Below are 57,671 nucleotides of genomic sequence, written 5' to 3' on the forward strand. Positions count from 1 at the left end.
GGAAGCTGAGCGACGTAATATGCTGCTGCAATACAATACCAGCGAATCATCATTAATGATGTGGTTCGATATGGAGAAACTGGAAAAAGTATTGGTCAATTTACTTTCCAATGCCTTTAAGTTTACGCCTGATGGCGGATTTATCCGAATTGAAGTGAAGGATGCAAGGAAGCTGGCAGGCAAATTGAATGAAGTGCAGATCGCCATCACCGATGATGGCTGTGGCATCAGTAAACATGCTCAATCTGATGTTTTTGATCGATTCAATACTCAGGCTTCACCCAATTACAGTAATCAACAAGGTACAGGTATTGGCTTGTCACTGGTAAAAGAGTATGTTACTATGCACGGTGGACAAATCAAGCTTGAAAGTGAACCGGATAGTGGTAGTTGTTTCTCTTTTTCCATTCCTCTCGATAGAAATAAATTTGATAAGTATGAAGAGCAAATTGAGTTAATAGAAGCAGAAGCGGAAGAGGTTGAAGCTAAACAGAACGCCTCCGAAGAGATCGCTAAAGTTAACCTGGAGCAGGAAAGTGGAAAAATACTTATCCTTGTGGTTGAGGATGATAATGATATGCGCGAGTATATTATTTCCGGTTTAAAGAAGCATTATAAGGTAATCTCGGCCGAAAATGGTGTTCAGGGGCAAAAGTTGGCTGTCAAAGAGGTGCCTGACATCATTATTTCTGATTGGATGATGCCCCAAATGAACGGCATTGAATTGTGCAATAAGGTTAAAAATGACCTCAGAACTTGCCATATTCCCCTTATCTTGTTAACAGCAAAAGGTGGATTGGAAAGTAAAACTGAAGGTATTGAAACAGGTGCAGATGACTATATTCAAAAGCCATTCAGTATGGCTTATTTGCAGGTACGTATCAAGAATCTGTGGCAACAGCGAGAACGACTTAAGAAGGTCTATCAAAAACAAACCAACCTGGAGCCTTCAGAGGTAACGGTAACATCGTTGGATGAAAAATTCCTGTCAGATCTGATGAACTTGCTCGAGAAAGATATGGATAACCCTGAACTCAATGTTAAAACAATGAGTGAAATGATGGGAATGAGTCACACTAATCTTTATCGTAAAATCAAGGCGCTGACAGGACAAACTGCTACAGAATTTATTCGTACCATCAGACTGAAAAGAGCAGCCCAGCTTCTTAAAGCAGGTCAGTTAAATGTGAGTGAAGTGATGTATATGGTTGGTTTTTCGCACCGTTCCTATTTTACACAAAGCTTCAAAGCCATGTATGGCGTATCGCCAAAAGAATATAAGTAAGCACAACTATTAGTGCCAAAAGAAAGTCCTGAATACATTACATCCAGGACTTTCTTGTTTTAACTTTTCAGGCTTTTATCTAATAAGCATTTTACGAGTGCAGGTTTGTCTATTGGCAATGAGCTTAACCAATACGATGCCTTTTATATCAGATGGTAATACAATGCTGTTTGTTCCGGCAACCAGCTGGCTCGAATAGAGCTTTTGGCCACTTAATGCAAACACTTCAAGCAAACTGTTGTCTGAATTGGCGATTTTTACTTTAAATGCACCATTATTTGGATTAGGAGTTATCGATACTTCCATTGCTTCTCTTTGAATAGTTGTTGCAGTCGTATATTCAAAGGAACCCATATCCGGTGCGCTGCCGCGATTGGTATCTTGCATATCGGTCGATTCAGCCGTTGAAACATCAGCTGCATCAATAGCAATACTGCCTGCAAGCAACGGTAAGGTATAAACGCCATTTGCGCCTTTTGTGAATGTACCAAAGCTAATGGCGGCTTCTGTGGCGTTTTCTCCGGCGATGCAGTCTGTTCCAATAGCAGTTGCATAGGCATTAGATATGATATTGTGATGATTGATGCCTCTTTCGGTTATTTCAAATACTTTCGAATCAGTACCACCAACATCAAGACCTGTGCCCCATTTATTTTCTAGTGAATTAAACAGGATAGAGTTGGTGAGGGTAAGTGATTTCCCTCTTATAAAACGAATACCTACAGCCATTGGGTTATTTGCCGGATTTATAATTTTCGTATAAGCCAGCGTTGAGCTGTTCATTGTAATTGTGCCCCTAGTGGCATCTGCATTTTCAGAAAAGATAGCGGCTCCTTGATCCTTGTTTGATCCGGTTACAGAATTGTTGTAAATAACAGAATTACTGATCGTGATATCATTGAGCTGGCTATCATTAGAAGATTGTCCAAATATAGCAGCACCTTTTAAACCACCAGATACGTTATTGGCAATACAGCTGTTGGTGATGTTTATGCTGCCCCATGATATAATAGCTGCACCATTTGCACCCGAATAACAATTTAATAGGTTACAGTGATCTATAGTGATCGATTGTCCTGCATAAACGGCAATAGCTCCACCCGCCGTGGTACTGTTTCCATATCTGAGAGTCATGTTTTTAATAGTTACTTCGGCTGATGCTCCAAGACTTATTATTCGCTTATTTGATTCTGCACCTGTACCAATATAATCAGGTTCGTTAGCCTGAGCCTGAATGATCACAGCATTGGCATCGTTATCCACACCTTTAATGGTAATGCTTTTATTAATCAAGATATTAGGGTGTGTATATGTACCAGCAGCCACTTTTATCAGATCATTATCCGATGACTGATCAACTGCGTGGTAGATAGTGGCAAAAGCTGAGGATTCGCTTTGACCGTCATTACCATTGTCTCCACTTGCACCATTAACATACCACGTTGTTTGGGCAAGAGAAACGGTGCTTGCTGCAAAAAAAAGAGATAGGAGTAAAAGTTGAAATTGTTTCATAAAGATTGAATTAAGTTAAACTAATTAAATTTTTTGAGTGATCGTAAATATGCGATCGTATACTTTAAAAATAACTAACTATCAGAAGGTAGGTGTTTTGTATGTTGCTTATAATTAGCGCATAATGCAATTGAGTAACACAAATACGACAAGATGTAACACATATATAGCATGATGCCTATGTGTTATTAATAGACCTTTATATGAAAAGCTAAACAATAGCAAGTCTGTATGTTTGTTTCTACAGAATTTTTTTAAAAGTATGAAGAAGACCTTAGTGAATAAACATTGGATTGAGGCATTGATTGTCATCCTGCTAATCGGAGGCATGATTTTTTTGCTGCGCATCTTATTCAAGGTGTATTTATAACTGTCTAAATTGTTATTATGAATGATAATAAGATATATTCCTTCACCTATATTAGTGTCATATTGATACTCATATTAGCTATTGTGGCTTGTAGGGAAGGTAATAATAATGTGAGCTTAACACCCGACACAACGGAAACGATTTACGATATTCTGGTGGATGCCAATTTACCAAAGGGTAGAGTCAGCCCACTCCTCATGGGATTTGGAACGATCTATTCATTTGAGAAGGATGAGATGTGGCAGAATGGACAAGGTATGATGCCAAGCATGTTAAAGCGTTTTAATACCGGAATTCTACGTTATCCTGGTGGGGCCCTGGTTAACCGTTATCACTGGAATAACTTAAACGGGGAAGGATGGAAAGATAACTGGAATCCAAACTACGATACCGCCAATGATAAGGATCCGCGAGAGTATATGGATGTTGATGAGTACATGATGAATGTGCAGGCAATTGATGCAGAACCAATGCTCGGAATCAATATGGGATCAGGTTTGAAATATGACCGTGTGCAGGATGGTATTGATGAAGCTGTGGCTTTAGTAAAGTATTGTGAAGAACATGGCTATGCTGTCAGGTACTGGTATCTGGATAATGAACCTTATCATGATGGAGCCAACTATAAGATGACGGCCGCAGAATATGCCGAACAGATCAATTTGTATGTGCCTGCGATGAAAGCAATAAATCCGGATATTGAAATTATAGTAAATTGGAAACATAATATTACAAGTGAGAATAATTCGCTGATTACTTTGATTGAAGCAGCCGGCAAACATATCGATATAGTAGAAGTTCACTGGTACTGGCAATGGGGTGAATCAAGTTTTAATCTATGGAAAGATAACAGCCCTATGAGTACTAAAAACAAATGGTATAATGGCGGCTCTTATGCTGATGAAATAATGGCATTTAAACCGTTAATGAACTCATTGGGATATCCTCACATCAAGCTGGCAAGTAATGAATGGAATATTGGTCCTTCAGCATCTGAAGCCTCACATCCATCTAAATTTGAATCCGCGTTAATGCAATCAGAAATGTTTTCGCAATACATAGATGCAGGTATGCACATGGCCTGCTTTTGGGGTGCATACTGGCCACTTGCAGAACAAGGAACAAATACTGTGAATCGATATTTGCTTGACCCAACTGATGATTATAGTCAGAATCCTTCAGTTACCATGTTTGAATTGTTTGCCGATGCCATGGGAAGGGAACAGGTTGAATGCCGTTCAATGATCAGTGATGTTTATGACATCGCAATTCGTGATGATGTCAATGACCAATTGATCATTTATGTACTGAACAAAAAGGATTCAGGGGAATCGCTGTCGACAGGGATTAAAATAAAGGGCTATGAGATAGGAGCCGTTAATGCGATATCTTTTGTAGATAAGATGATGTCAGAAAGTCATCTGGCAGGAACCGATGTCAAGGTGGAAGACGATCGTTTAATTCTGCATTTGCCTAAAAACTCCCTAACTAAAATCGTTGTAAAAAGATAATAAACATGCGTTATATAAGTTTATTCATAATATGTTTGCTGGTCACCGTATTCCATTCGTGCTCATCACCTCAGGTTCGTTCGAGAGAATCGTTTAATGAAGATTGGTTGTTTTGCAAAGGCGAAATAGGTCAGGAGCATCAGTGTAAATTTAATGATGCCGATTGGCGAAAGCTGAGTTTACCTCATGATTGGGCCATAGAAGGGCCTTTTGATGAGTCAAATGATACACGTACCGGGGGATTACCCGTATACGGAACTGCTTGGTATCGCAAGCATTTCATTGTTGACAAAGCGGAGCAAGGTAACTGTGTAACCATCGAATTTGATGGCGTTATGAATAATGCAGAAGTGTATTTAAATGGACACAAAGTTGGCAAGCGTCCTTTTGGATACATTGGGTTTGAGGTCGATTTGACACCCCATATCAGGTTTGGAGAAGAAAATATTTTATCTGTTCGCGTTAATCCTGAGGAATTATCAGCGCGCTGGTATCCGGGAACAGGTATTTACAGGAACACTTGGCTAGAAATAAAACATCCAGTTCATGTGGCTCATTGGGGTACTTATATCACAACACCACAAATCAATGAGGATGAAGCATTACTTAATGTACAAACTACAATTGAAAATAAGCAACTCTTAAAAGGTAAGTTCACCATAGAGACATTGGTAATTGATACTTTGGGACATAACGTGGCATATAGTAAAAGCAATGTTGTGTTCGAGGGGTCCAGGCAAGCAGAGGTTAACCAGCAATTGGTTGTTAAAAAACCACAACGATGGCATTTGGATAATCCTTATCTTTATAAGGTTCAGACCAAGCTTAAGAAAGACGGTGCTTATATCGATAGTTATGAAAGTACTTTTGGAATTAGAACGATTGAATATACAAAGGAAAATGGGTTTCTACTGAATGGTAAACAAGTGCAGTTTAAAGGCGTTTGCATGCATCACGATTTAGGTCCATTGGGAGCAGCGGTTAATTACAGGGCTACAGAACGTCAACTGGAAATTATGAAAGGCATAGGTATCAATGCCATTCGAACGGCCCATAATCCGCCATCGCCTGAACAATTAGAGTTATGTGATAAGATGGGTATACTGGTTCAGGTAGAAGCTTTTGATGAATGGAAAGCCGGAAAAGTAGAAAATGGATATAATAAGTATTGGGATGATTGGCATGAGAGAGACCTGCGGGATATGATAAAACGCGATCGTAATCATCCCTCAGTAGTGATGTGGAGCATTGGTAATGAGATAAAAGAGCAGCGAAAAAAGGATGGGGGAAAATTGGCTAAACACCTGGTTAATATCTGTCATGATGAAGATCCTACACGTCCTGTGACCGCAGGTCTTAGTCAGTATCCACACTGTATTACAAACGGATTGGCCGATGCTGTTGATGTGGTTGGCTTAAATTATAAGCCTACTCAGTATACGAATGTTCTCCAGTATAATCCAAATTTTATTGTGTATGGTTCTGAGACTTCCTCTGTAGTGAGTTCGAGAGGTGTTTATCATTTACCAATTGAAAACTATGAAAAGCATGAGTCGTTACAAGTAACCAGTTATGATATTGTAAGTCCACCATGGGCTTATCCGCCAGATTTTGAGACTAATGCTCAGGAAACGATGTCACACTCATTGGGGGAATTTGTATGGACAGGATTTGATTACCTGGGTGAACCAACTCCTTATAATGGTGAAGACAATATGACACACGGTAAATGGACTGGAGATTGGCCATCGCGCAGTTCTTACTTTGGTATTGTTGACCTATGTGGCTTTCCAAAGGATCGCTACTATTACTACCAAAGTATCTGGACTGAGAAACCAATGGTGCATATTTTGCCACACTGGAACTGGGAAGGTTCACCTCACAAAACAATACCGATTTACTGCTATACAAATTGTGATGAAGCAGAACTTTTTTTAAATGGTAAGTCACTTGGTAAGAAAGTGATGGGAGAGGATAGGACAACAATTCCAGCGGATTTCGCTTGGTGGAAAAAGCCGGAAACAACATGGGATTCGCCATATCGCTTAAACTGGAATGTTAAGTACGAACCTGGAGAATTAAAAGTGGTCGCATATAAAAACGGAAAGTTAGCTGCAGAAAAAATAATTGTTACAGCTGGTGAACCATACCAAATAAAGCTGCTTCCTGATAGAAATACAATTAAAGCCGACGGGTATGACTTATCATTTGTTACTGTTCGGGTTGAAGATGAGAATGGTAATTTATGCCCGTTAGCTGATAATATGGTTAGATTTGATGTGGAAGGTCCAGCATGTATTGCTGCGGTAGGAAATGGAAATGCTGCCACTACAGAACCGTTTCAGGCTGATCATCGCAAAGCGTTTAATGGTTTATGTATGCTTATTATCAAAAGTGAATTAGGTCAAAGGGGTGTCATTAAAATTACAGCCACTTCAGAAGGATTAAACTCTGTAATTAGCGAAGTTATCGTAAAGTAAAATGAAGACAGAATCATTAACAGCCAGGACTAGAATAGAAAAACTACAATGAAAAAGGTCTATCTTATAATAGTTTCGTTTTGTATGAGTTGCTGTGCAGTAAGCGCACAGAACGATTGGGAAAATGAACAGATTACTCAAATAAATAAAATGGCTCCGCGAGCTTCTTTGTTTTACGACGCAACATCAGATGATGTGGAATCCTTAAACGGACAATGGGATTTTGCATGGTATAGTGATGTTTCGCAAGTACCGGGCAATGCGATTCCCGATAAATGGAATTCAATTAAAGTTCCTGGAGCCTGGCAGATGCAAGGATATGGCAAGCCAATTTATACCAATATTACCTATCCTTTTGATGCGAATCCACCGTATATCAGTGGTGCAAACGGAAATCCGGTGGGAATTTACCAACGTGAGATTGCAATTAAGCAATTTAATGAAAATAAGGTTTACACCATCCGTTTTGAGAGTGTGTCTTCTGCTTTTTATCTGTGGGTTAATGATCAGAAAGTTGGTTACAGCCAGGATAGCTGGTCTCCAGCTGAATTTGATATTACCTCCTATCTGAAGGAAGGTAATAACACCATCCGCATGCAAGTGTTTCGTTGGTGCGACGGCAGTTACTTGGAGGATCAGGATGGGTGGCGTATGTCTGGTATATTCAGAAATGTCTACCTGATAACAAAGCCAAAGGTCCATCTGTATGATTATCTTGTTACTACACCACAACTTGAAAATGGTGAAGCTGCAATTGATATTCAGGTAGAAGTAGCGAACAGAGACAAGGAAAACTTGAAGAGTTATACACTTAGTTATGTACTTAAGGATGCCGCAGGAAATGTTCTGATAGATGCTGATCGATCAGTAGGCTTAAACAATAATAATGATAAGTGGAATGTATCAATTCAGGAAACAATTAAGCATGTAAACCAATGGTCGCATGAGTCACCTTATCTGTATACACTGCATTTACAGCTGAAAAGAAATAATCTGGAAATTGATTGGATCTCTACAAAGGTAGGTTTCCGTCAAATAGATTTCTCGGATAAAAATGAACTGTTACTCAATGGAAAGCCACTAATCATAAAAGGAGTAAATATTGTTGAACATGATCCTGTTTACGGCAAGTATATTCCTGAGGAACGGATCGAAAAAACCGTTAAGCTTCTAAAGCAAAATAATATAAACACCGTTCGTACCGCACATTATCCGGCTTCACCATATTTTTATAAACTTTGCGATGAGTATGGCATATTAGTGATTGATGAAGCTAATTTAGAATCACACGGCATGAAATATGGAGCCAATTCACCGGCTAAGCATGCCAATTGGGAAAAAGCTCATGTTGAGCGGATGGAAGCCATGGTGCACCGCGATAAAAACCACCCGTGTGTAATTATGTGGTCCTTTGGGAATGAGGCCGGTAATGGTGTTAATATGGTGGCCATGCAAAAACGTACCAAAGAAATAGATATATCACGTCCAACTAATTACCATTCGAGTGAAGAACCTATTTCTTATGACACCTATGGAGGAGGCATCTGGAAAGGAGGTAAGAAACATAGCTTTGGTCGCTATCAGTCTGTTGAGGATATGATTCGTATTGGTGAAATGGAATTGGATAAGCCATTTTTACTGAATGAGTATGCCCATGCAATGGGCAATAGTGTTGGCAATTTGCCAGAATATATTGATGTATTTGAAAAGTATCCCCATATAATCGGTGGATGCATTTGGGATTGGGCAGATCAGGGCATAACAAAACATATTGATGGTACTTATGGTAATCAAATCAAAGATGTGGAGGAAGCGCACAAGGCCTGTTTGCAACCAGAAAGCGACTACTATTGGGCTTATGGGGGCGATTTTGGCGATACACCTAATGATGGTAACTTTTGTATGAATGGCATTATGATGTCAGATCTAACGCCTACTCCTAAAGCAATAGAAGTAAAAAAGGCATATCAGAACATTGCATTCAAATTATTAGACAGTAAAAAAGGCTTCCTGGAACTATGTAATAAATTTCATGTGACGGACTTATCAAATTTTTCCTTTGAATGGCAGTTATTAAGGAATGGTTATCCCGTGAATAATGGAAACATGGATGTGAATTTGGCTGGTTTAGAAAAGGGGGTGTTTAAGATGCACAATTGGAATAATATCGAAGATGCTGATGCTGAATACGTACTACAGGTTAAAGCCTTTACTAAAAATAACTCACTATGGGCTAATGCAGGGCATCTGGTAGCTTGGGAAGAGTTCGTTATACAGCCAGCAAAATTGAACTTACCCGTACCTCAGCTCAGTCAAAAGCTCAAGCTGAAGAAGCGCAATGAGCATTATATTGATATTTTCTTTCAGGATGGTCAATTGGTCTTCGATAAAGCGAAAGGGGAAATCATTCAGTTAACTAAAAATGAGAAAGTTATGATTGATGGAGCTTGTGCCATCTCATTCGCACGGGCATACATTGATAATGATAAGATTAAAAAGATGCGTTCGCAGTGGGATGCCATTGATCTCCTGAATCTTAAAATTGAAGTCTTATCATGTGATGTGAGACATACCAAAACTATGGTTTTGATTGAGGTAGCCAAAAGGCACAAGGCGAAGAATAATCATAGTGGATTTCACACTATTGAAAAGATAACTGTGTATTCTAATGGAACAGTTGATATCAATCTTGAAGTAGACTATTTTGGTGAGATTAAGCCTTTTACTTTACCTCGTATTGGCTATGAGGTAAAATTACCTGCCGATATCACCGAAAGTACGTGGTATGGAAAAGGGCCTGGCAGCTCATATAAGGACCGAAATGCCGGAATGCAGTTGGGTATTTATTCAGCCAATGTAGATGAGCACTTTGTTAATTACGCTCGTCCGCAGGAAAATGGTAATAAATCAGGTATAAGGTGGTTTGAAGCCAAAACCAAAACTTCCGAAGGATTAGCAGTCAAATCAAAAATGCCATTTAATTTTTCAATGCGCAAGTATACGACAAAAGAGTTAGATGATGCTTCACATCCATATGAGCTTAAAAGTAATCCGTTTACTATTTTAAATATCGATTTTGAACACGGAGCACTCGGTAATGGAAGTTGTGGACCAATCCCAATGAAAAAATACTTTACAAATGTGGATGGTGAAAACTTTTATTTGCGTTTAGAGCCGTTGGATTAACCTGTTAGTTCTCAAGGATTCGAAGGAGCGATGGATTTAGTTGCTTTTAAAGTTTGTGTCTTAGTAAGTTTTGAACATCTTATTGCTATTGAGATTATTTTCATACGTGTTTTTAAAGCGGAGATCTTAAGCATATAAATGCATAGCGTTAAAGGGAGGACACCGTAACGGTTAATTCAGCATAACCAAGCTGTTCTTGTCAATTCAACTGAAAGACGAATTAGTTAGCTGAGGCCTAATAAAGTATTTTAAGCCATAGCCTCTGATATCGCAATCGCAAAGGTATGACGGGCGGTGTGATTAGCAAAAGCGACGCCTGATTGCTCAATGGATGCGCATGATGTCCTAAGCAGGCGGGTGAAACACAGCTGTATTTCAGATTGTCTATGAGCCATTTAATTAGTATTCGACCATTTAAGGAAATACAGCTAAGTTTCCAACCTTTAGAGGGCATGCCCATCCATTGTTTCATGTTGCCAGCCGCTTCCTTTTGCAAATGACACCAGCCCTGTTTAATGGGTGGCTTACGCGATATCAAAAGCCTCAATTCATATCATAGAAATAGATGTCAACAAGCTTTTGTGAGTGGGAATTGGGTTTTATTTCTGGGATGCAACTGTACTGAAGCAATGGTTAATTAAACTCTTACGAAGTGGATGCAAGATGTGTTTTTTAGTACCTAAAAACGAAATGCTTGCTCTACGAGAGTCAATGAAAAACCTCGCCATTTGTTACCCAAATAACGAGGTGAAAATCCAAACAATTTTTAAAGCAGTGTTTTCAGTTTTTTCATATCCTTACTGATTTTAGAATCAATAATTTTCCCATATATCTGAGTAGTTTTTAATGAGGTGTGACCTAACATCTTACTTACGGTTTCAATAGGTACTCCATTGGCTAACGTAATCGAAGTAGCAAATGTATGTCGAGCCACATGCATAGTCAATTGTTTCTTTATTTGGCAGATATCAGCAATTTCTTTTAGATATGAATTCATCTTTTGGTTAGAGTTGATTGGCAATAATTTACCTTTCTGATTGCTTACTGGATGATTTTTATATTTATCTATAATAGCTTTAGCTTTTGGCAATATTGGGATGCGACAACGTGTACCTGTTTTAATTCTGTCAACAACTATCCATAACTCACCATCATCACCTGAAATTAGGTTGCTCTTTGACAAGCTCGCAATATCGGAATAAGAAAGCCCAGTGTAACAAGCGAATATAAAAATATCTCGGACGACACTAATGCGTTCAATATCAAATATTTTTGTTTCTAAGGTTTTAATCTCTTGTAGGGAAAGATAATCTCGTTTGCCTTTATAATGTTTAATTTTAAAGTTTGAATAGGGATTCTTATCCAATTGATTCATAGCCACTGCATCGTTTAAAATTTTCCGTAATTGCTTGTGGTATTTGCTAACAGAATGATCGCTTACGTGATGCTTAATTTTTAGGTATGTATCAAAAGCGTTCAAAAAATTGTAGTCAATTTTGTGCAAGGGGATGTCATCTTGATACTTGGTTTCTTTGAGAAACAATTGTAGTCTTTTTAAGGTCGTTTTGTAGTGTTTATATGTACCGTTTGCATAGCCAAAACCAACTTTCTTTTCTATTGTTTGTATAACCAACTTAAATACATCTAATAGATAGTAATAACTAGAACCAATTAGATGTTCTTTTATAGTAGAAATGTCAAAATCATCGCCGAGAGCTTCTAGTTTATAATATACCTCATGAATTTTTGAGGTTATTCTATTGAGCTGCTTATTCAATAATCTCGCATCGGGATGTTTACCAATTACAAGCTGTCCATCTTTATCCCAAAATTCAGCCTTAATAAAAATGCCTGTTGAAAGTTCAATTCTTTGACCAGATAAGGTGGCTCTTATATATAATGGGTGAGAGCCATCTTTCTTTTGTTTAGATGTCTTTAAAAGGAAGTTTGTCGTAATTCTCATAACACACAGTTTTAAAAGTTAAAAAATTCTGTGTCCTGATGGTCTCTAAGTTATGTAGGTGAATTACTATATCAAAACCTAAATAGTATCAAAACACACTAATTTAAATTTCAAAATATCAGAATGTTACAATTTACCGAGACCTATTTTGTCGGATTTGTAATGGGTCTCGATTTAGTCTCGATTGATACCTTATTTTATGCTATTTTTTGACATTTAGAGAAAAATAAAAAGCGCTTAAAATATTGATTTTAAGCGCTTTTTACTGTTTTTGAATATTTTAAAAGTGATCCCGGCGGGATTCGAACCCACGACCCACAGCTTAGAAGGCTGTTGCTCTATCCAGCTGAGCTACGGGACCATCCTTAGTGCTTTTTCTCAAAAGCGATGCAAAGATAGTTATTCCACTCTTCTAATCAAATAAAACCACATGTTTTTGCGAGATTAATAGTACTGAAAGCGTTGCTGTATGTCTAATTGCCATTGTTTCAGTAATAAAAAAGAATCGCTTTTTTTCGCAGGTTTAGGTTTTTTATAGCGTCTGATTAATTGATGCTGCCAAATGACACCAAATTTTAGGATGTACGTTATCGCACGCATTTGTCAATGTTAGTTTGTATCTTTATTTAAATCTGCAAGAAAGCAGTTAAAAATGTACGATTTCGTACAAAATGTAACGTAAGCGGACATTATTGAACGTGCTAGTAATGTATAACTTATTTAAAGATAAGATACTAGTAGTGATGGTATAATTTTAGTTAATAAGGCAGTTAACCTAAACTCAATAGTTTTGAATATTCAAATACAAGACCTTAGTCAGGTATATAAAAATGACTTTCGCGCACTTAATAAGGTAAATCTGGATATTGAATCCGGGATGTTTGGCTTATTAGGGCCAAATGGAGCAGGTAAATCAACCCTCATGCGAATCTTGGTAACTCTATTAAAACCAACGCATGGAGAGGTATTTGTTAACGGTATGCCATTGTCGAAGAATCGTGCTGAGGTGCGATCATATCTGGGTTATCTGCCACAGGATTTTCGCTTTTTCTCAAAGTTACGAACATGGGAGTTTCTTGATTATGCCGCATCATTGGCGGGTATAAAAAAGAAAAAGGAGCGCTTGGCTGCTGTTGATGAGCTATTGGAGCAAGTAGGCTTATTTGATGTACGAAACCGTTATGCCAATAAGTTATCTGGTGGGATGAAGCGACGATTAGGTATCGCTCAGGCTTTAATTGGTGAACCGAAAATAATTATTGTGGATGAGCCTACTACGGGACTGGATCCGGAAGAACGCATCCGTTTCCGGAACATTTTGTCTAATCTAAGTCAAAAGGAGGTCATCATAATATTATCCACTCATATTGTGGGTGATATCTCTTCAACTTGCCGGCAAATGGCTTTACTTAACCGGGGTGAAGTGCATTTCCAGGGTTCCCCGGAAGCGTTTGTGAAGCAGTCATCAGGTCATGTTTTTAAAACCAGTGTTTCCTTTGAGCAGATGAAGCTGATCAGTGAGCAATATCCGGTTATTACTTCGGTACCTGGTGCCAATGGCTATGAAATAGAGTTTGTAGCAGATGAAGTGAACGGTTGGGAAACCACACTCATTGAACCCAATCTAGAACATGCCTACGTGTATTTTATGGAATATGTTGCTAATGAAAAATTCCAGTACCAATGATGTCCTTATTTAATATTAAAACAGTGGCTCGCTTTGAGTCCAAAACACTCTTCAGGAGCTGGTTCTTTCGCATTTTTGCATTAATTATTCTGGGATTCATTATAATGTTTAACCTTTTTGGTTTAACAGGTATAGCTGATGGTGGCTGGCCCGGGCGTTTATTACCATCGGGAGCACCATACTTTAACATGTGGCTGCTGAATATTGCACAAGCCGTTATTGCAGTTTTTTTATCGGCCGATTTTCTGGGAAGGGATAAAAAGCTGGATACCACAGAGGCTTTTTATGTGCGAAGCATGTCAAACTCAGATTATGTATTGGGCAAAACACTTGGTGTATTAAAGGTGTTTCTGTTGCTTAATTTCTTGGTCATGTTAAGTAGCTTCATATTTACACTTATAGCCAATGAAGTGAGCATACCATGGTCATCCTATTTTATTTACCCGCTATTGGTGGCATTGCCAACATTGATATTTATTCTTGGCCTGTCGTTTTTTACCATGACGCTGATACGCAACCAGGCCGTTACCTTCGTATTGTTACTAGGTTTTCTGGCGCTATCTTTGTTCTATTTGCGGAATAAGTACTACGGTTTGTTCGATGTATTGGGCTTCTATACTCCGTTTATGCGCTCCGATTTTACGGGATTTCCGAACCTTAGTATAACGTTCGCACAGCGCGCTATGTATTTATGCATGGGTATCGTTTTAATAATGTCAACCGTATGGCGTTTGCCACGCCTTGAACAACAACGATTTAATAAACCATTTCTGCTGAGTGGTATACTGGTGTTCATAGTATTAAGTACTGGAAACGCCTGGCAGGTTATCAATAATTCCTTCCAGGCCGATAAGCTCTTGAGTCATGTTCAAACCTTAAATAAAGGATTGAAAAAAGCACAATATCAAATAGATGATTATCACCTGCAATTAAACCATAATGGGGAGACAATAGTGTGCAAAGCTAAATTGCACCTGAGTTTAGAGAATAGTACTGTAAAAGAGGTGATATTCGCTCTTAATCCGGGATTGCAAGTGACTAGTTGTAATTTATATGGTCAGACGCTTGACTATAAGCAGGAAGCACATCTGATAACTATACAACTGCCGCCATTGTCCGATGATACCATTCGTTTAGCATTAGAATATTGGGGAACTACAATTGATGATGCGGTATATGCAGATATATCTGAAGAAGTTAAAGCGGCTGACAATCGAAAGGATCCCTTGCTGGCCGGTAAGCAATATAGTTTTATTCAGTCGGATTATGTGTTACTGACACGTGAATCAAACTGGTATCCGGTGGTGGCTGATAAACAGTACTGGACCAGCTATCCGTTTACCAATATGGAACTGGAGGTGATTACTAAACCAATGCTCACGGTAGTGTCTCAAGGGGCGTGTGACAGTCTGTCGAATGGTCATTATCGCTTTCTTACCGAGCAACCATTAAATGCATATAGTGTTATTATTGGTGATTTTGAAAAATATACAACAACTATTGACAGCGTTGAATTTAGCCTATTTCACCACAAAAAGCATACCTTCTATAAAGAGTATTTCACTGAACTCAATGATACAATCTCCCATGTGATTAAAAACGTTAAAGGTGATTTTGAGCGTAAGCTTGGTTTAAGCTATCCTTACAAGCGGTTTTCAGTGGTAGAGGTGCCTGTCAATATGCATTCGTACTTACGGAACTGGACGCTGGCTACTGAAAATATCATGCCTGAGATGGTGTTGTTTCCTGAAAATGGAGGTGGAGTTTGGCAGAACGATTTAGCAAATATTAAGAACAGAGTAAAGCGTCGAACAGAGTTTTCTAATGAGGAACGATCTGATAAGGAAATGCAAATAGAGGTACTCAAAAGCTATTTGGGCGACAACTTTATTAGTCCTTCGCGCTTCTTCTTTGGTCGACGGCAAGAAGGAGAGCGTCATGTTGAAAATTGGGGGCGTTACCAGGTGTTTCCGATGTATTTCACATATAATAACCGGATTAGCGAGTCAGAATATCCGTTGTTGACAATAGCGCTTGAGAACTACCTGCATCAGCGATTGAGTACAACCAGAAGACGCGATCTGGGTGGCCTATCCAGCAACGACGAGGTCATTCTGAAATTGCGTGAGAACAGTTTGAGGGAGTTAATTAACAAAGAGGATGTGAATACACTTGGGAATGTGTTTGCATCAAAAGGCCATCAGCTGTTTTCTAACCTGAAAGTAAATGTGGGACAGAGCAACTTCGATAAGCAGCTGGATAAATTGCTTGAGTCTAAAAGGTTTGAGAACCAATCAGTGAGCGATTTTACAACAGATATTAACCATATTACAAAAGTTGATTTCAAAAGTATTTATGACAATTGGCTAAATGCGGCGTATAATCCGGCCTTTTTGTTCAGTTCTGTGGATGTTAATGAGGTAAAGGACGGCAATCGTGTTCGCTACTTTTTAAAAGTAACGGTTACCAATAAAGGTGACGCCGACGGAATTATTGCTTTTACCGTGAGGGAAGGCATGCAAGGGGGAGGACGGGGGCGTTTTCGCGGTCGCTTCCAAATGGATGCCGAGCAGGATAATGAGCAAAGCTACCTGGTTGAAGCCGGTAAATCTTATGAAATAGGATTTTTGTTGGATGAAGAACCAAGGGACGTTAGTGTCAATACCTTCCTGGCTGAAAATATTCCATCTAATCAAACACTCATCATTAGAGAGATAAATAGAAATAATAAACGAATTGACTTTTTCGAAGGAGCCAGAGAAACAACTAAGGGTCTTGACTTTCAGTTGGCCAACGAAATTATTGTAGATAATGAGGATGATGGGTTCTCGCTTGTAAATACAGGTGAAAGCCGGACTGTTAAAGACTGGTGGGCCAGTATGCAGAATGAAGAGGAGGATAGTGGAACATACGGGATGGTGCGTTTCTGGAATCCACCTGTTAAATGGGAACCCGTAGCTGGTGATAAATTCTTTGGAGAATACCTCAAATCAGGTGTTTATAAGCGCAAAGGTTCAGGTGAAGGGTATGTGAGCTGGAATGCAAAAATACCACAACCAGGTTCGTATGCAGTATATGCCTATGTGCCAAACATTGGCTTCCGTTTTGGTCGAAGAAGAGGCGGTAATGACAACAGAGAGGCCGATTACAATTTTACTGTGTGGCACGATGATGGTCAGGATGAAGTGACCATTACGGTGGGTAGCAATAACGATGGCTGGCAATACCTGGGCGAATACTACTTTTCAGCAGGCATTGCTCAAGTCAAATTATCAGATGATACCAGTTATGAGTTTGTAATTGGCGATGCTGTAAAGTGGGTTAAAAAGTAATTAATGAAGAGTTGATTTCGGCCATTTCTGGATGTGAAATAAATAACTAATAAACTGAAGAACGAGTAATAATAAAGTCACATGAAACGAATATGAATGTTAGGATGCTAAACTACACACTTGAGCATGATTAAAATTCATTGTGAGTTCATCTGACAAATGAAGATAAATTTTAAACAGATGAAAAAAGTCTTAATTGGATTATGTCTGGTGTTGCTGAGCTCGTTATCGGGCAATGCACAGCGCCTGATGACTCTGCAACAATCGGTTGATGAGGCCTTAAAAAATAGTCCGCAGATTGTGCGGATGAGACTCGGTTTGGAACGAACACGTGAATTGCTCATTGCCCAGCGCGCCGCATTACGTTCTAACTTCCGGCTTAATCTTAATCCTTATATATATTCCAATAACCGGCAGTATGACGAGTTCAACCAGCAATGGTTTACTTCTGAGAGTACCCAAAGTAACGGAACATTTAGTGTGAGGCAGCCAGTGATATGGACCGATGGTACTATTTCATTGGAAAATACCTTTGGATACAGGGATAACTACAGTACTTCATCAGCCAACTCTTTTGAAGGGTTTAGCAATAACCTGCGCCTGAGTATTGATCAGCCATTGTTTACCTATAACCGTACCAAGATGACACTGAAAGAGTTGGAGTTTGATCACGAAAATGCAAAGTTAAACTACGCACTTGAAGCATTAAACGTAGAAAGACAGATTACGCAATACTTTTATCAAATCTATCAAAAGCAGATGGAACTGATCACATCACGTGAAGAATATGCCAATCGCAGGAAAAGTTTTGAGATAATCAGTAACAAGGTGGAAGCAGGATTAACCGCCAAAGAGGAAATGTTACAGGCCGAACTTGATATGATGACCAGTCAATCAACGGTTCAGAATAATGAGGTGGAATTGGAGAATATCAAAGATAATTTTAAGCAAATGCTGGGATTGCCGTTATCCGAAGAGCTAATGGTGATAGCTGAGGTATCTGTGTTGCCGGTGGATATTGATTTAAGTATGGCCACCAATTTTGCGCTGGCCAACCGCATGGAGATTCGTCAACGACAGATTGATATTGAAACCGGGCAGTTTGAGCTGATAAAAACCAACGCTACCAATGAGTTCAAAGGTAACCTGAATGTGTCGGTGGGGCTGTTTGGTGAGAATGAAAAGATAAAAGGTATTTATGATAATCCCAATGATAATGAGGATATCCGCTTTAGTTTAGAAATACCATTATTTGACTGGGGTGAAAAAAAAGCACGTATGCGTGCAGCCGAAGCATCGCTGCAAACAAGTGAATATAATTTACAGGACGAACAAAAAACCATCCGACTGGATATTCGCAAAATAGATCGCAGCATTAAAAATGCCTTGATACAGATTGATATTGCCCGCAAGAATGAAGAAAATGCCAAGTTAACCTACGAAATCAATCTGGAGAAATATCGGAATGGTGACTTGACCAGTATGGATCTGAACCTGTTTCAAAACCAGTTAACTCAAAAGAAAAATGCGCTTACAGCCGAACTGATAAGTTATAAACTGGAGTTGCTAAATATGAAGCTGCAAACGCTATACGATTTTGAACAGCAGCGCAGCATCATTGATGATGTAATGAAATATGAAATGATTCAATAACACCAACTAATAACTATTGAAATAATATAATCATGATAACAACTAAATACTTTCCCGTAGCAAACATGTACAAGGCCATTTTTCTGGTTGCACTATCTGGCCTTTTAATGTCATCTTGTAAGAATGAAGCCACCAATTTCAATACAGATGTGGCTGTAAATGTTTCTGTGCAAGAGGTAGATAAAAAGCCAATTGAGCAGACTTTAATAACCACTGGTTCTATCAAGCCAGAGCTGGAAATTGCCGTAAAAACGGAGCTGGCAGCCAATTATTATTTGCAGAAAAACCCAAAAACCGGTCAACCTTATAAAATGGGTGATTTTGTAAATAAAGGCCAGCTGATAATTTTGTTGGAAGACAAGGAATACAGTAATAACGCTAATATTGAAGGGGCCGAGCTCGATATGGAAATTTCAGAAATGGAATATGAGAAACAGCAGGCACTTTATGAGAAAGGTGGTGTAACCAAACGCGAATTGGTCAATTCAGAAAAAACCTTGCTAACGGCCAAACAGACCTATGAAAATGCTGAGCTTAGTATTGCCAAGTTGAGTATCAGGGCTCCTTTTTCAGGCATAATAACAGACCTGCCTTATTACTCACCAGGTATACGCATCGAAAACGGGCAGGAAGTGTTAAGCATGATGAATTACTCTACTATGCTGATGGATTTAAGCATGCCCGAAAACCTGATGGGACAAGTGCAGATTAATCAGCCAGCCAACATTATGAATTATGCTCTGCCCGATGATACACTTAAAGGTAGAATTACAGAGCTATCACCTGCAATTGATATGGAGGCCCGCACTTTTAAAGGGCGCATCAGGGTGGTTAATAAGCAGGAATTGTTAAAACCTGGAATGTTTGTTAAGGCCGAGATTGTTGTTGAACAGCGTGATAGTGCATTGGTAATACCCAAAGACGTGGTGTTGACAGAAGGGAACCGAAAAATGGTGTTTATTGCCAAAAATTCAGCTGCCGAAAAACGATATATACGTACCGGGATTGAAACATTAACAGAGATCGAGGTGACGGAAGGATTAAAAGTGAATGAAAGGCTTATTGTTAAAGGTTTTGAGACGCTTAAAGATCGGTCTAAAGTGAAAGTAGTTAAGTAAATAACGCAATGGATTTAAGTTGCATTACGGAACTAACATCATCTAAGTGCAAATCCTAAATCTCTAATTTGAAAATATATGAGAGCAATTTCTCGATTTTCTGTCAACTATCCGGTTACCGTTCTAATGATAGTTTTGGGTATCATCTTATTGGGCGGTATTTCATTAACGCGGCTGGGTACAGATCTATTTCCCGATTTACAAAATCCAAAAATATATGCCGAGATTGTAGCCGGTGAACGGTCGCCTGAAGAAATAGAAAAGCGTTTTGTTGAGCAGGTTGAAGCCCTTGCGGTGCGCCAAAGTGGTGTGCTGAATGTGTCATCGGTCAGTCGTGTTGGTTCAGCAGTAGTGACTGTTGAATATGACTGGGGAAAAGATATTGATGAGGCATTTCTTGATCTTCAAAAAGCATTGACCCAAATCAGTCAGGATGAAGATGTGGAAGAGTTAAATATCTCGCGCTTCGATCCTAATGCATCGCCTGTAATCAAAGCGGCTTTCAGCAATGATGATGTGCAGGATATGAATGCCCTTAGAAAAGTGGCTGAAAACTACATCCGCAATGAGCTGATTCGTATAGAGGGGATTGCTGATATCCGTATTTCAGGTGAAGAAGAGGCTGAAGTGATGGTGGTGGCTGATCCGCAATTGCTGGATGCCAATGGTCTGACGACTGCTTCTGTGTTGACGACCATCAATAATTTTAATCAGAATGTATCGGGCGGGTCCATTGAAGAGATGGGACAACGATATATTATTAAAGGCTTAAGTGCACTTACTGCGCTTAACGATGTGGAAAACCTGGTTGTAAAACTGAACCAGTCAGGTAGTACTGATAATGATATGCAGTCAACAGGCTCAGCTAATCAGTCTTCACCGGTTTTGCTGAAAGATGTAGCCAGAGTGATGCTTCAGAACCGCGAACCGGAAAGTATTGTGCGATTAAATGGACAGCGCTGTCTGGGCATTTCTATTTATAAGGAAACACGCTTTAATACAGTTGAGGCCGTCGAAAAGCTGGAAGAAGCTTTTGTTAGTATTCAACAGCGTTTACCTGGTTATAAACTACAGGTCATTAATAATCAGGGGGCTTTTATTCAAAGTGCCATTGGTGAGGTGCAGGAAAGTGCGCTGATAGGTATTGTATTGGCCGTATTTATCTTGTTTGTTTTTCTGCGTCGTTTTGGTGTCACCCTTATTGTCAGTCTGGCAATTCCTATATCCATCATAGCCACTTTTAATCTCATGTATTTTAATGGTTTGACATTAAATATAATGACCTTGGGCGGTCTGGCACTTGGAGCAGGTATGCTGGTTGATAATGCCATTGTGGTGGTGGAAAACATAGTCCGAAAACTGGAAGAAGGCCTATCTATTAAGGAGGCAGCTGTGCTTGGGACTTCAGAAGTTGGAGGAGCCTTAACAGCTTCTACCCTCACTACTATTGTTGTGTTTTTACCCATTGTTTACCTGCATGGTGCATCGGGTGAGTTATTTAAGGACCAGGCCTGGACCGTAGCGTTTTCATTGCTGTCATCATTGGTGGTGGCCTTATTGGTAATTCCTGTGCTGAGCGTATTGGTATTTAAAACAAAACAAACTACAAGGCCTGCAATGACCCCTAAAGAAAAGGGGTTTAAAGCCTATCAGCGCTTTTTGGAAAATGTATTGGAGCGCAGGGCAGTGGTATTGTTCGGGGCCATTGCATTAGTGACTGTCACTGTGTTAATCATGCCCATAGTAGGCAGTGAGTTTATGCCCGAAACACAATCGAACGAGGTAACCGTTGAGACCATTTTTCCTGCCGGTACATCACTTAACAGGACTGATGCTACCTTAAACCAGATGGAAGAGATGGTAATGGCAGCTTTTGGCGATCAGTTAAAGTGGATATATACGCATGCCGGCCCTGAAACAGCTAGTGAGATTGCTTCAACAGGTGAGCAAGGCGAGAATACCGGGTTTATTAAACTGGTGCTCAATGAGGATGTGCATGCGTCGTTTAGCGAAATAATTGGTGCTTTGAATAAGCTATTTGCTGATATCGATGGGTTGGAGATGCGTTTTGTTCAGGATCAGTCGGCTTTGCAAACCCTTTTAGGTACTGATGAAGCGCCTCTGGTAATAGAAATTGAGGATGATAATAAGGATAACCTGGAGGCTTCCGCACGCCTGCTAACTGATTTTATTCGTCAGCATCATGAAATATACAATGTGAAGAGCTCACTGGAAGATGGCGCCCCTGAAGTTAATGTGGTCATCGATCGGGTCAGGGCAGGTATTTTTGACCTCAATGTTTCCTCCATCATGAATAATTTGTCCGATTACCTATCTAAAAAAGATGCCGGTCGAATGGAAGTGAGAGGTGAATTAACGAATATATCGCTGCAAACACCCGATGTGCGCCTTGATGAATTGGCCAGTATTAAAATATCAGAAGGTGCGAAAGAAGTATTATTATCCGAAGTGGCCACCATCACGATAGGTAAAGCGCCACGTGAAGTATTGCGTAATAACCAAAAGCGCGTGATTCGACTGAGTGCTAATGTGACAGATGACCGACCATTTGATCATTTTGTTACGGAGTTGGAACAAGCCATTGAGCAATTACCATTGGAGGCTACATCTACAGTTAAAGTGCGGGGTGAGGAAGAAAAGCGAAAGGATGCCTTTGGGAATCTTCAGTTTGCTCTAATACTATCCATTATTTTAGTTTACATGGTAATGGCTTCACAGTTTGAGTCGCTTTTGCACCCATTTACCATCCTGTTGACTGTGCCATTGGCCGGTGTTGGGGCTGTTTGGGCCTTCTTCCTGTTGGGGCATACGTTTAACATCATGGCCTACATAGGTATTGTAATGTTGGCGGGTATAGCGGTTAATGATTCTATTATTCTGGTGGATGCCATTAATCAATACAAGCGAAACGGAATGGTGCTAAAAGATGCGATTGTGGCAGCTGGACAGCAGCGTGTCAGGCCTATTTTAATGACCAGTTTAACCACTATTTTAGCGCTATTGCCTCTTACTTTTGGCTTTGGAGATAGTGCCGCATTACGTGCACCCATGGCCATTGCTGTTATTGGTGGCTTGATTACATCAACCTTGTTAACGCTGGTTGTTATTCCTTGTGTTTATTATGTATTTGATAATTGGTTTAGTCGTTCAAATTAGATTTGACAGGTATGAGAGAATTAATTAACAGAAAAGTACTTGTCAGTATGCTGTTTATTGCCCTAACCATGTTGGGAGTGATATCCTATCGGCAGTTATCCTTTGAACTAATACCTAATACCGAGTACCCTATGTTGTTTGTGCAAGTGGGAGCAACAACAGAGTTGGACCCCAAGCATATGGAGCAGGAGGGCGTGATTCCTATTGAAGGCATCATTGGTACACTGGAGGGTATTGAAAAAATTGAGACGCGAGTGGGGCCACAGCGAGCCATGATATTTGTTTACCTCACGCGCAATGCCGATGTGAAATACAGTTACCTAAAACTGGTAGAAAAAATAGAGGGAGCTGCCAATGTGTTGCCCGAAAACATGATGGCGCAAGTGTTTAAAGCTGATGTTGAGCAGATGAACAGTCAGTTTATGACTGTTCAGGTGAGGGGTGAAGGCGGTGTGGATCGAGTGCGCAATGTTGTTGAGCAAGATATACTACCAAAGCTGGAAAGTATTGATGGTATTTCATCCATACAAGTATCTGGTGGTAGGCAGAAGTCGGTTGAGATTATTTTCCAGCAGGATGTGCTTGATAGTTATGGTTTAACCACCGGTCGCATCCGACAGCTAATCACTTCAGGCCAGAACGAGAAGGTATTTGCCGGTAAGGTGGTTAAGGGCCAGATGAAGTATTATGTAACAGCAGAGGCCGACTATAATCATATCAGTGATATCGAAAATATAGTCGTCAAATCGGAAGGGCCTGTGTTGCTTAAAGATGTGGCACAAATCAATTTCAGCGTTAAAGAGGAAGATTCATATAGCCGTGTTAATGGTCTGGAATCAGTTTCGTTGGCCATCGCTAAAGATGCCCAGGTGAATATGATAGAACTATCGGATAACACCTTGAAACAGATTGAGCAAATCAACAAGGAATATCAGGAGAAGGGTATTGAACTGGTAGTTGTAACCAACCAGGCTGAAACAATGGAAAGCAACCTAGATTCGATCATTGAGTTGGCTTTTGTTGGCGGTATATTAGCCATTTTTATTTTATGGATTTTCCTGAATAACATCCCCCTTGTTGGCATGGTGATGCTTTCGGTGCCATTATCGGTTTATGGCGCTTTTAATTTCTTTTTTGCTGCTGATATATCCATTAATATGCTCACATTAGTTGGGTTGGCGCTGGCCATTGGTATGTTGCTCGACAACAGTGTGGTGGTCATGGAAAACATTTACCGGGTAGCTTCAGGAGGTGGCGGTGACAGCACTAGTAGTGTTGTAACAGGAACCAAAGAGGTGTGGCGATCCGTGACAGCAGCTACGCTCACCACAGTATCAGTATTTCTGCCCTTTGTTTTTTCTGAGCAGATGCTTTTTCGCGAAATTGCCAAGCATATCAGTGTGTCTATTATTTCAACACTAATGGTGTCTTTGCTCGTAGCCCTCATCTTAATACCAATGCTAACCCACTTGTTTCTATCCGGCATTATCAAATACCGTATTGAAGCCCTTGAGAAACTGGATTTACACAATAAGCTGGTTCAATATTATATCCTTTTGCTGAAAGCCACACTTCGAAAACCAGCGGCCACTATTATGGGAGTGTTGCTGGTGTTCTTCGTTGTGCTTATTGTCAGTATTGGATTAAGTATCACTACACGGCAAGAAGCTGAAACCACTGAATTTAACATTAATGTGGAGATGCCATCGGGCTCAATGCTTTCCAATACCGATCAGGTGGTGAGGGAGATAGAGAGTCGATTAGAATCACTGGAAGAGAAAAAGGACGTGGTCTGTCAGGTTTATGAAGATGAAGCCGCCGTGTCTGTCATCCTGCAAGATGATTATAAGCGTATTGCCCGGCGTTCGATACCCGAAATAAAGGCTGACATTCAAAATCGCATCAGTGAGATTGAAGGAGGGGAGATAAGCCTCTCGCAAAGTGCTACAGCCGCTATGGGTGGCGGTGGCGGATTTGGCTCCAACCCAGGCCTGGACATGATGGGTTTTTTAGGGCTGGGTGAACAGGAAGAGAAAGTCGTTATCAAAGGTGAAGATTATGACCAGATGCTGTTAGTTGCCAATGATGTTAAATATTGGCTGGAGAATGAAATAGACAACCTTCAGCGAGCCCGGGTATCTTCTGCCAATAAACGACCGGAAATCCATTTGGGAATGGATGCTTATCTGATGGGCCTGTTAAATATTGCTCCTTCAAACGTGGTTTCAGAGTTGTTTACCTTTCGTTCAGAGGTTAGTTCAGGCGGACAATTAAAGGTGAATAATGAGGTCTATGACATTATTATGAAAACGGTTGATAATGATCTGCCCGATGAAACTCCGCCAAAAACGATGGATGATCTGCAAAAGCTCAATGTGACTAATAATGCAGGGGCCATTGTGCCGCTTCGGGACTTCTCTGAAATAAATTATGCATCAGGTCGTACTGAGATATTGCGGGTTAATCAGGAGAAGCAGATCGAGGTAACCTATCAGTTCTCAGATGAAGTTAATGCATCAAAAACATTGCTGGAGGATGCACGTGCGCAGGTAGATGAGCTGGTGGCTTCTATTCCTGTTTCTTCAAAGGTGTCGTTAAAAGTCATACATGAAGAGGATACTTTTGCCGAGTTTAAGTTTTTAGGCTTGATAGGCTTGTTACTGGTGTTTATGATACTGGCTTCTGTTTTCGAATCATTAACGGCACCTGTGGTTATGCTGTTTTCTGTGCCATTGGCAGCAATCGGTTCACTTTTAGCGCTGGTCTTAACAGGTAATTCATTATTAAATACGCACACTTTTATTGGGTTTTTAATTCTTCTGGGAGTAGTTGTTAACAATGGTATTCTGTTAATCGATTATTCAAGGCAACTTAGAAGGCAGGGGTATAACCATGCGCGAGCACTAATGCAGGCAGGCATTTCGCGTATTCGTCCTATTGCCATTACGGCAATTACCACCATTATTGCTATGATGCCTTTGGCAATGGGCAAATCTGAATACGTGGGCATACTGGGCGCTCCTTTTGCCATTACCGTGGTTGGAGGCTTAAGCTTTAGTACCTTGCTGACACTGGTGTTTATGCCCACTTTTGCATTTGGTCTGGATAGTGCATTAAACTGGTTACGAAGTTTGAACTGGTGGCTGAAGGGGCTTATCTATGCAACCTGGACAGCAGCATTGGCTTTAGTGTATTTCTTCTCCGATGCATCATTTGCGTGGCAGTTACTATACGGTGTGTTGATTATCACTGGGGTGCCAAGCATTGTGTACTTTGTTAAATCATCGCTACGCATGGCCAATGCCAATTTAGTGGCTGAGCATGCCGATGTGAATATAACGATTCGTAACCTGGTAAAAGTTTACGACCGGGATACGCGTTTTGTACGCGAGTTTAAAGCCAGAAATAGCAAGCTAAGCGAGCAATTGTTATTAAAGAAAATGACAGCTTCGTTATTATGGAAGCAACTCATCTGGCAGTTGCCTGTTGTCGGATTTATGGTGTATTTTACCTGGTGGTATCTCGATTCTGCACTTTGGGGTACATTGTTTACTGTTATTAACTATTTTGTCTTCATCTCTATATACAACAGTATTGCATTGTATTGGAGAAATAAGACTGATGTATTATTGACTCACAAATGGGATAAGCGTGTTTTAAAACTTCTCAAATACATTTACCCTATTGTTGGAGTAGCACTGTTAGTATACCGATGGGATGCAATGGCTCTGGCGATTATACTGGGTGCACTTTGGTATTTACTCCTGATGCTGATAGCCTCTGGGAATAAGCTGAAGGCAGATAGGATAAATATAGAGCGGGTAACGGGGCGATTTGCAGGATGGCGACGTACCTACTATCGAATGATAAGAAGTATTCCGCTGATTGGTAAGGAAAAAGTGCCATTTAAGGCACTTAAAGGGATTTCTCTGGAGTTTAAAACCGGCATGATAGGTTTGCTGGGACCCAATGGAGCAGGTAAAACAACCCTGATGCGTATTATCTGTGGTGTGTTGGAGCAAAGTTATGGTAAAGTCTATATCAATGGTTTTGATACCGCAGAACACCGCGAAGAGTTGCAAGGAATAATCGGTTATTTACCACAGGAGTTTGGAACCTATGAAAATATGACTGCCTATGAGTTTCTCGATTACCAGGCAATTGTTAGGGGTATAACCGAAGAAAATGTTCGTATAGAGCGTTTGCAGTATGTGTTGCAATCAGTACATATGTGGGAGCGTAAGGATGATAAAATTGGTGCTTTTTCTGGTGGTATGAAACAGCGCATTGGTATCGCCATGATTCTACTGCATTTGCCAAAAATACTGGTTGTGGATGAGCCAACTGCTGGTCTAGATCCACGTGAACGTATTCGTTTCCGAAATTTGCTGGTTGAATTGAGCCGTGAACGAATTGTGCTGTTCTCCACACATATTATTGAAGATATTTCCAGTTCATGTAATCAGGTAGCTGTGATGAGTAAGGGAGAACTGCGTTACTGGGGCGAACCTGGTGAGATGGTCAAGATTGCACATAACCGGGTATGGCAATTTGATATCAAAGCAGAAGCATTTGATGAGATAAACCAACAGTTCCTGATTGTGCACCACATGCGTGATGGAGCGAACATAAGAGTACGTTGCATCGCCAATGAACAGCCGGTTGAGGATGCCATAAGCGTGGGAGCCGTACTTGAGGATGCCTATATCTGGTTATTAAAAAACAAGAGCGAAAACAATGAGTAAAATAAATCTATTACATCCATCAGGCATCAGTTTGCTACTAAAGTTTGTCAGGTATAACCTTAAAATTGTATTCGGCAATAAGTTTGTCTACTTTCTGGGTGCTGCACTGATTTTTTATCTGCTGATCACGTCCATCAGTTTATTTGCGGCCGATTCAGTAAGTGTGCATGGTGTCTATTTCCAATTAATGTTTCCGGCATTTTTGTTGATCTTCTTTCCCACAACGTATGGAATTCAAAATGATGAAGATGCCCGCATCCTTGAAATACTATTTGGTATTCCTAATTATCGCTATAAAATATGGCTCGTGAGGCTGTGTATGGCCTTCTTTATGGTGTTTTGGTTTATCTTCTTAATGGCTAACCTGAGTAGTGTGCTACTCATTAATGTACCGGTATGGGAAATGACTATGCGATTAATGGTGCCGGTTGGTTTGTTTGGTATGCTAGGTTTCTTTTTCAGCACAGTGGTGAAAAATGGTAATGGTACGGCTGTAATTGTAGTGATTTTAGGCCTGCTTGTTTGGTTTTTGAGTGCATTTCTGGAGTCAAGCCCATGGAATGTATTTTTAAACCCTTTTGAGTTGCCATCGGGTATGAGTGAGACCGTATGGGAGAGTGTGGTGGAGAAACATGTTAGGACATGGCTTATAGTGGCTCTTGTATCTGCCTTATGGGGGCTCCTTAACCTCCAGCGAAGAGAAAAGTTCATCAAATAATTGCACGTAAAAAAAGCGCCAAATGGCGCTTTTTTCTATAGAGAATAAGATTGCACTAACTCTGAACTTGCGGCTTCTTGCCTTTAAGAATTTCGCGGGCCATTTCCAGGATTGTCGTATCATCTAGTTCCACAATACCGCCATCGGGGCCTTGCTCAAGATGTATCCCTACACTTTTACCTCGATCGTAGTTGGCACCGCCAAAGTAATTTCTTACTGTTTCTACGTCGAGGTTCAACTCTTCTGCAATTGTGTGAATGCTTCCATCAGGCAGACTATCTTTAATCTTCCTGAGTTGATTAAATGTGATTGTTGTTGTACTCATATTGAAAAGGTTTAATAGTAAATATAAGTCTGTCTTAAAATTAAAAAAAATAATGGAAAATTAAAATTTGCTTGACGCTAATTACATCTGCAAACATTCAGAAATGAATTTTTAGTAGATGAATCTGAATTTAAAATAAATGGAGCAGGCAAGTAGTATGTATTACATATCCATTATTGGCACTAGTGTAGAAAAAGTATTATTTTAAAGCATTCTAAATAAAATATTTTGCTATGGCAACAATTAATCCTTACATCAATTTCAACGGAAGCTGTGAAGACGCTTTCAATTTTTATCGAAACGTATTTGGTGGCGATTTCGAATATGTGGGACGATACAAAGATATGCCCTCAGAAGAACCCATATCCGAAGCGGATGCCAATAAAATAATGCATATCTCATTGCGAATTAGTAACGAAACTGTATTGATGGGCAGTGATACACATGAAGCCTTTGGGCCACCATGCGTGGCGGGCACTAATATCTCCATCTCTGTTAATACAGATTCAGAAAAGGAAGCTGAAAACATATTTAATGGCTTATCAACAGATGGGCAAATAATTATGCCGCTTGGCAAAACCTTTTGGGGCTCCTACTTTGGCATGTTTACCGATAAGTTTGGTATTAACTGGATGGTGAGCTACGATTACGAGCAGGAAGGATCATGAGGCTACATGGCTCATCAACTGGAGCGAGTTTTAATGCCGTTTTTGCGATAAAGCCTTAGCTTTTGCAAAGTAAATATTAGTTTTCCCAATAAACACATTACTTTTGCAGAAATTAAATTTTTGACGTTTTGAAGTTTACGGAATTAAATATTAATAAAGTGCTGATTAATGCACTGGAAGATATCGGATTAGAAGAAGCGACACCGATACAGGAGCATGCATTTCCTGTAATCATGTCTGGCAGAGATGTGGTTGGAATTGCCCAAACGGGTACTGGGAAAACCTTTGCTTATATCTTGCCGATATTACGTCAGTTGAAGTTTTCTCAGCAACGCCATCCGCGAATCCTGGTGCTGGTGCCAACGCGGGAACTGGTTGAGCAGGTAGCAGGTGAGTTTCGTAAATTGACAGAATACATGAGCGTTCGTATTGGTGGTGTTTATGGTGGTACCAATATTAATACTCAGAAAGAGCTGGTGTATGAAGGTTTGGATGTGTTGGTGGCTACGCCTGGCAGGTTAATCGATTTATGCCTGACTGGCGTGTTACGTTTGAAGAATATCCAGAAACTGGTGATTGATGAAGTGGATGAAATGCTCAACCTGGGTTTTAGGGCTCAGCTGGAGCAGATACAGGAGCTTTTGCCAGATAAGCGTCAGAATCTGATGTTTTCGGCTACCGTAACGGAAGATGTGGAGCAGCTAATTAAGCAATGGTTCTACGATCCGGTAAGAGTTGAAGTAGCAGTTACCGGTACACCCTTAGAGAAGATATTTCAATCGGGCTATATCGTTCCAAATTTCTATACGAAACTGAATTTGCTTAAGCATCTTCTATCCACCGATGAGTCGATGGATAAGGTACTGGTGTTTGTGCAAAGCAAAAGTCTGGCTGACTTACTATTTGATGAGTTGGAGAAAGATTTTCCGGAACAGATTGGGGTGATTCACTCCAATAAATCTCAGAATTTCCGTTTCAGGATGGTAGAAGAATTCCTGGAAGGTCAGAGGCGGATATTGTTGGCCACCGACCTTATTGCCAGGGGTATGGATATTAACCAGGTGAGCCACGTTATTAACTATGATTTACCAGAAACAGCAGAATCTTATATTCACCGCATAGGTCGTACAGGCCGTGCCGATACCGACGGTATTGCCATTGCCTTTGTGGAAGAAAAGGATGAAAATATTTGGGCATCTATCCAAAAACTGATGAAAAAGCAAGTGCAGCTGGAGCCTGTACCAGCTGATGTAAAAGTCAGTGAAAAGCTATTGGAATCGGAGAAGGAGGTATTACCTGGCATGATGGTGAACAAAGCACCTAAACCAATAAGTCAAAGGGGTGCTGCTTTTCATGAAAAGAAAGATAAGAATAAAAAGACTAACCAAGGAGGTTCGTATCGGCGGAAGCTAGCCGCCAAATATAAGAAACCTAAAACAAGAGGACAGAAACGAAAGTAATTACTATCTTAACTCAGCTATTTCTTTTGCAATGAAAAAACATCGTGTCCTATTTCTTATTAATCCCATATCGGGTATTGGTAAACAGCGAACAGTAGAGAAAGCTGTTGGAGATGAGATTGACCATGAAAAGATTGAGTTTGATATTGCTTATACTGAATATGCCGGCCATGCACGTGAACTAGCCAGGAATGCAGTGGGTAAGTACGATGTGGTGGTGGCTGTAGGCGGAGATGGAACAGTCAATGAAGTAGGATCATCATTGATTAATACCACCACAGCTTTGGCCATAATCCCAACAGGCTCGGGCAACGGACTGGCTCGTTATCTGGATATTCCTTTACGCGTTAACAGGGCTTTGCAGGTTATCAACCATTTGGTAAAAAAGGATATCGATACGCTTCGGGTGAATGAGCAGGTATCATTAAATGTGGCGGGTATTGGCTTTGACGGACATATCAGTCATCAGTTTGCCAAAGAGAAGAATAGAGGGCCGGCAGGTTATGTAAAGCTCATTACAAAGGAATATGCTAAGTATAAATCTTCGGTATATCGTATTTCTATCGATAACAAGACCTACGAACTGCCCGCCTTCATGCTTACTTTTGCCAACTCATCGCAGTGGGGAAACAACATTCATATTGCTCCTCAGGCAAAAATTGATGATGGATTAATTGATGTATGTATTATTAAGGAGTTTCCAATCTACGATGGGCCATCCTTGTTAATTAGTATCTTGGATCAGAGTGTTGATCAGCGAAGGTATGATGTTGTAACCAGGGCTAAGCATATTACCATTGAAAGTGATGAAAAGTTAGTAGGACATTTGGATGGAGAGCCGGTAGAGTTGGGGCACAGGGCCGAAATTAGAATTCATCCTTTATCACTCCGGGTCATTATTCCTCCTAAAGATTTCAGGAAAAACCTGCTGGATCCACTTATGGAATTAAAGGAGTTTTTACCGCCGATACCACAGCTGCCTAATTTGCCTAAAGGCTTCAGGCAGATTAAGAAGTAAGTGTTATTTGTAAAGTCATTTTAGGATACAAAAAAGCCGTTCTAACATCAGAACGGCTTTTTAATTACATATGGTAACTAATTATTTCTTTTTACCTTTTTTGCCTGCTTGCGCCTGTTGGCGTTGCATATCTTCTAAACGCTGCTGGAATTTCGACTTCTTAACTGGCTTCTTTTTGTTAGCGTTAAGTTTTGCTAATAAAGCCTCTTCGTCTACAAAACGACGAATTAATAGCGTTTGACCAATGGTTATAAGGGTTGAGATAAAGTAATAGTAACTCAAACCTGATGCGTAGTTGTTAAAGAAGAACAGGAACATCACCGGCATCATGTACATCATTCCTTTCATACCAGGCATTTGTTGACTGCTCTGTGTCATCTCCTGGTTAATCTTGGTATACACAATATTGGTAATGGCCATTAACAAACAGAAAAGACTCACATGATCACCATAGAACGGAATAGTAAATGGTAATTCAAAGATAGAGTCGTATGATGATAAATCCTGCGCCCAAAGGAAAGCTTCGCCACGCAGCTCAATAGAGGCGGGGAAAAACTGGAACATCGCAAACAGAATAGGCATTTGCAGCAACATTGGCAAGCAACCACCCATTGGGTTAACACCAGCTTTGCGATACAGTGCCATGGTAGCCTGTTGGCGCTCCATTGCTTTTTCCTTTGGTATCTTGTTGTTGATTTCCTCAATTTGTGGCTTTAGCACCTTCATCTTAGCCGTTGATACATACGATTTGTATGTAAGTGGGAAAAGAATCAATTTAATAAGGATAGTTAGCAACAGGATAATGATACCATAGTTGCTGATAAAGCCCTCGAAGAAGTGGAATACCTCAATTACACCCAGGTTGATGTAGCGTAGAAATCCCCATCCTAAATAAACCAACTCGCGCAAGTCGTAAGCCTCATCGTAGGGTTTCAGAGCTTTAAAATCATTTGGGCCGAAGTAGAAATGAAAATCAAGGTTATCATTACCTGTATAAGGTACATTTACCAAGGCACTGGCGTTCATAATTAAACGCTCATTTTTATCTTCTGGTGCTTCTGTAGCTACTTCTCCACTTACAAAATCATCCTTGGCAATAAATACCGATGAAAAGAACTGATCTTTAAATGCTACCCACTGTACTTTTGTACTTAATTTTTCTGACTTAGAACTTGTGGCCACAATGTGATCAACATCTTCCTGAGCAAACTTGAAATAAACACCTGCTCGCTGACGCTCAAAGTCCGGTGCTTTTTCCTGAGCGTCCATTCGCATATTCCATTCAATGCCTAATGAGCCTGTGTTTGTAGACATGATGCTACCCATATTGTTGGTGGTGATATTAAAATCAGCCATGTAGCTGTCATCAGGTAATGCATATGAAAATACCAGCTTTCCTTCCGCCGCGTTAATTACAAAATCGGCTTTGTTGCCAGATGTTGAAGCCACATCAAAAAACAGGTCATTGGTGTGGAAGTTACGATTGCTATGTGTAAAGTAGAAGCCAAATTTATTCTGGTCGCCATTCATTAGTACCAAAGGCTGGCCATCATGCGTTTTATAGTCTTTTAGTTCAACCGAGTAGATGCGAGCACCTTTGGTTGAAATCTTCATCTTTACCAGATTGTTTTCTAAAGTCACAAACGATTGCTCACCCTCAGCTGCACTGGCAAATAAGCCGAAGCGATCTGATTTTTCCTGCGCAATTATTGAAGAATCCTTTTGAGCTTCCGCTTCCTGGGTTTGTTGAGCTTTAACTGCAGCAGTCTGAGCTTCGGCTTCGGATCTTAATTGCTCAACCATGGCAATTGAGTCTCTGCGTCGTTGCTGTTGTGCCAGCTGCTCCTCAGATGGCTTGTTAATCCACCAGAAGAAACCCAGAATAATCGTGATTAGTATAATTCCGGTTATCGAATTTCTATCCATTTTATTACTTTGTGTGTTAAGTTTACTCTTTTATTGCGGCCTTGATAAATGCCATAAATATAGGATGTGGTTTTAAAACGGTACTGCTATACTCAGGGTGAAACTGTACGCCCACAAACCATTTGTGCTTTGGTAATTCCATAATCTCAACAAGACCCGTATCCGGATTACAGCCAGCTGCCTTCATACCAGCCTGCTCAAATGCTTCCAGGTACTCATTGTTGAACTCATAGCGGTGGCGGTGACGCTCCTGAACAGCTTCTTTACCATAGGCTTCATATGAATTAGTACCCTTTTTAAGGTTACAGTCATAGGCGCCCAATCGCATGGTACCACCCATATCAGTCACATTCTTTTGATCTTCCATCAGGTCGATAACAGCATCAGGAGTGCGGTTATTCATCTCTCTTGAATTCGCTTCTTTAAGATTGAGCACGTTGCGGGCGAACTCAATAACAGCACATTGCATACCCAAACAAATTCCCAGGAATGGAATGTTGTTCTCACGTACATATTTTATAGCTGATAATTTTCCTTCAATACCTCTGTGTCCAAACCCGGGCGCAACTAATACGCCATTAAGCCCTTTAAGCATATCGGCAGCATTTTCGTTGTTAAGCTCTTCTGAGTGAATCAGCTCAATCTTAACTTTTCGATCATTGTATGTAGCAGCATGTATCAGTGCTTCAATGATTGATTTGTATGCGTCAGCCAACTCCACATATTTACCGACCAAACCAATTTTCACTGTTTTTTTGGCTCCATGCAGTTTACTTAAGAAACCTTTCCATTCTTTTAATGCAGGTTTCTCTTCAATAGGTAAGTCCAGTTTTTTCAGTACAATTTCATCTAAGCCTTCTTCCTGCATTTTAACAGGTACTTCGTAGATGGTGCTTACATCAATTGACTGAATAACAGCCTTGCTGTCAACATTACAGAACAGGGCTACTTTTCTACGGATATCCTGAGAAAGTTCATGCTCTGTTCTCAACACCAATACATCCGGTTGTATACCGTTTTCAAGCAACTGCTTAACGGAGTGTTGTGTAGGTTTTGTTTTTAATTCACCTGAAGCATTCAGATAAGGTACCAGAGTGAGGTGCACCACTGCAGCATGATTACCTAATTCCCACTTTAACTGACGAACGGCTTCAACATATGGCAATGATTCAATATCACCAACGGTTCCTCCAATCTCAGTAATCACAAAATCATACTTGTGCTTAGTGCCAAGCAGTTTGATGTTGCGTTTAATTTCATCGGTAATATGAGGAATAATCTGAACGGTTTTTCCCAGGTAATCGCCTTTACGCTCTTTATTAATCACATTCTGATAAATACGACCGGTTGTCACATTGTTGGCCTGCGATGTTGGTACATTCAGGAAACGCTCGTAGTGTCCCAAATCCAAATCTGTTTCGGCACCATCCTCTGTCACATAACATTCGCCATGCTCATATGGGTTGAGGGTCCCAGGATCAACATTTAAGTATGGATCAAGCTTTTGAATGGTTACTTTATAACCTCTGGATTGTAATAATTTTGCTAACGAGGCTGATATAATTCCTTTTCCCAACGAGGAGGCAACTCCTCCGGTTACAAATACGTATCTTGTTTCCGGCACAATTATAGTTTTATAAGTTTTCCTAATGACTCTTACGAGCGAAAATTACAAGCTACAAAGGTAGAAAAATACCTAAAATAACCGTTAACTTCTTTTTAAATAATACTGCTTTGTTTAATTCGTTTAGTCAATTTCAACCTAGCTTAATAAGTACCTCCCTTCTTATTTAAAATAGCAAATGAACTGATTTAGTGATGTAATCCAAAGCATTACAATGAACTTATAAAAAAGTCGTAAAATATAATAGTATTACTCTTACAAACATCTTATCTTTGCATTTGTTATTTAAAAGGCAAGTTTACTTACAGATGAAGTGCCATTGTCCTATAAATAATATCAATACACAAAATAAGAAAAGAATGAACCAAATTGAGAAGTCGTATCGCGAACTGGTGGAGTTGAAATATCAGTTGTATAACAGCTTGTTTCTTACGCTGCCACTTCATGCTGTTCAGCAAACAGGGCTTTTATTACCATTGTTGAACGAAGCGTGCGTAAAAGGATTGGAGAATGGCGAATCGCCAACAACTATTGTCAATAATTTTTTCAAAGAACACAAGCCTGAGTTAACGGAACGTGAACGTATCTCGTTCTTATTTAAGATTATACAATATGTTGAGCGTCAAATAGTATTGATAGATGCATTGGAGGAAGCTGCCTATACCAAAATTCACCGTATGAATGATTCGGATTCATGGGGGCGCATTAAGCAAAAGGTAGAGAACCGCAAGCTAGATCAGCAGATGGATGAATTGTTGGATAGCTTTGGTATCAGGGTTGTACTAACTGCTCACCCAACTCAATTCTATCCGGGACGAGTACTGGCGATCTCAACAGATTTAACAGAGGCAATCACTAATGATGAAGTTGGTTATGCGCGAGATCTACTTCAACAGCTTGGGAAAACACCCTTTTATCGTAAGCAAAAACCTTCGGCTTACGATGAAGCCATTGCATTAACGTGGTATCTGGGTAATATCTTCTATCCGGCTGTTGGCCAATTGCTTGATCGTATTGATGAGTTCTTTCCTGGTAAGATTGATCATAATAAAGAATTAATAACCATGGGCTTCTGGCCAGGCGGCGATAGGGATGGTAATCCGTTTGTGACGGTTGATACGACCCTAAAAGTTGCTCGAAAGTTGCGCTTTACTTTGACCACATGTTACCATAATGAGCTTAAGGCTATCAAGAGGCGAATGAGTTTTCCCGGTGTTTACGATATTATTCATGAGCTGGATGAACTTTTTGTTGAAGAGCTTACCAATGCATCAGGTGAAAGAAATGTAGACTTAAACCATCTGCTGAATCAATTAGATAAAGTTGAGAAGTTGCTGGAAGAAGAGCATCAGGGATTGTTTGTAGACAAGATAAAATCCTTTAGACGTAAAATTAAGCAGTTTGGCTTTTTCTTTGCAAGTATTGATGTGCGTCAGGATAGTCGCGTGATAGGAAAGGCTTTTAATGAAGTAATGCGCGTGAATCCTGGTCTATTCCCTGAAGATTTGTGGGAGCGAACTGAGGTTGAACAATTGGATTTATTGTTAAAGGCAAAAGGCCGCATTGATACAAGCGTTTTTGAAGATGAACTGGTGCGTGACACACTCGAATCAATGAAGGCGATAAAAAGTATTCAAAAAGAAAATGGCGAGAGAGCTGCACATCGTTACATCATAAGTAACTGTCGAGGAGTGGTTGATATTGCAAAAGTTTTTGCCTTAGCACGCTTGTGTAGCTGGGGTGATGAGCCTTTATCGATTGACATTGTTCCTCTATTTGAAACAGTAGATGATCTGAAAGGTGCAGGACAGTCAATGAAGACACTTTATAATCATCCAAAATACAAAACACATCTAGCCAACCGCAAGAATAGACAAACGGTGATGCTTGGTTTTTCTGATGGTACAAAGGATGGTGGCTACCTGATGGCTAACTGGGGTATTTACAGGGCCAAAGAAGATATTACCTTGATTTCGAGAGAGTACGATGTGGAAGTAGTGTTTTTTGACGGGCGTGGCGGACCGCCGGCGCGAGGTGGTGGTAATACACACCTGTTTTATTCGGCATTGGGTAAAACCATCGATAGCCATCAGATACAGCTCACTATACAAGGGCAAACCATTAGCTCACATTATGGCATTAAAGAAGCAGCTGCACACAACCTTGGCCATTTGTTAACAGCAGGATTTGAAAACAACTTGTTTAATCGTGCTGATTCTGATTTAAGTGCTGGTCAGCGCGAGTTGATTGAAAAAATGTCAGTGGTTGGTTATGAGAAGTATGCGGCGCTTAAGGCTCATCCCTTATTTATTCCGTTTTTGGAAGAAAGAAGTACCTTAAAATACTATGGATTAGCCAATATTGGCAGTCGCCCTTCGAAACGAGGATCTAGTGATAAACTGGAATTTGATGATTTAAGGGCTATTCCTTTTGTGGGAGCCTGGAGTCAGTTGAAGCAGAATGTACCAGGCTTTTATGGGTTGGGAACTGCTCTGAAAGAACAGGAAGATGCGGGTAAGCTCGAAGCTTGTCAGGAGCTGTATAATTCATCTATCTTCTTCAGAGCCTTAATATCTAACAGTATGCAGAGTATGAGTAAAACCAACTTTGCATTAACAAAGTACATGGAGCAAGATAAGAAATTCGGTGAATTCTGGAAGATTATCTACAATGAGTACTTGTTAACCAAAGAGATGGTTTTGAAGGTGTCTGGCGATGCTGAGTTACTGCAGGATAATGCCCGTAGCCGTAATAGTATTCGATTGCGTGAAAGTGTTGTGCTGCCATTACTGGCCATTCAGCAGTATGCGCTTATAGAGATTCAGAAATTACAGGATAAACCAGAAGATGAGCATCTGGCGCTCTATGAGCGGATGGTTATGCGTTCGCTGTTCGGAAATATTAATGCCAGTCGTAATTCTGTCTGATATAAAAGCATAGGCATAGATATAACAAGAGGCTCAGTCATAATGACTGAGCCTCTTTGTTATATCAAACTAGTTATTTAGTCTTTTTTCGTCTCAAATAAAGTAGGTTTAAAGGTTAGTTGAACCCATGCCCAGCTATTGCCTGTGCTATTTTCTTCAACACCTTTGATGGCATATAGAGCATCTTTAGCAAACATATGTGAGTAACCAAAATCTAACTGCACCTGACCTTTATGAGAATATCCGCACCATAAATCAATTTCAGTACCTAAGCCTTGGTTGAAATTATCAAGTTTACCATCAGCGCTAAAGAAGTGAATGGCTCCATTGAATTTAACTTTACCAGGTTTAAAATCACCTTTGATGTAAATATCATTCAGTCCAACATTGTTTCCATGATTCCCAACGTAGAAATAATCCATGAATCCATTGAACTTATGGTTTGTGCCGTATAATGGAGCGAAAGAATTTAATTTGTCAGCACCAGATTGATCAGTCCCAGAAAGAAGTTCGTAACCAGCACCGATGTTAGCTTTCTCATTTAATCCCATTATGGCGTCAATCGAAAAGTTAAATGCCGAAAGGTCTACTTTGTCATCTGGTGTTCCAAAATTATTTTTAAGAACTTCTTCTCCGAATTGATAGTACAGATTACCAGCTAACTTGATGCCGCTTATTTCAGTTTTAATATGAGTTCCTAAAGTGCGACTGCAAATAATGTCTTGTTTTGTAACTGTGCCATTTGCAAATTCAAGGTTTTGAGTTTTTCCGTTATTAAGGAATAATATACTGGCAGAATAAGAGTCACCTTTTCGATTTAACCATAAAAACTGCATGCGTTTATAGGCATCAGGACCTGTGTAAATGTTGTTATTTAGGTTTTGGTTGTGATATGCAAATCCCAGGTGGACATTAATTTTTCCTTGGTATTTTAATAACGCCAAATCATGCGAACGAGCTTGTTGAGCCCATCCTACACTACCAAGAATGCGATGGTCGTCATAAACCAGTTGTTGACGACCAGCTTTCAATGATAGCTTCTTATTCATAAACCATTCAGCCCACGCTTGATGCAGGTATACAACGTTATTGCCATTTGTAGTGAGTTGCCTTTCAGCTCCCCATTGACGAACATCTTGCATGACAACACCTATTGCGAAATCATCATTTTTAAAATCTAAATTTAGACGTGTTCTTTGTGTAGTAATTACTGAAGCATCTTGTCCCTCAAATGCTGGTGTTTTAACCCCATGGTTATATTCTGTTCGCGGTCTTACTTCTGCAGATATTTTAACCTGCGCATATAGCGTGCTTCCTGCTAACAATAAGCCAGCAAGAGCAAATATGTATTTCAGTTTCATAAATTTTTTGATTTAGGTGAATGTACTAAGCCCTTTTCGAAACAATTTATTGCCTCGAAAAGAGCTTAAGTATTTATTTCATTGAAACAGTATAGCCTGATTCACGTTTTTTGCCTTCTTCTTTCCATTGAGGCAGCACATTTTTCAGGAATTCATTCTTTTCAGATTGAAGCTTTTCAACTGGTAGGCCAATAAATTCCTGAGCTTTGGCTTTTGTTGCGATATCGGGATATGGCACCTCTTCATTATGTCCTAAGTCGGCCAGCAGACGAGCCAGTTTAATGCGACCTTCCTGAGCAACTGTAATACCTGTAGAGATAACTCTCCCAGTTTCAACAGGTGAGTGGAATGAGCCACCATGACTTGCTGCAGCGTAATCCCAGCGCCATTGAGCATGGCGGATATCGGTTAAGATACCTTTCATCTGCTCTTCGGTTGCTCCCAAGTCCCAGGCTGTTTTAGCCTCAACGTGCATGCGTACAATCAGCTCTTCTAATTTATCACGGTTTTCGATAATACGATCCTGACGCTCATAAACATCCTGCACCAGGCTGGCTGTTTCTTCACGGTGACAAACCTGACATGAATTAGCTACATTATTAAGAGGGCTTTGGATATGGTGATCGGTGAATTTCACACCACCTTCACTCTTATAAGGCATATGGCAATCAGCACATGATACACCGCGTTTAGCATGAACACCAGTTAAATATACTTCATAACCAGGGTGCTGGGCTTTAAGCATTGGCGCACGGCTCAGTTTATGTGTCCAGTCAGAAAATTCTATTTCATCATAGTATTCTTCCATTGCTTCAACGCTCATGCCTTTATCCCACGGGAAGGTTAGGTATGGTGAACCAGGATGACTTTTTTTATCAAAATAGTACTCTACGTGACATTGAGCACATACCAATGAACGCATTTCCTGATGGCTTGCTTCGTTAATATCTTTGCCCATTCTTTCGAAGGCTTCAACAAGAGCCGGACGAGTTATTTTCAGGTTCATTGTTTTAGAGTCGTGACAATCGGCACATCCGATGGCATTCATTACCTCAGGTCCTTTTTGCTCCCATGTGCCTTTATAAAATTCGGCTGGTCCCATTTCTGCCATTAAACGAGGTACGTCCGGACTTTTACAAGTCCAGCATGTGTTTGGCATCGGGCTTTTCTTTTCGTCAGAAGGAGCACCGGTACGCAGTGTGTTGTGAATATCCTCAACGGCATACATATGACCGCGTCCCTGATTGTAATCTTTTGAAAAACCATAACCAGCCCATAGAACCACCAATCGAGGATCTACCTCCAGCATATCAATCATCGCTCCACCATTGTATTTGCTGGCAAAGGTGGTGTCTTTAGTTTTCATATAGGATTGGTATTCCTTAGGGAAGTTCTGGCCCCATACCTCATTACGAGGCTCTGTTGGTTCGTGTTGAACTTTAGGAGTATATGCAAAAACTGCCTCTGCTCTGCGTTCCATCACAGATGACGCCAGTAATCCAAGTAAGAAAACTGCAACTATGGTTACTAAAAATATTGCCCAGCCTAGCCAGGGTTTGTCTTTTATTTGTTCACGTATAGGTTTCATATTCGTTTTTGATTTAGGTTATTTCTCATTTAATTCTTTAAGCCAATCAGGGAGAGGACTCTCCGGAACCGGCACACGGGCATGAGGCACGCTTGATAAGCTATTGACCCTACCATGAGGTGTTTCGCGATGACACTCCCAACAAAAGCGGTCGCTAATGTTTTGATGAACATCAGGTTTATAAGCCAATAGTTTGTCGTCCGTAATGAGTTGCTCATGACATCTGACACAGTTTTGCTGAACGACGTGCTGGCCTTCTTCTTTGATAAAGATAACTTGTGGTTCGGCACGCATAGTGAAAACAGAAGCGTGACGCATACCATCCTTAGCTTTAAAAAAATAGGTATTCAGTACATTGTCGTGTGGCACATGACAATCATTACAGGTGGCGACTTCTCTGTGTGCACTATGGCTCCATGTGGCAAACTGAGGTGCCATAATATGGCAATTGACACAGGTTTTGGGATCGTCTGAAAGGTACGAATGTGCCCGGGAGACATAAAAAACATAGAAGCCCAAACCAACAAAAACACCTGCTGCCAGTATTACAGGCACTTTCCAGTGTTCCGGAGGTTTAAGAAAATCGTAGAATTTTTTTGGCATACACTTTTTAGATTTAGATTAGTGAATAAAAATTAAAGTATTTAATAATGATAATCAATCATACAGGTAGCTAAATGCTTATTAATAACTGTTCTAAATAATTCTATATTAGAATGATAGAATATACAAAAGCCTGCATGTTTGTGAAAGATGCAGGTTTTTGTATATAATTATCTGATAAGTCCAATTGTTACTTTAATTAATCCATTTTTCAATATCCTCCTGTGGAGTACTGATTGTTCCTATACCAAACGTGTCAACTAATATGTTTGCTACATTTGGAGATAAGAATGCTGGTAATGTTGGCCCAAGGTTGATATTTTTAACCCCCAGGTGAAGGAGTGCTAATAATACTATTACAGCTTTTTGCTCATACCAGGCAATGTTGTAAACGATTGGTAAATCATTGATGTCATCAAGGCCAAATACCTCCTTAAGTTTGAGGGCTGTTACAGCCAGGCTGTATGAGTCGTTACACTGACCTGCATCCAATACGCGAGGAATACCACCGATATCACCTAAAGGCAATTTGTTATATCTGTATTTTGCACATCCGGCAGTTAATATTACAGTGTCTTGTGGTAATTCGCTGGCAAAGTCCGTATAATAGTTGCGATCTTTCATCCGGCCATCACAACCAGCCATGACCACAAACTTTTTAATAGCGCCTCCTTTTACAGCTTCAACTACCTTATCGGCCAATTGTAATACCTGATTGTGAGCAAATCCTCCAATTATTTCTCCGGTTTCAATTTCGGTTGGTGCAGCACATTTTTTGGCATGTTCAATAACGGCAGAGAAATCTTTTGCCTCACCATTAACTCTGTCGGCAATGTGCGTACAGCCATCAAAACCAGAAGCACCAGTTGTATAAATACGGTCTTTGTATGAAGCTTTTGGTGGTACAATACAGTTGGTGGTGAATAGGATAGGACCGTTGAATGTTTCAAATTCTTCGGTTTGCTTCCACCAAGCGCTTCCATAGTTACCAACAAAATTCTCATATTTCTTGAATTTTGGGTAGTAGTGAGCTGGTAACATTTCGCTATGCGTATAAACATCCACGCCTGTACCTTGCGTTTGTTCAAGCAATTCCTCTAAATCCTTTAAATCATGACCGCTTATTAGGATACCAGGCTTATCGCCAACGCCAATGTTTACTGATGTTATTTCAGGATTACCAAATGATTCGGTATTGGCCTTATCCAATAAAGCCATTACATCCACACCAAACTTACCGCATTCCAATACCAATCCAACTAATTCATCAGCTGAGATATCTTCAGATAGTGTGGCCACTAAAGCTTTTTTGGCAAAGGTGTAGATTTCCTCATTCTCATATCCCAGATTCCAGGCGTGCTCACCATAGGCAGCCATTCCCTTTAAACCATAGGTCAACAACTCTTTTAATGAGCGTATATCCTCATTTTCGATGGATAAAATGCCAATTAGTAAAGCTTTTGATTCCATGGCATTTTCATCATCGGCTCTATAAGTAGCGCAATCATGAAGTGTATCTGGTGTATCAATCTGTGCTTTAATTTCATCTTGAAGGGCGTATCCTTCTTTGATTTTAGCTGCAATTTTATTGCGATCAAAATTCGCATTGGTAATAGTGATGAATAGTGAATCGATGATAAATTTATTGGCTTTCGCACCATCGATTCCTTTTTTGTCAGCCAATTGACTTAAAAGGGCAATACCCTTAGTTGTGTATAATAATAGATCCTGAAGGTTCGCAACATCCGAAGTTTTACCACAAACTCCTTTAATTTCACAGCCTGTACCTTTGGCCGCTTCCTGACATTGATAACAAAACATACTCATGATTATCTGATTTTAGTTATTGATTGTGTTTTTAAATTTCAGTTGTTTACAGAAAGTGAGAAATGCCGTAATGAGTTGACTACCCGGATGGATGATTGAGGCACTTCTCACCTAACCCTTATTTTAATAGACATAAATGTTATCGGCTAAAGCAGGGGCTTTTTGAAGCCCGCTGCTTGTTTCCCTTTGCCCAATTTATACCCACTCTTCTTTTAATATTTCACCTTCTATTGAAACCACCGCCAGTTTAAGAGGAATCTTTCTGGAGGCCTGTTCTATTGCCATTTTGGCTTGTTGCAGCAGACCACCACAGCATGGTACCTGCATAATAGCAACTGTTAATGTGTTTATTTTAGCCTGGTCAATCATTTGTACCAGCTTATCTACATAAATATCCTGGTTGCTGTCAAGTTTAGGACAAGCGATGCCAACACTTCTTCCTTTTAAAAACTTACTGTGGAAATTGCCCATTGCAAAAGCTATGCAGTCAGCTGCCAGTACCATATCAGAATCTCTGAAATAAGGTGCCATTGGGTTGACCAGATGCATCTGCACCGGCCACTGTCGAAGTTCAGAAGGTGCGTCACCTGTATTTTCTGAAGCAGTTGGTGCTGCTGTTGGTCGTTCAATAGCGCGTGCTGCTGATCCCGGGCAACCGCCACCTGCATGTCCTTGTTGCATAACTGATGTTTTAGGTTTATGAACCTGGCGGATAACTTCATCAACTTTGAAGATTAGTTGTGCTTCGTTCTCTTTGAGCCAGTTAACAGCCTGTTTTAAAAATGTTACTTCGTTATGATCTTTTAAGTGCTTTAAATGAGCTACAACAGTATTAATGCCTTTGTCAACCATTATCTCCATCACCTTAATTTCATCATATGGCTCAGCTTCACGTTTTTCAATGGTCATCGCATCTTGTGGACAATGATTCAAACACGCTCCTAATCCATCACACATCAGGTCGCTAATTAAACGTGCTTTACCATCAATAATTTGTAAAGCGCCTTCGTGACATGAAGGAATGCATACTCCGCAACCATTACATTTATCTTCGTCTATTTTAACTACGTCTCTTATCATTGTATTTATTTTTATCATTTCTACATCAGCAAAAGTAGGGTATGACACTGATCAAGGCTGTAACAAATGTTACAAAATCGAAAATAATTTATAATTTGGTACAAAATTACTTAAACTATGGAGCTGCTAACTAAATGCCCGTTATTTAAAGGTATTGATTATGAGGTGATAAGTCAATTGTTAAATCAAATACCATATCAGGTAAAAAAATATGAGAAGGACCATATGATTGCTCAAAGTGGCGAGGAGTGCCGTTCATTAATGATTGTGTTAAAAGGGAGCGTTAAGGGTGAAATGATTGATTATTCGGGCAAAGCCATTAAAATTGAGGATATAGAACCACCAAGACCGCTTGCAATCGCCTTTTTATTTGGTAAGAATAATACTTGTCCGGTGAATATTGTGGCCAATAAGTCGGTTGAGATTCTTCATATTCCCAAAAAGTCGGTTGTTTCGATGATGCAGCTTAATTCAGCTGTCCTCAACAATTTTATGAATATCATATCCAGTAAAACGCAATTCCTTTCAGACAAAATAAGGTTTCTGTCATTTCAAACGATTAGAGGGAAGATTGCGCATTATTTATTGCAGCAAGCAGGACCGGTCGATGGCGAAATACTGCTTTCTAAAAGTCAGGAGGAGTTGGCCAATATGTTTGGTGTGACTCGCCCGTCATTAGGAAGAGCTTTGCGCGAATTGCACAATGAGGGTGTGATTGAAGCAAAAGGTAAAAGTATTAAGATTGCCAATAGAGAAGCATTGATTAACCAGCTGAAGAAATAATGAATGGGATTGACAAGGTAGTTGTGCTAAGTTGCGAACATGGGGGTAATGAAATACCTTCAGCGTATGAAAAGCTGTTTGTTAATGCCAATAAGACCCTAAGTTCACATCGTGGATATGATATAGGAGCACTTGAGTTATTTTATTTGATAAAAAATGATTATGTGGTTTACAAGCAGTGTGCTACGGTTAGTCGTTTGCTTGTGGATGTAAACCGTTCGCTGCATCGTCGAACACTTTTTTCGGAATATACCAAAGGCTTGACAAAAGACGATAAAAGTGTGATAATGGATAAATACTATTATGGCTTCAGAAAGCCATTTGAGCAGCTGATAGCTATGCTATGGCAACAAAATAAAACAGTTTTACACCTCTCTGTTCACTCGTTTACGCCTTCTTTAAATGGTGAAAAGCGTCAGACTGACTTTGGTATCTTATATAATCCAGAGCGAAAACAAGAAAAACAATTTGCCCTGATTTGGAAAGCTGAGTTGAATCGCCTGCTGCCTGATTACCGTGTGAGGTTTAATTATCCGTTTCGTGGAAAGCCCGATGGCCATGTGCGTTACTATAGAGACCGGGAAGAGGAGAAATATTTGGGTATTGAGTTTGAAATGAATCAGAAATATGCCGGTAATACAAAAATGAAAGTGTTTATTGCAGAGACTTTTCAACGTGCTGTGGCTGCTTGGAGAAATTTTTTATGATTCTTTTGTATTTGCCCTCGTTATGTGCCGCTTAAGGAAGGTGATTTGGTTCAAGTTATTTCAGTCATTTTCTGCGCTATCTGCATGAGCTTTTTGCTACTTTTGTGCATCAAAATCTTTATTAATGAATTCAGAACAGATCTTTTACATCATTATTGGTATTGTTAGTACCCAATTTATTTTCGAGCAATGGCTCGATTATTTGAATCATAAACGCGTGAGTGCAGTTATTCCCAAAGAACTTGAGGGTATATATAATGAGGAGCAGTATGCAAAGCAGCAGAATTATAAAAAAGCTAATTACAGCTTTGGTCTGGTAAGCGATGTGCTTAGCTTTATTGTTATGTTGGCGATGCTATTTTTAGGTGGTTTTGCGCTTATTCATCGTTGGGTAGAGGCTCTTAGTGATAGTGTTATCATGCAATCATTGTTGTTCTTTGCCATCATTGGCCTGGGTTCGTCAATTATCAGCTTGCCATTCAGTATTTATGGCACTTTTGTTATTGAAGAGCGATTTGGTTTTAATAAAACATCACCTAAAACCTTTGTGCTTGATTTAATTAAGTCAATGTTATTGTCGGTGGTAATTGGTGGTCCATTAATGGCGCTTATTATATGGTTGTATACCATTGCGGGTGATTCTTTCTGGTTATATGCGTGGATGGTTATCAGTGGGTTTACGGTGTTTATGACCATGTTTTATACTTCTGTGATATTACCACTTTTTAATAAGCAAACTCCACTGGAAGCTGGCGAACTGCGTGAAGCAATAGAGACGTTTTCCAATAAAGCAGGTTTTAAACTGGATAATATTTTTGTGATGGATGGTTCAAAACGGAGTACTAAAGCCAATGCATTTTTTAGTGGCCTGGGCAGTCGTAAGCGCATAGTATTATACGATACGCTAATTAATGATTTGAGTACAGAAGAGATTGTAGCAGTATTAGCACATGAAGTTGGGCATTATAAATTGAAACACACATTATGGGGAACTATCATTGGTGTGTTACAAATGGGTATTATCCTCTTTGTATTTGGATTGGTGGTTGGTAATCCTTTGCTTTCGCAGGCCCTAGGCGTTACAGAGCCTAATTTCCACATGGGCTTACTGGTGTTTGGTATATTATATACGCCTGTTTCGTTTTTAACTGGCATAATAATGAGTGTGTTATCGCGCAAAAATGAATATGCTGCCGATGCTTTTGCCAATAGCTTTGGCTTGGGTAAGGCGTTGATTAATGGTTTGAAAACGATCTCGTCAAATGCTTTAAGTAATTTAACGCCACACCGCTTGTATGTCTTTTTTCACTATTCGCATCCGCCTTTGCTGCAGCGCATCAGGGCGATAAATAATTCGGAAACAGTAAAGTAAACGGGCATGAATGTTGAAATAATAACCATTGGTAATGAGCTGTTGATAGGGCAGGTGGTGGACACTAATTCGGCCTGGATGGGGCAACACTTGAATGAGGAGGGATTTGATGTTATCCGGATTACTTCGATACAAGATACGGCTGATGCCATTACTGCAGCTTTGAGTGAAGCTGTCTCACGGGTTGATGTGGTCCTGCTTACCGGCGGTTTGGGACCAACAAAAGACGATATTACTAAGGATACTCTAGCGGCTTTTTTTAACTCAAAACTGGTATTTAACCAGCATGCCTACGATAATATGATTTCATATCTTAAAGGGCGAGTTAAAGGAATCAATAAACTAAATGAAAGTCAGGCCTATGTGCCCGAATGCTGTGAAGTTATCAATAATCCGGTTGGCACAGCCCCGGTTATGTGGTTTGACGCGGATGATAAAATAGTGGTGTCAATGCCGGGTGTTCCATCGGAGATGAAGTTGGCCATGACTAAAGAAATCATACCTCGGCTTCAGGCGCGGTTTAAAACGGGACACATTATGCACAAAACCATTCAGGTATATAATATTCCTGAGGCTGTTTTGGCTGAGCAATTGGAGTCCTGGGAGGCAACTTTTCCTAATTATATGACATTGGCCTATTTACCAAGTCCTGGGAAAATACGGCTGCGTTTAACTGCTAAAACTGCCAATAATGAGCAGGCGAATAAGGACTTTGAGCGATTGACCGGTGATTTGTATCAGCTTGTTGGAGAAAATATCTACGCAGAAGAAGACAGCACCATTGAGGTGTTGCTGGGAGCCAGTTTAAAAGAGTCTTCCACAACCTTAGCTGTTGCGGAGAGCTGCACAGGTGGTAATATAGCTCACTTGATAACTAAGATAGCTGGTAGTTCGGCCTACTTTAAAGGCGGTGTAGTGGCATACGAAAATATGGTCAAGCAAAAGGTGTTAGGTGTTGAGGAGCAGACGCTGATAAGTCATGGAGCTGTAAGCCAGCAAGTAGTTGAGCAGATGGCCATAGGGGTGAAGGATTTATTGCAAAGTGATTATGCCATTGCAACATCAGGTATTGCAGGGCCCGAAGGAGGAACTGATGAGAAGCCTGTTGGAACTGTTTGGGTAGCTGTTGCTGGCGATTTTGGCGTATTGAGTGCATGCTATCAATTTGGTCGAATTCGGGAGCGAAATATTCAACGTGCCTCTGAAACGGGCATGATTATGCTTTTGCAGCAACTGAAAAAAAGATCTCCGCATGTGTAAATGCGGTGAATATTGTTGTGTAAAAGGCAATATTTGCTGAGATATGAGAAAAAATGAAAAAACATTCGAATTATTATTGCAAGTATTTGTAAAATCCGATAAAAATGCCGTATTTTGCGCTCTGTTTGAAAAATGTATCCGAAAAAACTGTTGAGCGATGTCAAGAGTATGTCAAATAACTGGTAAATCATTTATGGTGGGAAATAATGTTTCTCACTCGAAGAGAAGAACCAAGAGAAGATTCGATATCAATCTTTTCAAGAAGAAATTCTATTTACCTGAAGAAGATCGTTGGGTAAATATCAGAGTATCTGCCGCTGGTTTGCGTATGATCAACAAAGTTGGTTTGTTAGCAGCCCTTAAGCAGGCGAAAGAAAAAGGATTTATTGCTAACTATTAATAAGGAGTAGAAATGGCAAAGAAAGCAAAAGGTAATCGCGTTCAGGTGATTTTGGAGTGCACTGAGCACAAAGAAAGCGGACAACCAGGAACAAGCCGATATATTACCGTTAAGAACAGAAAAAATACTCCTGACCGCATGGAGTTGAAAAAGTATAATCCGATTTTGAAGCGTGTTACTTTACACCGCGAAATCAAATAAAACTGATTAACCATGGCAAAGAAAGCAGTAGCATCATTGCAAAAAGGTGAAGGTAAAGGTCACACCAAAGTGATTAAAATGGTAAAATCTCCAAAAACAGGAGCTTATACTTTCCGCGAAGAGATTGTACCTAATGAAATGGCTAAAGAATTCTTCAAAAAGTAATTTTTGAGAATCAACTTATAATAAAAAGCTTCCTTGTTTTCAGGGAAGCTTTTTTATTAATTAATTTTTCAGATGTGAGATAAAGATTGAAAGCGATAGGCTTGATGAAATTCTCCTTAAAATCAGGCTTTATACCTAATTCTTTTATCTTGTGTCTTACATCTTTTTTATATCTTTAAGCCCTTAAAAATTAAGATTCATGGGTTTATTCGGGAGCTTTACAAAAGCGAAGAAAGAAAGTCTGGATAAAGGACTGGCCAAAACAAAAGAAAGTGTACTTAAAAAGCTGACACGTGCCGTGGTTGGTAAAACCAGGGTAGATGATGATGTACTTGATGAATTGGAAGAAGTACTGATTACATCAGATGTGGGCGTTGACACTACCTTAAAAATTATAGAACGAATTGAAGGGCGCGTAGCGAAAGATAAATTTCTGAGTACCTCAGAACTGAATGATATACTTCGTGAAGAAATTGCACAACTTTTGGCAGAAAACCGAAGTGGTGATGTTAGTCAGTTTGAATTACCTAAAAGCGAGCATCCATATGTGATAATGGTTGTTGGGGTTAATGGTGTTGGTAAAACGACAACCATTGGTAAGCTGGCTAATAAATTCAAGCAGGCAGGTAAAAAGGTGGTGCTGGGCGCCGCTGATACATTCCGCGCGGCTGCTATTGATCAGTTAGTGGTTTGGGCCGATAGAGTAGATGTGCCGATTGTGAAACAAAGTATGGGTTCTGATCCCGCTTCTGTGGCATTTGATACACTTGAATCAGCCAAACGACAGGGTGCTGATGTGGTAATTATTGATACAGCCGGACGCCTTCATAATAAAGTGAACCTGATGAGTGAGCTGACCAAGGTGAAACGTGTGATGCAAAAAATAGTACCTGATGCGCCAAATGAAGTTTTATTGGTGCTGGACGGCTCTACCGGGCAAAATGCCTTTGAACAGGCCAAGCAATTTACTAAAGCTACCGAAGTATCAGCACTGGCCATCACTAAATTAGATGGAACGGCTAAAGGTGGTGTGGTTATTGGCGTGTCTGATCAATTCAGTATTCCGGTTAAATACATTGGTATTGGTGAAGGAATTGATGATTTGCAGGTGTTTGACCGCGATGAATTTGTTGATTCTTTATTCAAATAATAGTAGAATACACTTAAAAGCTGTTTGTGAGAGACAGCTTTTTTTGAAGGATAATTAAATATTGAAGTACTTAAAAAGATAATATGGCAGTGCCTAAAGGAAAGAAAGTAGATGTTGTAACCCTTGGTTGTTCAAAGAACCTGGTGGATAGTGAGTTTTTAATTCGCCAGTTTAAAGCCAATGGGATAGAGGTAGCGCACGATGCAGAAACCCCGGATGGAGAAGTAGCCATCATTAATACTTGTGGTTTTATTGCAGATGCCAAAGAAGAATCGATTGATACCATACTTGAATTTGCCGAGGCTAAGAAGCGGGGAGATATCAAGCAGCTTTATGTAATGGGATGTTTGTCAGAGCGCTACCCCGGGCAGCTTAAAAAGGAGTTGCCTGAAGTGGACAAATTCTATGGCAAATTCGATTGGAAAGATATTGTGAGTGAGATTGGTGCTACCTATCGACGTGATTTGATGAACGAGCGATCGTTAACAACACCGGATCATTATGCCTATCTGAAAATTTCGGAGGGCTGTAATCGCACATGCAGTTATTGTGCTATTCCCATTATTACGGGTAAGCATGTGAGCCGCCCTATGGATGATTTGTTGGAGGAAGCCAGACGTTTGCGCGATACAGGAGTGAAAGAGTTACAGGTGATAGCACAGGATCTATCTTTCTATGGCTATGACCTTTATAAGTCTTATAAATTGCCACATTTGGTTGATGAGCTGGCCAAAATTGATGGCATCGAATGGATTCGCTTACATTATGCCTATCCGGCAGGTTTTCCGCTTGATGTACTGAAGGTGATGCATGATAATCCAAAGGTGTGTAACTATCTGGATATTGCTTTGCAGCATATAAGTGATAATATGCTGGAGCTTATGCGCCGTGGTGTTCGTAAGAATCAAACCTATCGCCTGATAGAAGAGATGCGTAAGCAGGTGCCGGACATACATCTCAGAACAACATTTATAACAGGGCATCCGGGCGAAACAGAAAAAGATTTTGCTGAGATGGAACAGTTTGTCAAGGATATTCGTTTTGAGCGATTGGGAGTATTCCCTTATTCGCATGAGGATGATACCTATGCGCACAAAAAATATAAAGACGATGTGCCTGATGAAGTGAAGCAGGAGCGGGCCGATCGTATTATGGATATACAAAATGGCATTGCTAAGGAAATTAACCAGGCCAAGGTTGGTAAGACCTTAAAGGTGATTATAGACCGGGAAGAAGGGGATTATTTCATTGGCAGAACTGAATATGATTCGCCGGAAGTTGATCAGGAAGTATTGCTTCATAAAGAAGAGAACAGAGAATTACAAAAAGGTGAGTTTTATAATGTAGAAATTACCGACTCAGAAGATTACGACCTATTTGGCATCGCAAAATAAGACTAATTAAACCCGCTTTTTACAGCGGGTTTATTATTTCATCCATTTTAATATCGTGTGTTTCTATCGGAACACTTGCTACCATCTGAAAGGCAAATGCAAGGCCAATTTTTCGGGCACCGGGGATGCGCTTTAGAATACGGTCGTAGTAACCGGCTCCTCGTCCCATGCGATTATTGGCAGCATCAAATGCCACGCCCGGCACAATCACTAACTCTATTTCTTTTTCGTTACTAATAGCTTCGCCACTAGGCTCAGGGATGCCATATTTGTCGCCGGCTACTAATGATTTTTCGCCCTGATAGCGGACGATTTTTAAATCGTCACCATTGATGACCGGTAAGTAAATTTTCTTCTGAGTGTACCATTTATTTATCAGTTGCTGTGTCGGTACTTCATCGCTCATGGCCCAATATAACAAGATGGAGTTGGCAGCCTGAAAGATACTGCTTGCCTCCAGCTTTTGTTGAATAATATCGCCTTGCGCCGTTCGCTGGCTATCTGATAATTCTGCCTTTCGTTGTTTGATGATTCGTCTAAGTTCTTTTTTTTCAATCATTAGCCTCTAAATTGCCATAAACATCCGGACGTCTGTCTTTAAATACGTCATTCAGTTCGGTGATGTACTTGTTATTAGCCAAACTTAAGTCAATTTCGGCACTTAAAACTTGACTTTTATCCGTTGTTCCTCGTATAATCGTTTCGCCATTGGGATTAGCCAGTATTGATTGACCCGAAAATGTTAGGTTACCCTCTGTTCCAATTCGATTGGCTGTGGCTATATAACAGCGATTAACAAGAGCATAAGATGGTACCACACTTTGACAATAGGGTAATACCAGGTTGGATGGGTGAGCTATTAGCTGGGCGCCCTTCATCGCCAGTTTTCGCCATACTTCGGGAAACATCCAGTCGAAGCACACTAGCATGGCTATTTTTCCTAGCTCAGTATCGAAGACTGGTAATCCCAGGTTGCCAGCATTAAAAATATTTTTCTCATTCAGGAACAAGTGCAACTTGCGATAGATACCAATTACACCTTTTGGGCCTATTAATACCGAAGAATTAAACAGCTCGTGCTTGTTGCGCTCACAAAAGCCGGTTACTATGTGTGTATTCTTATGTTTTGCCAACTCGCATAAAGCCACTAAGAAAACACTTTTCTCAAGTGTTTCCGAAGCCTCAAAGGCTGCCTGGTGGTTTTGAAAATTGTAACCCGAATTTGCTAATTCAGGCAATATAAACAAATCGCTATCTGATTGTTCGATAAGGGATGATATAGACTCAATATTAGCTTTTAAATGGCCTAATTGAGGTGCCATCTGGATGATGCTTACTTTCATGATAGTTACTTAAGGACGATACCTGGATTCTCTCAATATCTCATGTGCATCCGTGTTATTCAATAAATCATTCAGGTTTGTTTCCGGATGATTCTTCATGTATGCATCAATAATTCGGTAAGCAATAAATACGGCTGCTTTACCCGGCGAATCCTGACCGAAATAATAGGTGAAAGGACTGTCACCCACATACTTTTGTATTACCATGCGCTCAGTGTTATACAGGTGTTTTTGTTCCACCATGCTGGCCCATATGTCACCCTCATGTTTGTAGCACCATTTCATTTGTTTCTTCGAATAATCAAAGAGTAAAGTATCCTGGATGGCAGGCATCATTTGCTTGACAAAATAGTTTAATTTTCCTTGCGCGATCATTCGGCTTAACACATCCTCATTTTTCATTTGCAACGAGAAATTACCCAGTGCCATTGCTTTCATAATATCAGGCACTATCTTTTCAGGCACCATTTTTCGCCTTAAATAGAACGGAATGGACAACCATTCATAGAACTGACAATCAGCTCCCAGGTACTTCTCAATACTCACAGATATCCAGGCGGAATCCATGGCAATGGATTGATTGAAATAGGAAGTGTGGAAATATACTTCGGGTATGGTTGCATTTGGAAAGTAATATTTGTAATGCCTGAAAGCCTTAGTAAGATCGCTGCTTAATTTGTCGGTATCGCCAAATTGCTTTTTGCAGGCTTCATATACATCGCGGTTATCTTCGTAGTCAAGAAAGCTTTTAATAAAATTAGGATATTCAGGATTTGATGGACTGCCAATTTTAATAATCTGCTGACTATAAGCATCCAGGTAACTGCCGTATGTTTTTGAGATAGCATCAATGGCCTCAGGTAACTCATCCTCGTTCATTTCAAACAGGTCAATAAAAAAGAGCTGAGGTTCCACGTTAACATCAATATGACTCACATCAGGCCCTTTCGAACTCAAATTACATCCGGTAGCTAAAAGTGTAATTACGCTTAGATAACACAAGAATTTCTTCATCATTAAATATCATTTATCATGTAAAAATACGAAAGCTTCTAAAATATGCAGTTAGCGTTAAAAAAAAGTGGATGAAAACCATGTTTTAACTATGTTTGTACTGATTTTTCAACCTAAATGTGTACATGATGAAGCATACATCCTTACTAATCTTATTGGCATTATTCTTAACAGCCGGATTAAAAGCTCAAGACAGCAAACGCACCCGATTGGCTTTTGTACTAAGTCCACAAATCTCGTGGTTAAATTCTGACGAAGCTTCGGTAGACGGGAATGGTAACTTATTCGGTTATAATTTTGGAGTAGTGATGGATCGCTTCTTTGATACAAATTATGCATTTTCAACGGGTTTAACCATCAATACAACAGGTGGTAAACTAAAGTATCCCGGATTGCCGGAGGTTGAACCTTTTGCAGAGGATTATACATCGACATACCGCTTGAAATATATTGAAGTGCCATTGTCGCTTAAGTTGATAACCAATGAGTTTCATCGTTCGCGTTACTATGGACAGTTTGGTTTATACACGCAATACAATATTAAAACCAATGATGGGAATGGCAATTCAATCAGTAAAGAAATTAACTTTTTTGATATGGGCTACCAGATTGGCGGTGGTATGGAGTATTCATTGGGGGGTAGCACCTACTTAATGCTTGGTCTTATATACAGCGGTGGTTTTATGGATGTAACAGATCATGTAATTGAAGACAAGGCTACTTTAAACCGTTTTACATTCCAGTTTGGAATTATTTTTTAATGCTGTAAGTTTTTATAGACAAAACTATTAGAGGACGATATTAGCGATGAAGATTGTATTAGCGCAGTTAAATTATCACATTGGCAATTTTGAGCTCAATGCAGATAAAATGATTAAAAGTATTGAACAGGCGAAAGAGGATGGTGCCGATTTAGTGGTCTTCTCCGAATTAGCTGTATGTGGATATCCGCCTTATGATTTTCTCGAGAGAAAAGAGTTTATCCAGAATTGTACCGATACAATTGAGCAGATTGCTAAAATGTGTAATGGTATCGCTGCCATAGTTGGCGGGCCCGAAATTAATCCGGAGCCACAGGGAAAGAATCTGTTTAATGCAGCGTATTTTCTAGAAGATGGCCAGGTGAAGCAAGTTGTTCGAAAAACACTGTTGCCCAACTATGATGTATTTGATGAATATCGTTATTTCCAGCCCAACATCGTATTTGACCTGATTAAGTTTAATGGGAAGAAAATAGCATTAACTATTTGTGAGGATATTTGGGATGATCAACCGGTGGCCAATGCCTTTGCCAGAGATAAGCTGTATACTTTGTCTCCAATGGACAAACTGATTCAGCAAAAGCCTGACTTTGCCATTAATATTGCCGCGTCTCCTTTTTCTTATACACAGGTAGATATTCGCCGGGATATTGTGCGTAATAAGGCACGTCAGTATAAAATTCCCTTTATTTACGTTAACCAGGTAGGAGCCAATACCGAACTGATTTTTGATGGTAACAGCATGGTGGTAAATGGCCGTGGTGACATTACGCACCAGGCAAAAGCATTTGAAGAAGATACTGTTCATATCGACATGGATGCTTTGTCAGACAAGCCAGCTATTTCTCCTAAAGTGACTAAGCCAATACAGCTGATTTATGATGCTTTGGTAGCAGGAGTGCGCGATTATTTTGCAAAAATGGGCTTTAAAAGCGCAACCTTAGGTCTGTCAGGAGGTATTGATTCAGCAGTCACAGTAGCAATAGCAGCTGAGGCTCTTGGTAAAGAAAATGTACACGTGTTGTTGTTGCCTTCGCAATATTCTTCCGACCATTCGATAAAAGATGCGGTTGATTTAGCTAATAATTTAGGTATACAATATGATATTGTGCCGATTAAGGAGATTTTCAATAGCTACAATTTCTTGATGAGTCCGATTTTTGCCGGTAAAGAGGCGGATGTGACAGAAGAGAATATACAGGCGCGTATCAGAGGTACATTGTTAATGGCACTTTCCAATAAGTTTGGACATATTCTTTTAAATACTTCCAATAAAAGTGAAGCGGCGGTGGGGTATGGCACCCTGTATGGCGATATGAATGGTGGATTATCAGTACTTGGTGATGTGTATAAAACCGATGTTTTTAAACTGGCCAGGTACATTAACAGAGACGTAGAAATCATCCCGGAAAATACCATTGTTAAGCCTCCGTCAGCAGAGTTACGTCCTGATCAGAAAGATTCAGATTCGTTGCCAGATTATGATGTGTTAGATGCCATTCTTTTCCGCTACATTGAAAAAAATCAGTCGCCGGCAGAAATAGTAAATGATGGTTTCGAGGAAGCGACAGTGAAGAAAGCAATAAGGCTGGTGAATATGAACGAGTATAAACGTTTTCAAACGCCGCCTACCTTGCGCATTTCAAGTAAAGCATTTGGTATTGGCAGACGAATACCACTAGTCGCTAAACATTAGATTATGTAAGTGCTGATTTAATTGAGCCTGTAGCTAGTTAAATCAGCTTTTTTTATAAATTTGTATGTTATATAACATAGTTTTATAACACCCTTGTGATGCCTGCTAAAAAAAACAATACCCCTGTAGAGCCCACTATTAAAGATATTCCGAAGCTTTACAATATCCTTACTGAGGAGGAGAAAGAATACCTGCTCGATAATCATACCACCATTCACTATAAAAAAAATGACATTATATATCAGGAGGGCGAGAAGCCTACCGGTTTATTATGTCTTGGT

At 40.0% G+C, this 57,671-nt stretch carries 40 protein-coding genes and 1 tRNA gene (2 of these 41 cut by a window edge); 27 read left to right on the top strand and 14 right to left on the bottom strand.

Going from position 1 to position 57,671, the window contains the following annotated elements:
• Window positions 1-1,285 carry the 3' portion of a hybrid sensor histidine kinase/response regulator transcription factor gene (locus KDU71_RS11425; protein ID WP_212190973.1) on the top strand. Its footprint begins 2,762 nt before the window's first position, so 1,285 of the gene's 4,047 nt are visible here — the last part of the coding sequence; its start codon lies beyond the left edge, outside the window; it ends in the stop codon at window positions 1,283-1,285.
• 75 nt (window positions 1,286-1,360) lie between these two features.
• Here KDU71_RS11425 and KDU71_RS11430 read toward each other — a convergent pair whose 3' ends face one another.
• Window positions 1,361-2,797, bottom strand: coding sequence for a T9SS type A sorting domain-containing protein (locus tag KDU71_RS11430; protein ID WP_212190979.1), 1,437 nt, complete (start codon window positions 2,795-2,797; stop codon window positions 1,361-1,363).
• A 387-nt stretch (window positions 2,798-3,184) separates the two neighbouring features.
• On the opposite strand from KDU71_RS11430, the gene KDU71_RS11435 reads away from it, so the two are divergent.
• The 3 genes from KDU71_RS11435 to KDU71_RS11445 all read left to right on the top strand — a co-directional run bounded on the left by KDU71_RS11435 (window position 3,185) and on the right by KDU71_RS11445 (window position 10,344).
• The gene (locus tag KDU71_RS11435) at window positions 3,185-4,678 is read left to right on the top strand and encodes a hypothetical protein (RefSeq protein ID WP_212190980.1); all 1,494 of its coding nucleotides are present in this window, start codon (window positions 3,185-3,187) and stop codon (window positions 4,676-4,678) included.
• A gap of 5 nt (window positions 4,679-4,683) precedes the next feature.
• Window positions 4,684-7,158, top strand: coding sequence for a beta-galactosidase GalB (gene galB / locus KDU71_RS11440; protein WP_212190981.1), 2,475 nt, complete (start codon window positions 4,684-4,686; stop codon window positions 7,156-7,158).
• Between the two features lie 84 nt (window positions 7,159-7,242).
• On the top strand, window positions 7,243-10,344 hold the full coding sequence (locus tag KDU71_RS11445) for a glycoside hydrolase family 2 TIM barrel-domain containing protein (RefSeq protein WP_212190982.1): 3,102 nt from the start codon (window positions 7,243-7,245) through the stop codon (window positions 10,342-10,344).
• 766 nt (window positions 10,345-11,110) lie between these two features.
• Here KDU71_RS11445 and KDU71_RS11450 read toward each other — a convergent pair.
• The gene (locus KDU71_RS11450; protein ID WP_212190983.1) at window positions 11,111-12,307 is read right to left on the bottom strand and encodes a site-specific integrase; all 1,197 of its coding nucleotides are present in this window, start codon (window positions 12,305-12,307) and stop codon (window positions 11,111-11,113) included.
• Between the two features lie 287 nt (window positions 12,308-12,594).
• Window positions 12,595-12,668: transfer RNA gene (locus KDU71_RS11455), tRNA-Arg, on the bottom strand.
• Between the two features lie 429 nt (window positions 12,669-13,097).
• Here KDU71_RS11455 and KDU71_RS11460 point away from each other — a divergent pair.
• The 7 genes from KDU71_RS11460 to KDU71_RS11490 all read left to right on the top strand — a co-directional run bounded on the left by KDU71_RS11460 (window position 13,098) and on the right by KDU71_RS11490 (window position 28,737).
• Window positions 13,098-13,994: an ABC transporter ATP-binding protein gene (locus KDU71_RS11460; protein ID WP_212190985.1), complete on the top strand. Its 897-nt coding sequence runs from the start codon at window positions 13,098-13,100 to the stop codon at window positions 13,992-13,994.
• Window positions 13,991-17,326, top strand: a complete 3,336-nt coding sequence (locus tag KDU71_RS11465) for a golvesin C-terminal-like domain-containing protein (protein WP_212190987.1) — start codon at window positions 13,991-13,993, stop codon at window positions 17,324-17,326. Before KDU71_RS11460 ends, KDU71_RS11465 begins: the two co-directional genes overlap by 4 nt.
• A 180-nt stretch (window positions 17,327-17,506) precedes the next feature.
• Window positions 17,507-18,979 carry a TolC family protein gene (locus KDU71_RS11470; RefSeq protein WP_244828418.1) on the top strand — a complete coding sequence of 491 codons (1,473 nt, stop codon included), beginning with the start codon at window positions 17,507-17,509 and terminating at the stop codon, window positions 18,977-18,979.
• Window positions 18,980-19,011: 32 nt separating this feature from the next.
• Window positions 19,012-20,097, top strand: a complete 1,086-nt coding sequence (locus KDU71_RS11475; protein WP_212190991.1) for an efflux RND transporter periplasmic adaptor subunit — start codon at window positions 19,012-19,014, stop codon at window positions 20,095-20,097.
• A 78-nt stretch (window positions 20,098-20,175) separates the two neighbouring features.
• Window positions 20,176-23,274, top strand: a complete 3,099-nt coding sequence (locus KDU71_RS11480; RefSeq protein WP_212190993.1) for an efflux RND transporter permease subunit — start codon at window positions 20,176-20,178, stop codon at window positions 23,272-23,274.
• Between the two features lie 11 nt (window positions 23,275-23,285).
• The gene (locus KDU71_RS11485; RefSeq protein ID WP_212190994.1) at window positions 23,286-28,019 is read left to right on the top strand and encodes an efflux RND transporter permease subunit; all 4,734 of its coding nucleotides are present in this window, start codon (window positions 23,286-23,288) and stop codon (window positions 28,017-28,019) included.
• Window positions 28,012-28,737, top strand: a complete 726-nt coding sequence (locus tag KDU71_RS11490) for a hypothetical protein (protein ID WP_212190996.1) — start codon at window positions 28,012-28,014, stop codon at window positions 28,735-28,737. Before KDU71_RS11485 ends, KDU71_RS11490 begins: the two co-directional genes overlap by 8 nt.
• 55 nt (window positions 28,738-28,792) lie before the next feature.
• Here KDU71_RS11490 and KDU71_RS11495 read toward each other — a convergent pair whose 3' ends face one another.
• Window positions 28,793-29,062 carry a DNA-binding protein gene (locus KDU71_RS11495; RefSeq protein ID WP_212190998.1) on the bottom strand — a complete coding sequence of 90 codons (270 nt, stop codon included), beginning with the start codon at window positions 29,060-29,062 and terminating at the stop codon, window positions 28,793-28,795.
• Window positions 29,063-29,295: 233 nt separating this feature from the next.
• On the opposite strand from KDU71_RS11495, the gene KDU71_RS11500 reads away from it, so the two are divergent.
• From KDU71_RS11500 to KDU71_RS11510, 3 genes are all read left to right on the top strand, one after another.
• Window positions 29,296-29,730: a VOC family protein gene (locus KDU71_RS11500; RefSeq protein ID WP_212191000.1), complete on the top strand. Its 435-nt coding sequence runs from the start codon at window positions 29,296-29,298 to the stop codon at window positions 29,728-29,730.
• 128 nt (window positions 29,731-29,858) lie between these two features.
• A complete protein-coding gene (locus KDU71_RS11505; protein WP_212191002.1) occupies window positions 29,859-31,190 on the top strand; it encodes a DEAD/DEAH box helicase in 1,332 nt (443 codons plus the stop codon).
• Window positions 31,191-31,221: 31 nt separating this feature from the next.
• Complete coding sequence (locus KDU71_RS11510; RefSeq protein ID WP_212191008.1) at window positions 31,222-32,208, top strand: diacylglycerol/lipid kinase family protein; 987 nt, start codon at window positions 31,222-31,224, stop codon at window positions 32,206-32,208.
• Window positions 32,209-32,289: 81 nt separating this feature from the next.
• Here KDU71_RS11510 and yidC read toward each other — a convergent pair whose 3' ends face one another.
• Both yidC and KDU71_RS11520 read right to left on the bottom strand, forming a co-directional pair.
• Window positions 32,290-34,134, bottom strand: coding sequence for a membrane protein insertase YidC (yidC, locus tag KDU71_RS11515; RefSeq protein WP_212191018.1), 1,845 nt, complete (start codon window positions 34,132-34,134; stop codon window positions 32,290-32,292).
• Window positions 34,135-34,156: 22 nt separating this feature from the next.
• Window positions 34,157-35,758 (bottom strand): CTP synthase, encoded by a 1,602-nt coding sequence (locus KDU71_RS11520; protein WP_212191031.1) that lies wholly within the window; start codon window positions 35,756-35,758, stop codon window positions 34,157-34,159.
• 359 nt (window positions 35,759-36,117) lie between these two features.
• Here KDU71_RS11520 and KDU71_RS11525 point away from each other — a divergent pair, with 359 nt between their 5' ends.
• Window positions 36,118-38,685, top strand: coding sequence for a phosphoenolpyruvate carboxylase (locus tag KDU71_RS11525; RefSeq protein ID WP_212191033.1), 2,568 nt, complete (start codon window positions 36,118-36,120; stop codon window positions 38,683-38,685).
• Window positions 38,686-38,762: 77 nt separating this feature from the next.
• Here the strand turns inward: KDU71_RS11525 and KDU71_RS11530 are convergent, their stop codons facing one another.
• From KDU71_RS11530 to KDU71_RS11550, 5 genes are all read right to left on the bottom strand, one after another.
• Complete coding sequence (locus KDU71_RS11530; protein ID WP_212191040.1) at window positions 38,763-40,046, bottom strand: alginate export family protein; 1,284 nt, start codon at window positions 40,044-40,046, stop codon at window positions 38,763-38,765.
• Window positions 40,047-40,119: 73 nt separating this feature from the next.
• A complete protein-coding gene (gene nrfA, locus KDU71_RS11535; RefSeq protein ID WP_212191042.1) occupies window positions 40,120-41,634 on the bottom strand; it encodes an ammonia-forming cytochrome c nitrite reductase in 1,515 nt (504 codons plus the stop codon).
• An 18-nt stretch (window positions 41,635-41,652) separates the two neighbouring features.
• Window positions 41,653-42,237 (bottom strand): cytochrome c nitrite reductase small subunit, encoded by a 585-nt coding sequence (gene nrfH, locus KDU71_RS11540; RefSeq protein WP_212191051.1) that lies wholly within the window; start codon window positions 42,235-42,237, stop codon window positions 41,653-41,655.
• A gap of 195 nt (window positions 42,238-42,432) precedes the next feature.
• Window positions 42,433-44,064, bottom strand: a complete 1,632-nt coding sequence (gene hcp, locus KDU71_RS11545) for a hydroxylamine reductase (protein ID WP_212191053.1) — start codon at window positions 44,062-44,064, stop codon at window positions 42,433-42,435.
• A gap of 195 nt (window positions 44,065-44,259) precedes the next feature.
• Window positions 44,260-45,144: a 4Fe-4S binding protein gene (locus tag KDU71_RS11550; protein WP_212191055.1), complete on the bottom strand. Its 885-nt coding sequence runs from the start codon at window positions 45,142-45,144 to the stop codon at window positions 44,260-44,262.
• 117 nt (window positions 45,145-45,261) lie between these two features.
• On the opposite strand from KDU71_RS11550, the gene KDU71_RS11555 reads away from it, so the two are divergent.
• The 9 genes from KDU71_RS11555 (at window position 45,262) to rimO (ending at window position 52,576) form a co-directional block, all read left to right on the top strand.
• The gene (locus tag KDU71_RS11555; RefSeq protein ID WP_212191057.1) at window positions 45,262-45,927 is read left to right on the top strand and encodes a Crp/Fnr family transcriptional regulator; all 666 of its coding nucleotides are present in this window, start codon (window positions 45,262-45,264) and stop codon (window positions 45,925-45,927) included.
• On the top strand, window positions 45,927-46,634 hold the full coding sequence (locus KDU71_RS11560) for an N-formylglutamate amidohydrolase (protein ID WP_212191059.1): 708 nt from the start codon (window positions 45,927-45,929) through the stop codon (window positions 46,632-46,634). Before KDU71_RS11555 ends, KDU71_RS11560 begins: the two co-directional genes overlap by 1 nt.
• Before the next feature lie 124 nt (window positions 46,635-46,758).
• Entirely contained in the window at window positions 46,759-48,006 is a 1,248-nt protein-coding gene (locus tag KDU71_RS11565; protein ID WP_212191061.1) for a M48 family metallopeptidase, read from the top strand.
• A gap of 6 nt (window positions 48,007-48,012) precedes the next feature.
• Complete coding sequence (locus KDU71_RS11570) at window positions 48,013-49,266, top strand: competence/damage-inducible protein A (protein ID WP_212191069.1); 1,254 nt, start codon at window positions 48,013-48,015, stop codon at window positions 49,264-49,266.
• A gap of 157 nt (window positions 49,267-49,423) precedes the next feature.
• Complete coding sequence (gene rpmB, locus KDU71_RS11575; protein ID WP_212191071.1) at window positions 49,424-49,666, top strand: 50S ribosomal protein L28; 243 nt, start codon at window positions 49,424-49,426, stop codon at window positions 49,664-49,666.
• Window positions 49,667-49,678: 12 nt separating this feature from the next.
• Window positions 49,679-49,867: a 50S ribosomal protein L33 gene (gene rpmG, locus KDU71_RS11580; RefSeq protein ID WP_200465062.1), complete on the top strand. Its 189-nt coding sequence runs from the start codon at window positions 49,679-49,681 to the stop codon at window positions 49,865-49,867.
• Window positions 49,868-49,879: 12 nt separating this feature from the next.
• On the top strand, window positions 49,880-50,032 hold the full coding sequence (locus KDU71_RS11585; protein WP_212191073.1) for a DUF4295 domain-containing protein: 153 nt from the start codon (window positions 49,880-49,882) through the stop codon (window positions 50,030-50,032).
• 199 nt (window positions 50,033-50,231) lie between these two features.
• Window positions 50,232-51,182 (top strand): signal recognition particle-docking protein FtsY, encoded by a 951-nt coding sequence (gene ftsY, locus KDU71_RS11590; RefSeq protein WP_212191082.1) that lies wholly within the window; start codon window positions 50,232-50,234, stop codon window positions 51,180-51,182.
• 83 nt (window positions 51,183-51,265) lie between these two features.
• Window positions 51,266-52,576 (top strand): 30S ribosomal protein S12 methylthiotransferase RimO, encoded by a 1,311-nt coding sequence (gene rimO, locus KDU71_RS11595; RefSeq protein WP_212191090.1) that lies wholly within the window; start codon window positions 51,266-51,268, stop codon window positions 52,574-52,576.
• 19 nt (window positions 52,577-52,595) lie between these two features.
• On the opposite strand, the gene KDU71_RS11600 is transcribed toward rimO, so the two are convergent.
• Genes KDU71_RS11600 through gldB form a run of 3 tightly spaced genes read right to left on the bottom strand, consistent with a single transcriptional unit; the run spans window position 52,596 to window position 54,936 of the window.
• Window positions 52,596-53,135: a 5-formyltetrahydrofolate cyclo-ligase gene (locus KDU71_RS11600; protein ID WP_212191092.1), complete on the bottom strand. Its 540-nt coding sequence runs from the start codon at window positions 53,133-53,135 to the stop codon at window positions 52,596-52,598.
• Window positions 53,128-53,919 carry a nitrilase-related carbon-nitrogen hydrolase gene (locus KDU71_RS11605; protein WP_212191093.1) on the bottom strand — a complete coding sequence of 264 codons (792 nt, stop codon included), beginning with the start codon at window positions 53,917-53,919 and terminating at the stop codon, window positions 53,128-53,130. Before KDU71_RS11605 ends, KDU71_RS11600 begins: the two co-directional genes overlap by 8 nt.
• A 9-nt stretch (window positions 53,920-53,928) precedes the next feature.
• Window positions 53,929-54,936 carry a gliding motility lipoprotein GldB gene (gene gldB, locus KDU71_RS11610; RefSeq protein WP_212191094.1) on the bottom strand — a complete coding sequence of 336 codons (1,008 nt, stop codon included), beginning with the start codon at window positions 54,934-54,936 and terminating at the stop codon, window positions 53,929-53,931.
• Window positions 54,937-55,058: 122 nt separating this feature from the next.
• Between gldB and KDU71_RS11615 the strand changes: the two genes are divergently transcribed.
• From KDU71_RS11615 to KDU71_RS11625, 3 genes are all read left to right on the top strand, one after another.
• Window positions 55,059-55,694 (top strand): porin family protein, encoded by a 636-nt coding sequence (locus tag KDU71_RS11615; RefSeq protein WP_244828421.1) that lies wholly within the window; start codon window positions 55,059-55,061, stop codon window positions 55,692-55,694.
• Window positions 55,695-55,740: 46 nt separating this feature from the next.
• The gene (locus tag KDU71_RS11620; protein ID WP_212191096.1) at window positions 55,741-57,390 is read left to right on the top strand and encodes an NAD+ synthase; all 1,650 of its coding nucleotides are present in this window, start codon (window positions 55,741-55,743) and stop codon (window positions 57,388-57,390) included.
• Between the two features lie 98 nt (window positions 57,391-57,488).
• On the top strand, window positions 57,489-57,671 hold the beginning of the coding sequence (locus tag KDU71_RS11625) for a Crp/Fnr family transcriptional regulator (protein WP_212191098.1). It continues 525 nt past the right edge of the window; the window shows 183 of its 708 coding nt (coding positions 1-183); it begins with the start codon at window positions 57,489-57,491; its stop codon lies beyond the right edge, outside the window.

The organism is Carboxylicivirga sediminis (assembly GCF_018156225.1).
GTDB lineage: Bacteria > Bacteroidota > Bacteroidia > Bacteroidales > Marinilabiliaceae > Carboxylicivirga > Carboxylicivirga sediminis.

Coding starts and splice junctions, on each gene's coding strand:
- rpmG (WP_200465062.1), top strand. CDS start 49,679: ATGGCAAAGAAAGCAAAAGGTAATCGCGTTCAGGTGATTTTGGAGTGC.
- yidC (WP_212191018.1), bottom strand. CDS start 34,134: ATGGATAGAAATTCGATAACCGGAATTATACTAATCACGATTATTCTG.
- KDU71_RS11445 (WP_212190982.1), top strand. CDS start 7,243: ATGAGTTGCTGTGCAGTAAGCGCACAGAACGATTGGGAAAATGAACAG.
- KDU71_RS11450 (WP_212190983.1), bottom strand. CDS start 12,307: ATGAGAATTACGACAAACTTCCTTTTAAAGACATCTAAACAAAAGAAA.
- KDU71_RS11435 (WP_212190980.1), top strand. CDS start 3,185: ATGAATGATAATAAGATATATTCCTTCACCTATATTAGTGTCATATTG.
- KDU71_RS11480 (WP_212190993.1), top strand. CDS start 20,176: ATGAGAGCAATTTCTCGATTTTCTGTCAACTATCCGGTTACCGTTCTA.
- KDU71_RS11495 (WP_212190998.1), bottom strand. CDS start 29,062: ATGAGTACAACAACAATCACATTTAATCAACTCAGGAAGATTAAAGAT.
- KDU71_RS11530 (WP_212191040.1), bottom strand. CDS start 40,046: ATGAAACTGAAATACATATTTGCTCTTGCTGGCTTATTGTTAGCAGGA.
- KDU71_RS11605 (WP_212191093.1), bottom strand. CDS start 53,919: ATGAAAGTAAGCATCATCCAGATGGCACCTCAATTAGGCCATTTAAAA.
- gldB (WP_212191094.1), bottom strand. CDS start 54,936: ATGATGAAGAAATTCTTGTGTTATCTAAGCGTAATTACACTTTTAGCT.
- KDU71_RS11585 (WP_212191073.1), top strand. CDS start 49,880: ATGGCAAAGAAAGCAGTAGCATCATTGCAAAAAGGTGAAGGTAAAGGT.
- KDU71_RS11430 (WP_212190979.1), bottom strand. CDS start 2,797: ATGAAACAATTTCAACTTTTACTCCTATCTCTTTTTTTTGCAGCAAGC.
- KDU71_RS11600 (WP_212191092.1), bottom strand. CDS start 53,135: ATGATTGAAAAAAAAGAACTTAGACGAATCATCAAACAACGAAAGGCA.
- KDU71_RS11525 (WP_212191033.1), top strand. CDS start 36,118: ATGAACCAAATTGAGAAGTCGTATCGCGAACTGGTGGAGTTGAAATAT.
- rimO (WP_212191090.1), top strand. CDS start 51,266: ATGGCAGTGCCTAAAGGAAAGAAAGTAGATGTTGTAACCCTTGGTTGT.
- KDU71_RS11475 (WP_212190991.1), top strand. CDS start 19,012: ATGATAACAACTAAATACTTTCCCGTAGCAAACATGTACAAGGCCATT.
- KDU71_RS11465 (WP_212190987.1), top strand. CDS start 13,991: ATGATGTCCTTATTTAATATTAAAACAGTGGCTCGCTTTGAGTCCAAA.
- KDU71_RS11555 (WP_212191057.1), top strand. CDS start 45,262: ATGGAGCTGCTAACTAAATGCCCGTTATTTAAAGGTATTGATTATGAG.
- KDU71_RS11570 (WP_212191069.1), top strand. CDS start 48,013: ATGAATGTTGAAATAATAACCATTGGTAATGAGCTGTTGATAGGGCAG.
- KDU71_RS11560 (WP_212191059.1), top strand. CDS start 45,927: ATGAATGGGATTGACAAGGTAGTTGTGCTAAGTTGCGAACATGGGGGT.
- galB (WP_212190981.1), top strand. CDS start 4,684: ATGCGTTATATAAGTTTATTCATAATATGTTTGCTGGTCACCGTATTC.
- ftsY (WP_212191082.1), top strand. CDS start 50,232: ATGGGTTTATTCGGGAGCTTTACAAAAGCGAAGAAAGAAAGTCTGGAT.
- KDU71_RS11470 (WP_244828418.1), top strand. CDS start 17,507: ATGAAAAAAGTCTTAATTGGATTATGTCTGGTGTTGCTGAGCTCGTTA.
- KDU71_RS11500 (WP_212191000.1), top strand. CDS start 29,296: ATGGCAACAATTAATCCTTACATCAATTTCAACGGAAGCTGTGAAGAC.
- nrfA (WP_212191042.1), bottom strand. CDS start 41,634: ATGAAACCTATACGTGAACAAATAAAAGACAAACCCTGGCTAGGCTGG.
- KDU71_RS11485 (WP_212190994.1), top strand. CDS start 23,286: ATGAGAGAATTAATTAACAGAAAAGTACTTGTCAGTATGCTGTTTATT.
- KDU71_RS11550 (WP_212191055.1), bottom strand. CDS start 45,144: ATGATAAGAGACGTAGTTAAAATAGACGAAGATAAATGTAATGGTTGC.
- hcp (WP_212191053.1), bottom strand. CDS start 44,064: ATGAGTATGTTTTGTTATCAATGTCAGGAAGCGGCCAAAGGTACAGGC.
- KDU71_RS11565 (WP_212191061.1), top strand. CDS start 46,759: ATGAATTCAGAACAGATCTTTTACATCATTATTGGTATTGTTAGTACC.
- KDU71_RS11490 (WP_212190996.1), top strand. CDS start 28,012: ATGAGTAAAATAAATCTATTACATCCATCAGGCATCAGTTTGCTACTA.
- rpmB (WP_212191071.1), top strand. CDS start 49,424: ATGTCAAGAGTATGTCAAATAACTGGTAAATCATTTATGGTGGGAAAT.
- KDU71_RS11620 (WP_212191096.1), top strand. CDS start 55,741: ATGAAGATTGTATTAGCGCAGTTAAATTATCACATTGGCAATTTTGAG.
- KDU71_RS11615 (WP_244828421.1), top strand. CDS start 55,059: ATGATGAAGCATACATCCTTACTAATCTTATTGGCATTATTCTTAACA.
- KDU71_RS11510 (WP_212191008.1), top strand. CDS start 31,222: ATGAAAAAACATCGTGTCCTATTTCTTATTAATCCCATATCGGGTATT.
- nrfH (WP_212191051.1), bottom strand. CDS start 42,237: ATGCCAAAAAAATTCTACGATTTTCTTAAACCTCCGGAACACTGGAAA.